The sequence below is a fragment of the Nocardia sp. NBC_01503 genome (genome assembly GCF_036327755.1).
Classification (GTDB): domain Bacteria; phylum Actinomycetota; class Actinomycetes; order Mycobacteriales; family Mycobacteriaceae; genus Nocardia.
Genome location: NZ_CP109596.1, coordinates 8,059,583 through 8,117,253, shown reverse-complemented (window position 1 = coordinate 8,117,253; position 57,671 = coordinate 8,059,583). Strand labels below are relative to the sequence as shown.

At 66.9% G+C, this 57,671-nt stretch carries 49 protein-coding genes and 1 pseudogene (2 of these 50 running past the window's edge); 28 read left to right on the top strand and 22 right to left on the bottom strand.

What is annotated here, in order from left to right:
- Positions 1 to 504, top strand: partial view of an SMP-30/gluconolactonase/LRE family protein gene (locus OHB26_RS37580; protein ID WP_330181989.1) — the 3' portion only. The gene continues 438 nt to the left of window position 1, outside the view; 504 of the gene's 942 nt are visible here — the last part of the coding sequence; the start codon falls outside the window, past its left edge; the stop codon is at positions 502 to 504.
- Between the two features lie 4 nt (positions 505 to 508).
- On the opposite strand, the gene OHB26_RS37575 is transcribed toward OHB26_RS37580, so the two are convergent.
- The gene (locus tag OHB26_RS37575; protein ID WP_442942808.1) at positions 509 to 1,582 is read right to left on the bottom strand and encodes an alpha/beta hydrolase; all 1,074 of its coding nucleotides are present in this window, start codon (positions 1,580 to 1,582) and stop codon (positions 509 to 511) included.
- Between the two features lie 168 nt (positions 1,583 to 1,750).
- The gene (locus tag OHB26_RS37570; RefSeq protein ID WP_330181988.1) at positions 1,751 to 2,629 is read right to left on the bottom strand and encodes a UTP--glucose-1-phosphate uridylyltransferase; all 879 of its coding nucleotides are present in this window, start codon (positions 2,627 to 2,629) and stop codon (positions 1,751 to 1,753) included.
- Positions 2,630 to 2,850: 221 nt separating this feature from the next.
- On the opposite strand from OHB26_RS37570, the gene OHB26_RS37565 reads away from it, so the two are divergent.
- From OHB26_RS37565 to OHB26_RS37555, 3 genes are all read left to right on the top strand, one after another.
- A complete protein-coding gene (locus OHB26_RS37565) occupies positions 2,851 to 4,191 on the top strand; it encodes a DNA polymerase IV (protein WP_330181987.1) in 1,341 nt (446 codons plus the stop codon).
- Positions 4,192 to 4,396: 205 nt separating this feature from the next.
- Positions 4,397 to 4,900 (top strand): hypothetical protein, encoded by a 504-nt coding sequence (locus OHB26_RS37560; RefSeq protein ID WP_067564987.1) that lies wholly within the window; start codon positions 4,397 to 4,399, stop codon positions 4,898 to 4,900.
- Positions 4,901 to 5,206: 306 nt separating this feature from the next.
- Entirely contained in the window at positions 5,207 to 8,512 is a 3,306-nt protein-coding gene (locus tag OHB26_RS37555; protein WP_330181986.1) for an arabinosyltransferase domain-containing protein, read from the top strand.
- A gap of 143 nt (positions 8,513 to 8,655) precedes the next feature.
- Here the strand turns inward: OHB26_RS37555 and OHB26_RS37550 are convergent, their stop codons facing one another.
- Positions 8,656 to 9,465: a hypothetical protein gene (locus OHB26_RS37550; protein WP_330181985.1), complete on the bottom strand. Its 810-nt coding sequence runs from the start codon at positions 9,463 to 9,465 to the stop codon at positions 8,656 to 8,658.
- Positions 9,453 to 10,454 carry a hypothetical protein gene (locus OHB26_RS37545; protein WP_330181984.1) on the bottom strand — a complete coding sequence of 334 codons (1,002 nt, stop codon included), beginning with the start codon at positions 10,452 to 10,454 and terminating at the stop codon, positions 9,453 to 9,455. Before OHB26_RS37545 ends, OHB26_RS37550 begins: the two co-directional genes overlap by 13 nt.
- A gap of 89 nt (positions 10,455 to 10,543) precedes the next feature.
- On the opposite strand from OHB26_RS37545, the gene lspA reads away from it, so the two are divergent.
- The 8 genes from lspA to OHB26_RS37505 all read left to right on the top strand — a co-directional run bounded on the left by lspA (position 10,544) and on the right by OHB26_RS37505 (position 17,018).
- Entirely contained in the window at positions 10,544 to 11,290 is a 747-nt protein-coding gene (lspA, locus tag OHB26_RS37540) for a signal peptidase II (RefSeq protein ID WP_442943066.1), read from the top strand.
- Positions 11,287 to 12,213, top strand: coding sequence for an RluA family pseudouridine synthase (locus OHB26_RS37535; RefSeq protein WP_330181982.1), 927 nt, complete (start codon positions 11,287 to 11,289; stop codon positions 12,211 to 12,213). Before lspA ends, OHB26_RS37535 begins: the two co-directional genes overlap by 4 nt.
- A 186-nt stretch (positions 12,214 to 12,399) precedes the next feature.
- Entirely contained in the window at positions 12,400 to 13,092 is a 693-nt protein-coding gene (locus OHB26_RS37530) for a hypothetical protein (RefSeq protein ID WP_330181981.1), read from the top strand.
- Between the two features lie 339 nt (positions 13,093 to 13,431).
- Positions 13,432 to 13,824 (top strand): hypothetical protein, encoded by a 393-nt coding sequence (locus tag OHB26_RS37525; RefSeq protein WP_330181980.1) that lies wholly within the window; start codon positions 13,432 to 13,434, stop codon positions 13,822 to 13,824.
- Positions 13,814 to 14,653 carry a hypothetical protein gene (locus OHB26_RS37520; protein ID WP_330181979.1) on the top strand — a complete coding sequence of 280 codons (840 nt, stop codon included), beginning with the start codon at positions 13,814 to 13,816 and terminating at the stop codon, positions 14,651 to 14,653. Before OHB26_RS37525 ends, OHB26_RS37520 begins: the two co-directional genes overlap by 11 nt.
- Positions 14,654 to 14,773: 120 nt before the next feature.
- On the top strand, positions 14,774 to 15,211 hold the full coding sequence (locus tag OHB26_RS37515) for a roadblock/LC7 domain-containing protein (protein ID WP_330181978.1): 438 nt from the start codon (positions 14,774 to 14,776) through the stop codon (positions 15,209 to 15,211).
- A gap of 11 nt (positions 15,212 to 15,222) precedes the next feature.
- A complete protein-coding gene (locus OHB26_RS37510) occupies positions 15,223 to 15,594 on the top strand; it encodes a hypothetical protein (protein ID WP_330181977.1) in 372 nt (123 codons plus the stop codon).
- Positions 15,595 to 16,106: 512 nt separating this feature from the next.
- Positions 16,107 to 17,018, top strand: coding sequence for an ADP-ribosylglycohydrolase family protein (locus OHB26_RS37505; protein ID WP_330181976.1), 912 nt, complete (start codon positions 16,107 to 16,109; stop codon positions 17,016 to 17,018).
- A 177-nt stretch (positions 17,019 to 17,195) separates the two neighbouring features.
- Here OHB26_RS37505 and OHB26_RS37500 read toward each other — a convergent pair whose 3' ends face one another.
- Positions 17,196 to 18,023: a PhzF family phenazine biosynthesis protein gene (locus tag OHB26_RS37500; RefSeq protein WP_330181975.1), complete on the bottom strand. Its 828-nt coding sequence runs from the start codon at positions 18,021 to 18,023 to the stop codon at positions 17,196 to 17,198.
- Between the two features lie 147 nt (positions 18,024 to 18,170).
- A complete protein-coding gene (locus OHB26_RS37495) occupies positions 18,171 to 20,684 on the bottom strand; it encodes an HAD-IC family P-type ATPase (protein WP_330181974.1) in 2,514 nt (837 codons plus the stop codon).
- Between the two features lie 212 nt (positions 20,685 to 20,896).
- On the opposite strand from OHB26_RS37495, the gene rarD reads away from it, so the two are divergent.
- Positions 20,897 to 21,772 (top strand): EamA family transporter RarD, encoded by an 876-nt coding sequence (rarD, locus tag OHB26_RS37490; protein ID WP_330185901.1) that lies wholly within the window; start codon positions 20,897 to 20,899, stop codon positions 21,770 to 21,772.
- Positions 21,773 to 21,775: 3 nt separating this feature from the next.
- Here rarD and OHB26_RS37485 read toward each other — a convergent pair.
- Positions 21,776 to 22,996 (bottom strand): annotated as a pseudogene (locus OHB26_RS37485) (MFS transporter); the annotation flags it as partial.
- Positions 22,993 to 23,976: an MBL fold metallo-hydrolase gene (locus tag OHB26_RS37480; protein WP_330181973.1), complete on the bottom strand. Its 984-nt coding sequence runs from the start codon at positions 23,974 to 23,976 to the stop codon at positions 22,993 to 22,995. The gene OHB26_RS37480 and the pseudogene OHB26_RS37485, both read right to left, overlap by 4 nt.
- 88 nt (positions 23,977 to 24,064) lie before the next feature.
- Here OHB26_RS37480 and OHB26_RS37475 point away from each other — a divergent pair, with 88 nt between their 5' ends.
- Entirely contained in the window at positions 24,065 to 24,664 is a 600-nt protein-coding gene (locus tag OHB26_RS37475; protein ID WP_330181972.1) for a CGNR zinc finger domain-containing protein, read from the top strand.
- Positions 24,665 to 24,741: 77 nt separating this feature from the next.
- Positions 24,742 to 25,770 carry a hypothetical protein gene (locus OHB26_RS37470; RefSeq protein WP_330181971.1) on the top strand — a complete coding sequence of 343 codons (1,029 nt, stop codon included), beginning with the start codon at positions 24,742 to 24,744 and terminating at the stop codon, positions 25,768 to 25,770.
- Between the two features lie 3 nt (positions 25,771 to 25,773).
- Here OHB26_RS37470 and OHB26_RS37465 read toward each other — a convergent pair whose 3' ends face one another.
- Positions 25,774 to 26,232 carry a GtrA family protein gene (locus tag OHB26_RS37465; protein ID WP_330181970.1) on the bottom strand — a complete coding sequence of 153 codons (459 nt, stop codon included), beginning with the start codon at positions 26,230 to 26,232 and terminating at the stop codon, positions 25,774 to 25,776.
- 107 nt (positions 26,233 to 26,339) lie between these two features.
- On the opposite strand from OHB26_RS37465, the gene OHB26_RS37460 reads away from it, so the two are divergent.
- On the top strand, positions 26,340 to 27,014 hold the full coding sequence (locus OHB26_RS37460; protein ID WP_330181969.1) for an SRPBCC family protein: 675 nt from the start codon (positions 26,340 to 26,342) through the stop codon (positions 27,012 to 27,014).
- Positions 27,014 to 27,397, top strand: a complete 384-nt coding sequence (locus OHB26_RS37455) for an ArsR/SmtB family transcription factor (protein ID WP_330181968.1) — start codon at positions 27,014 to 27,016, stop codon at positions 27,395 to 27,397. The genes OHB26_RS37460 and OHB26_RS37455 overlap by 1 nt, the downstream gene beginning before the upstream one ends.
- Before the next feature lie 63 nt (positions 27,398 to 27,460).
- On the opposite strand, the gene OHB26_RS37450 is transcribed toward OHB26_RS37455, so the two are convergent.
- The 3 genes from OHB26_RS37450 to OHB26_RS37440 are packed head-to-tail and all read right to left on the bottom strand — an operon-like array spanning position 27,461 to position 30,397.
- On the bottom strand, positions 27,461 to 28,513 hold the full coding sequence (locus OHB26_RS37450) for an ABC transporter substrate-binding protein (protein WP_330181967.1): 1,053 nt from the start codon (positions 28,511 to 28,513) through the stop codon (positions 27,461 to 27,463).
- A gap of 2 nt (positions 28,514 to 28,515) precedes the next feature.
- The gene (locus OHB26_RS37445) at positions 28,516 to 29,406 is read right to left on the bottom strand and encodes an ABC transporter permease (protein WP_330181966.1); all 891 of its coding nucleotides are present in this window, start codon (positions 29,404 to 29,406) and stop codon (positions 28,516 to 28,518) included.
- The gene (locus tag OHB26_RS37440; RefSeq protein WP_330181965.1) at positions 29,396 to 30,397 is read right to left on the bottom strand and encodes an ABC transporter ATP-binding protein; all 1,002 of its coding nucleotides are present in this window, start codon (positions 30,395 to 30,397) and stop codon (positions 29,396 to 29,398) included. Before OHB26_RS37440 ends, OHB26_RS37445 begins: the two co-directional genes overlap by 11 nt.
- Before the next feature lie 162 nt (positions 30,398 to 30,559).
- Here OHB26_RS37440 and OHB26_RS37435 point away from each other — a divergent pair, with 162 nt between their 5' ends.
- The 4 genes from OHB26_RS37435 (at position 30,560) to OHB26_RS37420 (ending at position 33,905) form a co-directional block, all read left to right on the top strand.
- Complete coding sequence (locus OHB26_RS37435) at positions 30,560 to 32,434, top strand: sensor histidine kinase (RefSeq protein ID WP_330181964.1); 1,875 nt, start codon at positions 30,560 to 30,562, stop codon at positions 32,432 to 32,434.
- On the top strand, positions 32,416 to 33,099 hold the full coding sequence (locus OHB26_RS37430; protein ID WP_330181963.1) for a response regulator: 684 nt from the start codon (positions 32,416 to 32,418) through the stop codon (positions 33,097 to 33,099). The genes OHB26_RS37435 and OHB26_RS37430 overlap by 19 nt, the downstream gene beginning before the upstream one ends.
- Positions 33,100 to 33,131: 32 nt before the next feature.
- On the top strand, positions 33,132 to 33,338 hold the full coding sequence (locus OHB26_RS37425; protein WP_330181962.1) for a hypothetical protein: 207 nt from the start codon (positions 33,132 to 33,134) through the stop codon (positions 33,336 to 33,338).
- A gap of 165 nt (positions 33,339 to 33,503) precedes the next feature.
- Complete coding sequence (locus tag OHB26_RS37420) at positions 33,504 to 33,905, top strand: VOC family protein (RefSeq protein ID WP_330185900.1); 402 nt, start codon at positions 33,504 to 33,506, stop codon at positions 33,903 to 33,905.
- Between the two features lie 25 nt (positions 33,906 to 33,930).
- Here OHB26_RS37420 and OHB26_RS37415 read toward each other — a convergent pair whose 3' ends face one another.
- Complete coding sequence (locus tag OHB26_RS37415; protein ID WP_330181961.1) at positions 33,931 to 34,548, bottom strand: class I SAM-dependent methyltransferase; 618 nt, start codon at positions 34,546 to 34,548, stop codon at positions 33,931 to 33,933.
- A 26-nt stretch (positions 34,549 to 34,574) separates the two neighbouring features.
- Positions 34,575 to 35,960, bottom strand: coding sequence for an alpha/beta hydrolase family protein (locus OHB26_RS37410; RefSeq protein WP_330181960.1), 1,386 nt, complete (start codon positions 35,958 to 35,960; stop codon positions 34,575 to 34,577).
- A 130-nt stretch (positions 35,961 to 36,090) separates the two neighbouring features.
- Between OHB26_RS37410 and OHB26_RS37405 the strand changes: the two genes are divergently transcribed.
- From OHB26_RS37405 to OHB26_RS37390, 4 genes are all read left to right on the top strand, one after another.
- Entirely contained in the window at positions 36,091 to 37,341 is a 1,251-nt protein-coding gene (locus tag OHB26_RS37405) for a serine hydrolase domain-containing protein (RefSeq protein WP_330181959.1), read from the top strand.
- A 57-nt stretch (positions 37,342 to 37,398) separates the two neighbouring features.
- A complete protein-coding gene (locus OHB26_RS37400; protein WP_330181958.1) occupies positions 37,399 to 38,286 on the top strand; it encodes a DMT family transporter in 888 nt (295 codons plus the stop codon).
- A 95-nt stretch (positions 38,287 to 38,381) separates the two neighbouring features.
- Positions 38,382 to 41,930 carry a DNA polymerase III subunit alpha gene (gene dnaE, locus OHB26_RS37395; RefSeq protein ID WP_330181957.1) on the top strand — a complete coding sequence of 1,183 codons (3,549 nt, stop codon included), beginning with the start codon at positions 38,382 to 38,384 and terminating at the stop codon, positions 41,928 to 41,930.
- Positions 41,931 to 42,159: 229 nt separating this feature from the next.
- Positions 42,160 to 43,332 carry a beta-mannosidase gene (locus OHB26_RS37390; protein ID WP_442942807.1) on the top strand — a complete coding sequence of 391 codons (1,173 nt, stop codon included), beginning with the start codon at positions 42,160 to 42,162 and terminating at the stop codon, positions 43,330 to 43,332.
- On the opposite strand, the gene OHB26_RS37385 is transcribed toward OHB26_RS37390, so the two are convergent.
- From OHB26_RS37385 to OHB26_RS37360, 6 genes are all read right to left on the bottom strand, one after another.
- Complete coding sequence (locus tag OHB26_RS37385) at positions 43,333 to 45,009, bottom strand: ArnT family glycosyltransferase (protein WP_330181955.1); 1,677 nt, start codon at positions 45,007 to 45,009, stop codon at positions 43,333 to 43,335.
- A complete protein-coding gene (locus tag OHB26_RS37380; protein WP_330181954.1) occupies positions 45,006 to 46,478 on the bottom strand; it encodes a glycosyltransferase in 1,473 nt (490 codons plus the stop codon). The genes OHB26_RS37385 and OHB26_RS37380 overlap by 4 nt, the downstream gene beginning before the upstream one ends.
- Entirely contained in the window at positions 46,475 to 47,986 is a 1,512-nt protein-coding gene (locus OHB26_RS37375; RefSeq protein ID WP_330181953.1) for a hypothetical protein, read from the bottom strand. The genes OHB26_RS37380 and OHB26_RS37375 overlap by 4 nt, the downstream gene beginning before the upstream one ends.
- Positions 47,987 to 47,995: 9 nt before the next feature.
- The gene (locus OHB26_RS37370) at positions 47,996 to 49,933 is read right to left on the bottom strand and encodes a hypothetical protein (RefSeq protein ID WP_330181952.1); all 1,938 of its coding nucleotides are present in this window, start codon (positions 49,931 to 49,933) and stop codon (positions 47,996 to 47,998) included.
- A gap of 34 nt (positions 49,934 to 49,967) precedes the next feature.
- Positions 49,968 to 50,594 carry an MspA family porin gene (locus OHB26_RS37365; protein WP_330181951.1) on the bottom strand — a complete coding sequence of 209 codons (627 nt, stop codon included), beginning with the start codon at positions 50,592 to 50,594 and terminating at the stop codon, positions 49,968 to 49,970.
- 80 nt (positions 50,595 to 50,674) lie between these two features.
- A complete protein-coding gene (locus OHB26_RS37360) occupies positions 50,675 to 50,911 on the bottom strand; it encodes a hypothetical protein (protein WP_330181950.1) in 237 nt (78 codons plus the stop codon).
- Positions 50,912 to 51,032: 121 nt separating this feature from the next.
- On the opposite strand from OHB26_RS37360, the gene OHB26_RS37355 reads away from it, so the two are divergent.
- Together OHB26_RS37355 and ilvA are read left to right on the top strand one after the other, a co-directional pair.
- Entirely contained in the window at positions 51,033 to 51,470 is a 438-nt protein-coding gene (locus tag OHB26_RS37355) for a nitroreductase family deazaflavin-dependent oxidoreductase (RefSeq protein ID WP_330181949.1), read from the top strand.
- A 75-nt stretch (positions 51,471 to 51,545) separates the two neighbouring features.
- A complete protein-coding gene (gene ilvA / locus OHB26_RS37350) occupies positions 51,546 to 52,910 on the top strand; it encodes a threonine ammonia-lyase IlvA (protein WP_330181948.1) in 1,365 nt (454 codons plus the stop codon).
- An 89-nt stretch (positions 52,911 to 52,999) separates the two neighbouring features.
- Here ilvA and OHB26_RS37345 read toward each other — a convergent pair whose 3' ends face one another.
- Positions 53,000 to 53,677, bottom strand: coding sequence for a response regulator transcription factor (locus OHB26_RS37345; RefSeq protein ID WP_330181947.1), 678 nt, complete (start codon positions 53,675 to 53,677; stop codon positions 53,000 to 53,002).
- A gap of 195 nt (positions 53,678 to 53,872) precedes the next feature.
- Between OHB26_RS37345 and OHB26_RS37340 the strand changes: the two genes are divergently transcribed.
- On the top strand, positions 53,873 to 55,066 hold the full coding sequence (locus tag OHB26_RS37340; RefSeq protein ID WP_330181946.1) for a DUF2235 domain-containing protein: 1,194 nt from the start codon (positions 53,873 to 53,875) through the stop codon (positions 55,064 to 55,066).
- A 388-nt stretch (positions 55,067 to 55,454) separates the two neighbouring features.
- Here the strand turns inward: OHB26_RS37340 and treY are convergent, their stop codons facing one another.
- On the bottom strand, positions 55,455 to 57,671 hold the 3' portion of the coding sequence (treY, locus tag OHB26_RS37335; RefSeq protein ID WP_330181945.1) for a malto-oligosyltrehalose synthase. 192 nt of this gene lie beyond the right edge of the window; the window shows 2,217 of its 2,409 coding nt (coding positions 193-2,409); the start codon falls outside the window, past its right edge; the stop codon is at positions 55,455 to 55,457.

Sequence of the window (57,671 nt, the reverse complement as noted above, 5' to 3'; positions counted from 1 at the left end):
CTCAATGACATCGCACTGCTGGACCCGCATACGCTGCTGGTCACCGATACCGCGCGCGGCACCGTCCACAAGCTCGATCTGGAGACCGAGAAGTTCGAGTCGCTGGCCACCGGAATGCCCGGGGCCAATGGCATTGCCATCGATCCCTCCGGCAATCTCGCCTATGTGGTCGGGCTCGGCGCGGACTTCGGCGGTGGTGATGTGTGGCGGCTCGATCTGACGCGGCATCCGGTGACCCCGCAGCGGGTGGGCGGCATCCACGGTGTGCTGGACGGGCTCGCGGTACTCGCCAACGGCGATCTGGTCATCTCGGATTGGGTTGCGAGCCAGGGGGATCGGCCGGGCAAGGTGAACATCTACCGCGATGACGGGGTCGAGGTGACGGCGGTTGAGGGGCCCGAGAACCTGCACGGACCAGCCGATTTCACCGTCGATCCGGCCGGGCGCAATCTCTGGATGCCCGCCATGCCGGACAATCGGCTGGTCATAGTCCCACTGCCGTAAGGATTTACAGCTCCAGGCCCTTGGCGAGCACCGGCCAGGAGTCCCGCAGCGCGTCCTGCCAGTAGCCCCAGGAGTGGGTGCCCGCCTGATTGATGTCGAAGGTGGCCGGAATCTTCAACTCCGCCAACTTGGTTTGCAGATTCCGCGCGCACCAGTCGCTGGCCGCCTCCAGAATGCCGCCGACCAGGAGCTGCTGCATGATGCCGCCGTCGGCGGGGCCGAGGCTGCGCACATCGGTCAGATTGTCGTGCGGGCCGGGCAGGCCGCTGCCGTTGGAGATGTAGAGATCGAGCCCGCGCAGATCCTCGGCGTGCACGTACGGGTCGTTCTCCGCCCACTCCGGATCGGTCTCGGGCCCATACATATTGGCCGGATTGCCACCGCCGATGGAGACCACCAGCTCGGCGAATTTACGGCCGATCGGATCGCTGATCTGCGCGCACCCGCTGTAGGCGGCCACTGCCCGATACAGTCCGGGTTTGGCGATCGGCAACTGCAGCACCGAAGTGCCGGACATGGACATGCCGACGATGGCGCGTAATCCATTGGTGTTCAAGGACCCGTCGATGAGCGGGGGCAGCTCCTCGGTGAGGAAGGTCTTCCACTTGTTCACGCCCAGCTTGGGATCGTCCGCGCGCCAATCGGTGTAGTAGCTGAACGCGCCGCCGATGGGCATGACCACATTCACGTTCTTATCGGCGAAGAACTGGGTGGCATCGGTATTGCGCTTCCAGTTCGCCGTATCCTGGCCGCCCCCGGCGCCATTGAGCAGGTACAGCACCGGGCGCGGGGCCGAGGCGTCGGCGGGGCGTTGTACCTCGATGGTGTATTCGGCGTCCATGGCGGCCGAGTGCACATGCAGGGTGAGATTGTGCGCGTCCCGGATCTCGAAATGCGTGATCCGGGAGCCGTCCTCGGAAACCGGTGTGCTGGACAGGGTTGCGGTGCTGGTGATCGGGTCGGGCGGGGCCGCCGTCGCGGTGGCCGTCAGCGCGGTGAACGATCCGGCGAGCAGACAGCCGGTGAGAGCTATTGCCCGCAGAGCTGTTCCGTACGAAAGGGTAGAGCTGTGTAGCAACGATAGGGCACTGCTGCGGAGCAGCGATGGGGTAGAGCCGCGTAGCAAAACCGAACTCCCAAACTAGCCAGCAAGATCCAGCCTGGATGATCGCTGAACGTCGCCCCTATGTTTCGGGTTTCGACAAAAGTGACCCTGGCGTGTTTGGGACGCGCTCGGTGAACGGGATCAGTCGTTGACGATGCCGCGCAGCAGTGGACCGTACTCCGGATGCGCCAGCGCGGAGGCGAATTGGGCCACGAGATAGTCGGCCGGATTGCCGGTGTCGTACCAGTTGCCGCGAATCACCTGGCCGTACACCGGATTCGAGGCCGCGAAGATATTGATGGCATCGGTGAGGTACACCTCGCCGGTGCGGTGCGTGTACCAGTTGTCCACCTGGCGGCGCAGTTCCGCGATGATGCCCGGGGTGACCACATAGCCGCCGATGGCCGCGAAGCTGGAGGGCGCGTCCGCGGGCTTGGGCTTCTCCTTCAGACCGCTGATGCGCATGAGGCCGTCGCCGGCGGTCTCCTCCACCACCGGGACGCCGTAGCGCTGGGATTCGGCCGGATCCATGGGCACGAGGGCGAGTACCGGTGCGCCGGTCTTCTCATAGGCGTCGATGAGCTGCTGGGCGCGCGGGACCCCGGCGACGAAGACGTCATCGGGCCAGAGCACCAGCATGGGCTCATCGCCCAGGGTGCGGGCGGCATTCAGCACGGGCGTGCCATTGCCGTAGGGGCCGTGCTGATCCAGATAGGTGATGTGCCCCTGCCGGCTCAGCTCGCCGACCTCCTCGACCGCATCGGCGTAGGCGGCCTTACCGTCCGCGCGCAGCTGGGCGACGAGCGCCGGATTGGGCCGGAAGTGGTCCTGGATCAAGGACTTTCCGCCGCTCACCACAATGGTGATATCCGTGATACCGGACGCGACCAGTTCACGAACCGTGTGTTCGATGACCGGCTTGTCGCCGACCGGGAGCATCTCCTTCGGGATCGCCTTGGTGAGTGGCAGCAGGCGGGAACCGATACCTGCGGCGGGAATCACGGCCTTGCGAATCGTCATTCTCCGATCATCACACACCTGCCTGGCCGAACCTGTCGGTAGTGGCGCGTAGATTCGCGAACGTGAACACCCCTGCCCACACCGCGGCGGAGCGCATTGTGCCTGTTCGCAGCGCTCTCGCCGGTGGGCGTGCGGACGCTGCGCGGGGGCCGGGCGGTGTGCCGGACTCGCAGTTAACTTCGAGCGGACACACAGCGAACAGTCAGCGCGGGCGCCGCTGGGTGCTGCATATGGATATGGACGCCTTCTTCGCCTCGGTCGAACAGTTGACCAGGCCGACGCTGCGCGGGCGCCCGGTGCTGGTCGGCGGTATGGGCGGGCGTGGTGTGGTGGCGGGCGCGTCGTACGAGGCGCGGGTGTTCGGGGCGCGATCGGCCATGCCCATGCATCAGGCGCGGCGCCTGGTGGGCGGGAATGTGGTGGTGGTGCCGCCGCGCGGTGCGGTCTACGCCGAGCTCAGCGGGCAGGTGTTCGAGACCATGCGATCGCGGATTCCGGTGCTGGAGACGCTCTCCTTCGATGAGGCGTTCGGTGAGCCCGCCGAATTGGCCGGGGCCACAGCCGATGAGGTGCTGGCCTTCTGTGAGGAGCTGCGGGCGCTGGTGCGCGAGCGCACCGGATTGGTGGCCTCGGTGGGGGCGGGCAGCGGTAAGCAGCTCGCCAAGATCGCCTCGGATATGGCCAAACCCGATGGGGTGCGCGTTATTTCACCCGGTGAGCAGCAGCGATTCCTGTCGGCGCTGCCGGTGCGGCGGTTATGGGGGATCGGACCGGTGGCCGAAAGCCGTTTGCGCACACTCGGAATCGAGACGGTCGGCGCGCTGGCGGCGCTACCGGAGTCCGAGGCGTCGTCGATTCTGGGTGGGGCCATGGGAATCGCGCTGCATCGGCTGGCAAGGGGGATCGATGATCGGCCGGTGGCCGAGCGCGCCGAGGCCAAGCAGATCAGCGCCGAAACCACCTATGAGACCGATATCGTCACGTTGCCGCAGTTGCGCCCGGCGATCGAGGCCATGGCCGCGCACGCGCATCGGCGGCTCATCGCCGACGGTCGGGCGGCGCGCACCGTGGTGCTCAAACTCAAACGCGCGGATATGAGTATCGTGACGCGCTCCTCCACGCTGCCGTACGCCACCGAGGATCTGGCCACGCTCACCGCGGCCGCGCAGCGCTCGGCCATCGATCCGGTCGAGTTGGGGCCTATTCGCCTGGTGGGCGTGGGTTTCGCTGGGCTGTCGGAGATTCGGCAGGAGTCGCTGTTTCCGGAGTTGGATCAGGCCGTCGATACCGGTGAATCGGTTTCGGAGGAGCCGACTTCGGTTGTCGCCGCGGGTCCGGTGCCCGAGGTGCCGCCCGCCACGCGTTCGTTCGCCGCCGAAACCTGGTATCCGGGACTGGATGTCGCGCACCCCGAATTCGGCCACGGGTGGGTACAGGGGGCCGGACACGGTGTGGTGACAGTACGTTTCGAGACCCGGAGCACCGGGCCGGGTGCCGCGCGCACGTTCTCGGCCGAGGATCCGGCGCTGACGCGGGCCGATCCGCTCGACAGCCTGGGGTGAACGAAGACCCGACCGGAGCGCCAGAGGTAAGGGACGAATGCGCCAATTATGAGGATTCGGACTGAAAGTGCGGTCGCAGTGTGTTCGGAGTCTGCTTCTCCCGGACCACGTTGGTAGCCTCTGTGTCGTCGTGCAGCGTCGCCGGTCGGGTTGTCGCGCTGACACGTTTGTCGAACGGACCTACTCGAACGCAAAGGACGAGCAGTTGAAGCTTCAGAAGACTGGACGTATCGCGGTCGCCACCCTGGCTGTCGTGACCGTACTCGGGCTGTCGGCCTGTGGCAGCGGTGACAAGAAAGAGAGCACCAAGCCCACGAAGACCTCCACCTCGCAGACGTCGGCCGCGCAGAACAACTACCCGCCGGCGCCGACCGCGGCGGATCTGAACGCCGAACTGCAGAAGGCCCTCGACCCGAACGTTCCGGACTCGGAGAAGCTGGACCAGTTGCAGGGCGTCTCGGCCGATCCGAGCCTGCCGTCGCGGATGATCGAGGCGTACAAGCAGAACCAGGCCACCATCACCGTCACCGGTGTCACCGATCTGGGCAATGGCACGCTGACCGCCGATGCGCAGGTCGCCGTCGCCGGCGGTGCGCCGCAGAACGCCGTGGTGCCGTTCGTGGCCGAGGACGGCAAGTGGAAGGTCCAGAAGGAGTGGATCTGCAACATGCTGTCCCTCGCGAACCAGACCTCCCCGGCCTGCTCCTAGTTCTTACCCGAACGAGCCCGCCGTCCCCGTGGACGGCGGGCTCGTTCGCTGTCCACGTCAAAACCGCGTCAATGCGGAATGGGTTGTGCCGCAGGGGATGTCAGGGACGCGTTAAATCCGCTCGCGATGGCGCAGGGGGTGCGGTGGTAGTCGAGATGCGTATCAGGCGGTGGGTGCGGACGTGAAGATGGGGTAGTTCGGGCGCGATGTGCCGACTGAACGCGCGGCGGCGGGAACGGGTGTTCGGGAGCGGCGAGTGGTGACTCGGGAGCGGGGGCTCAGGTTCGCCCCTTAATATCGGCGATCGTGACCGACGTGATGGAGAAGGCGGGGCAGGATTCCGCCGGACGAACTGGGCCCGACACCGATCGACGAAGATACGGGGGATGGGAACGGTTGGTCGCCCTCATCGCGGGGTTGATCGCGGTGCTCGCGGCGATCGCGGTGCCGGTATTGCCGGTGCGCATCGATGCGGCGACAATCGCTTGGCCGCAAGGCGATTCGGCGAAGAGCGTGGAGGCTCCGCTGATCTCGTACGCGCCGTTGACCTTCGACGCGAGTGTTCCGTGCGCGGCGGCGGCGCAGTTCGATTCGCGCGGCGGAACGCTGATCGCGACCGGTCCGAACGGCGCGCCGAATCGCGATCGCTACGGTTTCGCCGCCCGTGTGACCGCCACCACAACCGCTGCGGACGGCACGGTCACACCGGGCAAATTCGAAGCGGTACTGCAGGACCAGAGCCTGGTGAGCGTCCCGCTGGACCAGCTCCCGGCGGGCTGTGTTCTCGCCGTGCACACCGAAATGACCAAGGCGACAGCCGTTCTCACCGGCTCGGAGGTGGCGCCGGTCACTCTCGAGGGCGACCACCGCCCGCAGCTGGTCGGCTTCTTCACCGAACTGCCCACCCCGGACGGCGTCACCGCCACGGCGAAGGCGGACAGCCGCTTCTCCGCGCATCCGTCCCCGATCAAGCGCATCGCCATGTGGACCGCCGTACTGGCCACCCTGATCGCGCTCTTCGCCCTCTACCGCCTCGATCGCCTGGATGGTCGCCGCGCCCGCCGCTTCCTGCCGCAGCGCTGGTGGACCTTCTCGGTGGTGGATGCGGTCGTGCTGGGCACGCTGCTGCTGTGGCATTTCATCGGCTCCACCACCTCCGATGACGGCTACCAGTTCGGTATGGGCCGCACCTCGATTCACGCGGGCTATATGGCCAACTACTTCGCGTACTTCGGTGTCCCCGAAAACCCGGTCGGCACACCGTATTATGACCTGATCGGCCGTCTCGCCGAGATCAGTGTGGCGAGCCCGTTCGTGCGCCTGCCCGCGCTGCTGGCCGGTTTCATCTGCTGGCTGGTGATCAGCCGCGAGGTGATTCCGCGTCTGGGCGCGCGTATTCGCCGCAATCGAGTCGCGGTGTGGACGGGTGCGCTGGGCTTCCTCGCGGTCTGGCTGCCCTATAACAACGGTCTGCGCCCGGAGGCCATGGTGGCCCTGGGCGTCCTGCTGACCTGGGTTTCGGTGGAGCGCGCGATCGCCACCCGCCGCCTGCTGCCGTACGGCATCGCGATTCTGATCGGCGCGTTCAGCTGTACGGTCGGCCCGTCGGGTGTCATCTGCTTCGCACCGCTGCTGGCCGGGATCCGCCCGATGTGGCGGGTGCTGGATTCGCGTGCGGCCGCACTGAGCAAGCCGGTTCCGGACGGTGCGAAGTTCCTGACCGTGCTGCGCACCCGCTTCGTCGCGCTTCTTACCCTGACCACCCCGCTGGTCGCCGCCGGAACCGTGGTGCTGGTCGCCATGTTCGGCGTGGAGACCCTCGCGGCCATGTTCGAGATGAGCCGCGTGCACTCGATCGTCGGCCCGAACGTGAAGTGGCCGGACGAATACCTGCGCTATCAGTACCTGTTGATGGTCTCCATCGATGGTTCGGTGGCGCGCCGCTTCGGCATGTTCATGCTGTGGCTGGGCATGGCGGCATGCGCGTTCATATTGCTCCGCAAGGGTGGCCGGATTCCGGGTATCGCGTCCGGTCCGGCACGGCGCGTGCTGGGCAGCACCGTCGGTGTGATGCTGCTGATGATGACCACGCCGACCAAGTGGACGCACCACAACGGCATCTACGCCGGTCTGGCCGGCGTGATCGCGGTCATCGCGGCGGTCGCGCTGGGCCCCAAGGTCATGCGGTCGCCGCGCAATCGCGCGCTCTTCGCCGCCGTGGTGGCGTTCATGATGGCGCTGACCTTCTCCAGCATGAACGGCTGGTGGTACGTATCGAACTGGGGCATCTCGTGGAATGACAAAATGCCGGTGATCGCGGGTTACGGCGTGAACAAACTGTTCCTGCTGGCCGCCCTGCTGCTGCTCGCGCTGGCCGGTTGGTGGCATGTACGCGCACCCGAACCCGCTGCCCCGCACCGGGTTTCGCGGCAAGCCTGGCGGCTGGCGGCGCTCTCGCCGCTGACGGTCATGGCGGCGTTCATGGTGGTGTTCGAGGTCGCCTCGTTCGCCAAATCCACTGTCGCGCAGTATCCCTCGTTCTCGCTGGCGCGCTCGAATGTGGACGCGGTCATGGGTGAGCCGTGCGGTCTGGCGCGTGATGTGCTGGTGGAGACCGATCCCAATGCCGGGCTGCTACCGCCGCTGACCGGTGATGCCTTCGGTACCTTCACCGCCGAGGCGAAGGGTTTCACCCCCGGCGGTGTGGCCACCGATATGCGCGCCGATGACGAGGTGGACACCAGCGCCATCACGACCACGTTGAACAGCAAGTCGAGCAATAGCGAGTCCGGAACCACCACCACCGCACTGCCATTCGGCTTGGATCCGGCCAAGGTCCCGGTGCTGGGCAGTAATGGCACGAGCGAGTCGATCGCCACGCTCACCACGGGCTGGTACAAGCTGCCGACCGCCGATGCCCGTGACGGCATTGTCGCCGTCACGGCGGCCGGTCGTATTCGCTCGGTCGATCAGTACGGTGTGGTGACGCCTGGCCAATCGGTCGAAATCGAGTACGGCACAGCCGATTCCGCCGGTCAGGTGGAGCCGCAGGGCCGGATCACGCCGATCGATATCGGTCCCACGCCGACCTGGCGCAATCTGCGGGTGCCGTTCACCGATATCCCCGCCGCCGCGACCGCGATCCGTATTGTCGCCACCGACCGCGATCAGGACGGTAAGCAGTGGGTCGCGCTGACCCCGCCGCGTATCCCGCACACCCGGGTGCTGCAGGATCTCATCGGCTCACAGCAGCCGGTGCTGCTGGATTGGGCTGTGGGCCTGCAGTTCCCATGCCAGCGGCCGTTCGATCACCGGTACGGCATTGTCGACGGCGTGCCGGGATATCGCATCCTGCCCGACCGCGGTGGTGCGCACGATACGAACCTGTGGGAGAACCACGACAGCGGCGGCCCGCTCGGCTGGAGCACCATGCTGCTGCGCCCGCACACCCTCGCCACCTACCTGAACAAGGATTGGCGACGCGATTGGGGTGAGCTGCAACAGTTCTCGCGCATCGATGACACCGCCATCCCGGTGCGCCCGAGCATCACCCCCGAAACCCATTCGGGACTCTGGACTCCGGGCCCGATCAATGTGAACGGCTGGAAGTAGCAACACTCCGCCCCCGCTGAAACCAGCGGGGGCGGAATTGCATCCTCCGTGGTCCCCGTACATCCGGCGGATGACAGCCCCGGGGTGAGGGCCGCGACGACATTGTGGTTGTGCGGAGACGGTTGTGGTCGGGTGGCGGCGAGTTACGGTCCCGGTTCGCCGCGCAGCTTGCGGACCTGCGCCGCAGTGAGAGCCGTGAGCTGTTGCGGGTCGGGCTCTTTCGCGCCCGATATGGACAGCTGGACGACGGTGGAGCCGACCTGCGTCACCGTCACCGCCGAGTAGAGCGTCAACCCCTGGCTGGTGGTGTGTACCCGGAACGCGAATGAGGCGTCCCCGGCGCCCGGCTGCTCCAGCCCGCCGACCTGATATTCGACCTTGGTCCCGTCGGGATCGGTGCTGGAGTAGCTCGCACAGGCGCGCAGCAGCGCCTGCACCGTCGAGAATGCCTGCCCCGCTCCGCCGTTCGCGTAGGCGGCGGCGTCGATATCGATGCTGTCGAAATCCGGTCCGCCGTACTGCGCGGCCGCACGGGTGGCGGCATTGGTGGCCTGTTCGGCAATGGGCGCGAGCACCTTCGAGCACTGCGCGGGCACGGTATTGGTCCCCGCTCCGGTGGTACTGCCGGTGGGCGGATCGCCGAGCGAGGTGTATCCGCTCGGCAGCTGGGACACCTCGAGCAGACTGTTCCGCAGCGCCGTCACATCGGGCACGGGCGCACCGTCCTGTGTCTTGGGCTGTACGACGGGTCCGAGGGTCGGCAGTGCGGGCGCGGAATCATGCGAGCCGCAGGCGGTCAGCGCGAGGGCGGTGAGGCCGAGCAGTGCGGCCGTAGCGGTCCGCCCGCGTGGCCGATGCGTCGGAGTACGGGAGGCGGTCACGGCGACATCATGCCCGGCGCGCCCGGTGCGGCGCGCGGTGCCCGGCCGTGCCGCGCGTGTCAGGCGCCCCACTGCACCTGGGTGCGCAGGGTCTGGCTGAGGGTGACCGCGCTGTTCGGGTCGCGGTAGCTCTGCTTGCCGCCGACCTGCACCGAACCCGAAACCGGCAGCGGCAGCCCGAGATCCACGGTGATGACCCCGGTGCCGTGCATGAGGTAGTCCATGATCTCCAGCTGTCCGGCCTCATTGGGCAGATGCCAGACGGTGGATTTCGGGGTCTGTGTCACATCGAGTTCGATGGTGAGCAGATTCCCGTCGCGGTGCGTGAGCGTCGCGGTGGTCACCTGCTCCAGCGGCACACTGCCGGAAACCTGTTGCCGCACCGTCCATATCGCGCCCTCGCCGACGGGATCGTCCGGGAAGGCGATGGACTGGTAGACGGCCTGATAGAACGCCTGCTCCAGCGCCGCGCGCGCCACATCGGGGGTGGCGGGCTTGGGGGTGAGCCGCAGTGCGGTGATGGCCCCGAGTTCGCTGATATCGAATCCGGCATGGGATCCGTCGGCGGGCAGCAGGGCCTTGGCCAGTGCGGGATCGGGGGAGGTGACGGTGCCGAGGGTGAGCTCCACCCCGTCGCTGCCCGCCCGCGCGGTGAGCGGAATCGTCACCGCGGGCGGTGAGATATCGCGGACCGCCTGTGTGCCGATCTGCTGTTCGATGTGGTGGTCGGTGCTGAGGGTGACCTGCTGCGTCGAATCCGGTTCGAGCGCGGGTCGCAGCGTGGCGCGGGGTTCGGCGCCGGGGTCGAGAACGGTGGTGGTCACCGCCGCGATGGGCATGGTGACCTCTTTACCGAGTCCGAGCGGCTCCGCGCTGTCGGTCTCCGCGATCGCCTCGGAGCCGTCGCTACAACCGACTCCGAAGGCCGACAGGGTGACCGCCAGCACGAGGAGCAGGACGCCGGATCGAGTGGCGCGCTGTCCCGGCCGGGCTCGGCCGGGGGAACCGGTACAGCGTGCGGTGGCATTCGCCGAGCTGGGGGATGAAGACAACACCGTCACGTCGAACAGGTTACGGCCACTTCCTGATAATCAGCTTGGGATGCGGGCGCGGCGTCCGGTCAACGGTCACCCGATGGCCATAGGGAATGATGTCAAGGGTGAGTACCGACCGGCCGCGCGAATCCGGCATAGACCAACCAGACGAGTCGCCAGCAGATAGCGCACCTCTCGGCACCTCGGAACCGGCGGTCGCCGAGCCGACTGCCGCCGCGGAACCCGCTGCCGCCGAGCCGACCGCTGCCGCCAAGGCCGCTGCCGCCGAGTCGGATCCGGCCGCGCGGCCCGAGGTCGCCGCCGCGCAGCCCGCTGCCGCGCAGCCGTTGCGATTGCGGACGCTGCTGATCGTGGCCGCGGTGCTGCTCGGGCTGGATCTGCTGACCAAGACGATCGTGGTCGCCAAGATGACGCCGGGCCATCCGATCTATCTCATCGGCGATTGGGCGCGACTCACCCTGGTGCGCAATCCGGGCGCGGCGTTCTCGATGGCGACGGGTATGACCTGGCTGCTGACGCTCGTCGCGGCGGCCGTGGTGATCGGCGTGATTCGGATCGGGCGCACCATGCGCTCGTTGCCGTGGGCGATCGGTCTGGGCATGGTGCTCGGTGGCGCGCTGGGCAATCTGATCGACAGGTTGTTCCGTGCGCCCGGCCCGCTGCAGGGCCATGTGGTGGATTTCGTGGCGGTCGGCTGGTGGCCGGTTTTCAATGTCGCGGATTCGGCGATTGTCTGCGGCGCCGTACTACTGGTGGCGCTGACGGTGTTCGGTTTCGAACCCGATGGCACGCGTGCGCACCGGCACGAGGAGGACGAGAGCGCGGAGGAGAAGACCGTATGAGGGAAACCCGCAGTATGCCCGTGCCGGACGGACTGGACGGCATGCGTGTCGATGCCGGATTGTCCCGGCTGCTGGGCCTGTCGCGCACGGCGGTCGCCGCCATGGCCGAGGAGGGCTCGGTCCAATTGGACGGTGTGGCGGCCGGTAAATCCGACAAGCTGAGTGCGGGCTCCTGGCTCGAGGTCGAATTCCCCGAGCCCAAGCGGGAACTCACCGTCGAGGCGACGCCGGTCGACGGGATGCGGATCCTCTACGCCGACGATGACATCGTGGCCGTGGACAAGCCGGTGGGCGTGGCCGCTCACACCGGTGTCGGCTGGACCGGTCCGACCGTGGTCGGCGGTCTGGCGGCCATGGGCTACCGCATCTCCACCTCCGGCGCGCATGAACGCCAGGGCATCGTGCACCGCCTGGATGTGGGCACCTCCGGTGTCATGGTGGTGGCGCAGTCCGAGCACGCGTACACGGTCCTGAAGCGCGCGTTCAAACAGCGCACGGTGGACAAGCGCTATCACGCTCTGGTGCAGGGTCATCCGGATCCGAGCAGCGGCACCATCGACGCACCCATCGGACGGGCCCGCGGGAACGACTGGAAGTTCGCGGTCACCGCCGACGGCCGCCCGAGTGTCACGCACTATGACACCGTGGAGGCGTTCCAGGCCGCGAGCCTGCTCGACATCCACCTGGAAACCGGTCGTACACACCAGATTCGCGTGCACTTCTCCGCCGTCCGGCATCCCTGCTGCGGTGACCTCACCTACGGCGCCGACCCGCGCCTGGCCGAACGCCTGGGCCTGGAACGCCAATGGCTGCACGCGCGCCAGTTGGGCTTCAACCATCCCGCAGACGGCCGCTGGATCGAGATCACCAGTGAATACCCCGCCGATCTCGAACACGCCCTGGACGTCCTTCGCACACACTGAATTCGGTGCGCGGCCACGCCCCTGTCGTGTGCGCGCACGAACCTCCCGGCGTGGAGTCCCCTTCGTCATCCCGGCATGCTTTCGTCCGGGATCCACACGGGCCGCACTCCAGCGGGTTTGATGGATCCGGCCACAGGCGCGCCGGGATGACGGGGTGAGGTCTGGCCCGAAGGCAAGGAGGAGCCCGTGCACGTCGGTCGGGTAGTAGCCGGTTTCACACGTGATTCCCGGGCGCGCCGCGTGGTCGGCGGGGCGGTCGCGGCGGCGCTGGTGCTGTTGATTCCGGTGCTGGGGTGGGCGATTCCGCCGCGCGCGGCGATCATCTCCACCGATCGGCTGGGGCCGGAGAACAGTGAGCCGGTGGCGGCGTATCTGGCGCGTGCGCAGGACACCTTGGCGGGCAATGACAGTGCGGGGCACTGGGCGCTGATCTCGTTCGCCGAGGGCATTTCGGCCGAGCGCATCCCGGAATACAGTGGTGGCCTGCGCATCTCGGATGCGATCTATCACGTGGCGATCGACCGAGTGGCGACGCCGGTCATCGATATGCCGCTCCCGGCGGGCGCTGCCGTCGCGGTGGCCTCGCAGCGGTCGGCCGCCGCCGCGGTGGCCGCGACCCGCGCCTACGACGACCGCGGTATCCGGACGAACGCGGTGGTGGCCGCTCGCCTCGCCGCGAACTGCCCCTGTCTGGTCGGCCTGGTGGTGTTCGGCACCCTGCCCGAGCTCCGAGACCTCGCCGCCCGCCCCGGAGTTCGCGCCGTCGAGGCCCTTCCCGCCGATGCCTCGGCCGCGGTCTTCGCCAGAGCGCCCCTGCTGCCGGAGCAGCGGGATCTGGCCGACGCCGGCCGCAACGACGGCCCGGTCCCCGACAACTAGTCCCGCATCATCGGGCATGCACTCACGCGGGCGCCTTCTCGACGTTTGCCCACACAATCGCGTGCATATAGTTATTGCCCCTGCCGGTCGGTAGATGAGTTGGCTAACGAGCGACATATAGTTTGCTGGCGGGGTGGATTCAGCAAACTATTCGAGTGAATATTGCATTCCGAATGTTATTGATACCAGCGGGTATTGAGTACCGGGAGGTATTCTTAGCCGGTTTACTCGGCGAATGCTCTGTCTGCCGGTAATTCTCGCGCAATCGGCGTACGGTCGTCTCCGCGCATGTGTAGCGTCTCGAAATCGAAAAGGCTTATCTCACAAAGCGGTGGCGCAGTGATCGGTATTGACGGCTGTCTGCAACGGATCATGGATATTCCGGGTGCACGCAGTGTGACGCTGGTGGATGGTGCCAGTGGGCTCGCAGTAGCGGGGGCGGGGCGGCAAGACCCCCTCGATCAGCATGAGGACGCCGCGGCTAGCACCGATGTGGTGCGCATGGTGCTCGGCTGTCCGGCGCTGACAAGTGGCCGGGACGGGGATGACATCTCCGAGATCATCGTGTGTGGCACCCACGGGTACCACCTGCTGAATCTCGTCAAGGGGGACTTCGACGGGCGACTCTTCGTCCACGTGCTCTTCGATGACGATACCGGAAACCTCGGTATGGCCCGTTTCCGCCTCCGCGGAATTCTGGCCGAATTCACCGAGGGCGGTCATGAGCGCTGAACTCGCAAGCGAATTGCGGAGATTGGCGGCGGAGCGCTCCACCGGGGTACTGCACGCGGGGGATGGTGCATTCCATATCGCCGAGGGTACGATCGCCTGCGCCGATTGCCACCGGGCTACTGGACTCGATCGTCTGGTGCTCGAGGCGGGTGTGGCGACCCCGGAGGAGTGGCGGCGGGCCGAGTCCGGAGATCTCGGTCCGCTCCTGCAGCGCCCGCAGCTCGAAACCCTGGCGCTGCTCTCGGTTTTCGATGCCGCCTACTTCCTGCTCGCCGATCCGGTGATCCCCGAATTCCGTCCGGCGCCGCCGCACTGGCTGGCCCCGGTCTGCCGGGTCGATCCGCCCGCCGTGGTCGAAGAGTGCACGCGCCGTGGCGATCCCGAGTCCGGACCGTGGCCGGTGACGCTGGTCGATCGCGCCCCCGTGGTCCCGGTTCGCCGCATTGCGCGCCGCCGGGTCGTGCTGACCGGTGGGCAGGCCGAGCTGCTGGCCGCCGCCGATGCCCGGCGCAGCATCGCCGTCATCGCGAATGATCTGGGCCGCACCACCTATGGCTGCCTCACCGCCGTCCGCGAGCTCACCGAAGTGGGCTTGATCGAACCCCCGGTACCGGCCCGCGCCCCGCGGCATGCGGCCGCGCCGAAGCGGCATGCGGCCGAATCGAAGGTGGCGGAGTTGATCGCGCTACCGCGCCCCGGCGGCCCGCCCTCACAGCTTCCCCGTCGCCGAACACGTTCCGGTACAACGACTCCCACCCCGGAACGGTGGAAACCCATCGACCGTGAGGTGCTCGTCCGAGTAAGGGCGGCACTGGAGGAGCTGGCATGACCGTGCGGAAGCCGCGTTCGATCGAGCGCAGGGTATTCGGCGGACGGACTGGGAGGCGGCCTTGGAGGAGCTGGTGTGACCGCGCGCAGGAGGCGGCTCGGCGAAATGATGGGAAGAAGGATGACGAAGGTGGCGATCACGCGACCCGAACCGAATACCGTGCTGCTGACACAGCTGAAGTCGCTGCGGGAGAGCATCCCCCGGTTGACCGGCACGCTGGTGGCCTCCACCGACGGGCTGCTCATCGCACACGATCTGCCAACGCATATCGAACCCACCGGGATGGCCGCGCTCACCGCATCCCAGCTGTCGCTCTCGCACCGGCTGGCCACCACCGCGCACGGGGGCGGGTTCCACGAGGTCGTCGTGCACGGCTCCGGCGGGTATGTGGTCATCTACGCGGCCGGCTGGACCGCCTCGCTGACGGTGCTGGCGGGCCCGGAGGTGAATGTGGGTCGCCTGCACCTGGAGTCGCGTCCGGTGGCGCGAGCCATAGCTGAAGAACTCACCGCCTTGGCGAACAACGTCAAGCGCACCCCGAAGAAGAACACCGATTGAAAGGAAAGGCCATGTCCAACATGGATATCGCACTGAAGGACATGATGGTGATCGACGGCGCGATCGGCGCCGCCGTGGTCGACTACAACAGCGGTATGGCGCTCGGTCTGCTCGGCAGCTCCAAGACGCTGGACCTGCAGGTCGCCGCCGCCGGCAATACCGAGGTGGTGCGCGCCAAGATGCGCACCATGGACCAGCTCGGCATCAATGAGGAGATCGAGGACATTCTCATCACCCTCGGCAACCAGTACCACATCATCCGCCCCATGACCGGCCGCAAGTCCAAGGGCCTCTTCCTCTACCTCGCCCTGGACCGCGGCCGCGCCAACCTCGCCATGGCCCGCCACCGCCTCAAGGGCATCGAGGAGGATCTGGAGGTCTAGGTCGAGTTCACCCCGGCGGAGGCGGCCGCCGAGGTGTAGCGCTCACCGCGGTGTGGACCCGCGGTTACCCGCGCTACGGAGTGCGCGACTACCCGTCATCTCGGCGCGTTCTTGGCCGGGATCCAGTGTCACCGCAGGACCGCTGCCGGTGTGGATCCCGGCCAAAAGCATGCCGGGACGGCGGCGGTGGGTGCGCATCATGGAAACCCCTCGTTCACCGTGATGCCACACATCGCCCGATCGGTGTTGTGTGACAACATCTTTCGCTGATTCCGGCCGGGAGGCACGCCACCGCGAACGGGCGGCAAACCTCCGGCATCCACAGTATGGTTCGCCGTGCCCGGCGCACTATCGGGCACATGCCCTAATCGGCGGAGTGGCCGAGGCCGTCAAGGAACCGCTACCTTCCGCGCCCGCGAGCACGCTCGCCATGCTGCGAGAGTTACCGTGGCGGGAGAGTCGTCCATGCGAGAGTTGTGGTCGACGGGATCGTCGAGAGGGGCTGGGAACGGATGGAACTGACCACGGAGCAGGCCGATCGCGCGGCCGGGGTGCTGTTGGGTACCGCGGCGGGCGATGCGCTGGGCGCGGGCTACGAGTTCACCCATCCCGCACCCGAGGTCGTCATCGAGATGAAGGGTGGTGGCAGCTTCGACTGGGCTCCGGGGGAGTGGACCGACGACACCGCCATGGCGATCGGTGTGGCGCGCGCGGCGGCCGCGGTGGGCGCACTGCATGAGGAGGCCGGGCTCGATGCCGTGGCCGCGGAGTTCATCGCCTGGTGGGACTCCAAGCCCGCCGATGTCGGCTTCCAGACCAGTCAGGTCCTGCAGTGGCGCAGTAAGTCCGGGCGCGAGATGCAGGTGCACGCGCACGAGCTGGGCGGTCTGAAGGCGGGCAATGGTTCGCTCATGCGCACCGCCCCGGTGGCCCTGGCGTACCTCGACGACGAAACGCACTGCGCCAAGGCCGCGGCCGTGGTCAGCTCGCTCACGCACTATGACATGCAGGCCATGCAGGCGTGCAAGATCTGGACGCTCGCCATCCGGCACGCGGTATTGCACGGCACCTATGACGGTCTGCGACAAGCGCTTCCGATCGTCGACGCCGGCTTCTGGGGTCCGCTGCTGGATAAGGCCGAATGCGGCGTCCCCGCGGACTTCCCGAAGAACGGCTGGGTGGTGCACGCCCTGCAGACCGCGTGGTGGGCCATTACGCATGCCGACACCCTGCCCGCCGCACTGGAACTCGCGGTGCGCGCGGGCGGTGACACCGACACCACCGCCGCGATCGCCGGTGGCCTGCTCGGTGCGCGCTGGGGCGCCTCGGCCATCCCGCGGGAGTGGCGCGACAAACTGCACGGTTATCCGGGCTACCGCGAAGCGGATCTGCTCGAGATCACCACCCGCATCGTGAATCGCTGACGGCGTTACCGAAGTGCGCGGGTACGAAGTCGCCCCGTCATCCCGGCGCGCTTTTGGCCGGGATCCATCGAAACCCACTGGGCCATAACCGGTGTGGATCCCGGCCGAAAGCATGCCGGGATGACGTGGGACGACATCGACGCAGAGCTGAGTCGGCGACCCCGATCGTCGAAACCCTCAGTCCGCCAAGCGAACTACGCCGTCGAGGTAGCGGCGGCAACGTCCGGCCAGCCGGACGCGGTCACCGCTGAGCGTGCAGCGCAACGCCCCACCGCGCGCGGAGAGTTGGCGCGCGGAGAGGGTGTTCCGCCCGAGTTCGCGGCTCCACAGCGGCATGAGTTGTGCGTGCGCGGAACCGGTGACGGGATCCTCGGGAATGCCCTGTCCGGGCGCGAAGAACCGGGATACGAAGTCGGCCTCCTCACCTGCGGCGGTGAGAATGGCGCCGCGGTGCATCCGCGGGAATTCGGAGAAGTTCGGATTCGCCTCGCGCACTTCGTGTTCGGAGGTCACCATCAATACGACATCGACACCGGCGTACGCGCGCAACGGCCGCACCCCCAGCGCCTTGGCGAGCGCCTGCGGAATCTCCTCGTCCACATCGATCTCCACCGAGGCGGCGCTCGGCAGATCCAGCACCAGGTCGTCGCGATCGCGATCCACCCGCAACCAGCCACTGCGCGTGTAGAAGTGCACGCGGTCCGCCCCGGGATGCATATCGTCCAGAATCTGCGCGGCCGCGGCGAGCGTGGCATGACCGCACAGGTCGACCTCGGTGGCGGGGGTGAACCAGCGCAGGTGGAAGGCGGGCGAATTATCCGGTGCGGCACCGGCGTCCGGCGGTAGCGCGGAGGTGTAGAAGGCCGTCTCGGCGAGATTGTTCTCCTCGGCGAGGTGTTGCAGCAGCTCATCCGGCAGCCAGGACAGCAGCGGCATGACAGCGGCGGGATTGCCCGAGAACGGTGCGTCCGCGAACGCGTCGATCTGGTGCAGCAGGACCTCCATGCGGCCCAAGGTACCCCGCGAGTCAAAGAACGTCCGGGACAAGGCAGTTCACCGGCGAGCCAAACCATGCGACCAGTTTGGATGTTTACGACAGCGGCGGCGCACCGTCTCGGTGCGCCGCCGCCGTGGCACGGAATGCCGTTGGGATCAGACCTTTTCGCCGGGCGCGCTGGGTAGCAGATGCGGTGTCTCGCCCTGCAATCTGGCGCTCACCCACCACGCCACCTCGACCAGCACGATGCCGATCGCACCGCAGATGATCGCGGCGGTGGTCAACGCGATATTGCTCGGATCGAGTTTGAAGAAGTGCCGGGTGAACGGCACCGCGAACAGAATCAGGTATCCCGCAACGGAACCCGCGACGAGCAGCACCTTCCACCAGTTCCACGGCCGCGCCACAATGGCCAGCACCCACACCGCGATGATCAGCAGGGTGATGAGCGCGGTGGTACCCGCCTGCACCTTCGCGGTCTCGCCCGCATCGGGTCCGTTGTAGGCGATCAGATACGCGATGAAGGTCATGACACCGATAACCAGACCGGACGGAATCGCCAATCGCATGACGCGCCCGACGAATCCGGTGCGCGCCCGCTCGTTGTTCGGTGCGAGCGAGAGGATGAAGGCCGGAATACCGATGGTGAACCAGGCCGCGATGGTCACATGCCGTGGCAGGAACGGATATCCGATCGCCTTGTAGTGGAAGATCTGCGAGCCGATACCAGCGATACCCACCAGGAAGGCCAGCACCACCGAGTACACGGTCTTGGTGAGGAACAGATTCGAGACCCGCTCGATATTGCCGATCACCCGGCGGCCCTCACCGACCACATACGGCAGGGTCGCGAACTTGTTGTCCAGCAGCACAATCTGCGCCACCGAGCGGGTGGCCGGACTGCCAGAGCCCATGGCGACGCCGATATCGGCATCCTTGAGCGCGAGTACATCGTTCACGCCGTCACCGGTCATGGCGACGGTGTGCCCGCGCGATTGCAGCGCGGAGACCATGGCGCGCTTCTGATCCGGGCGCACCCGGCCGAAGACGGTCTTGTGCTCGAGCAGATCGGCGAGCTCGTTCTGATCGGTCGGCAGCGTGCGGGCATCCACCGGATCCGCGCCGCCCGCCATACCGAGCGAGGTGGCGACCGCGCCGACGGAGACGGCATTGTCACCGGAGATGACCTTGGTGGCCACATGCTGCGACCCGAAGTAGTCGAGGGTCTCCTTGGCATCGGGCCGTACCCGCTGCTCCAGCACCACCAGCGCGGCCGGTGTCACCTGACCCGGCGCGTCGGCGGCATCGACCGGTCGATCGCTGCTCGCGAGCAGCAGTACCCGCAGTCCCTTCGCACCGATATCCTGTGCGACAGCGGCGGTTTCGGAGTCCGAGTCGAGGAGCACATCCGGTGCGCCGAGCAACCAGTTGCCATGCTCGCCGTAGGAGAAGCCACTCCACTTCTTGGCGGAGGAGAACGGCGCGATCCCGGTCGGCTTCCACCCGGGCGTATCCGGCAGGGCCTCGGCAATGGCCGCCACACTGGCATTGGGCCGCGGATCATCGGAGGCCATGGCCGCGAGGACGCGGGCCAATTCACCTCCGCCGGTGACCGATTGGCTGCCGGAGGCGGGTTGGCTGGTGGCCGGGGAGTCTGCGTTCGCGGCGGGGATCGGCAGCGCCTCGCCCACACCACTCCCGCTCACCGGGCGAATCTCGCTGAGCCGCATACCGTTCTCGGTGAGCGTGCCGGTCTTGTCCGCGCAGACCACATCCACGCGCGCCAGCCCCTCGATGGCGGGCAGCTCCTGCACCAGGCACTGCCGTCGCCCGAGTCGCACCACACCGACGGCGAAGGCGATGGAGGTCATCAGCACCAGGCCCTCGGGGACCATCGGCACCAGCGCCGCGACCATACCGTTGACCGCGGGCCGCCAGGATTCCTTACTGGAGACCAGCTGGTTGTAGATCGACAGCAGGCCCGCCGGAATCAGCAGGTAAGTAATGACTTTCAGGATGGTGTCGATGCCGTTGCGCAGTTCGGAGTTGACCAGGGTGAACTTGCTGGCCTCATCGGCGAGTTTGGCGGCGTAGGCGTCCTTGCCGACCTTGGCGGCCCGGTACGCGCCGCTGCCCGAGACCACGAAGCTGCCCGACATGACCGGTCCCGCAACGGTTTTGTCGATCGGATCGGCCTCACCGGTGAGGAGTGATTCGTCGACCTCGAGGAGTTCGGATTCGATGACCTCACCGTCGACCACGATCTGATCGCCCGGCCCGAGTTCGATGATGTCGCCGAGCACTATCTCCTGCGGTGCGACCTTGGTGGCCTTGCCCTCGCGCCGCACCACCGGCTGCGCCTGGCCGACAATGGCCAACTGGTCCAGGGTCTTCTTGGCGCGCACCTCCTGAATGATGCCGACCGCGCTGTTCGCGATGATGAGCAACCCGAACATGCCGTCGATAATCGATCCGGTCGCCAGCACCAGAATGAACAGCACGCCGAGTATCGCGTTGATGCGCGTGAAGATATTGGCCTTGACGATATCGCGCACCGAGCGGGAGGCCCGCTCGGGAACATCATTGGTGAGCCCGTCGCGACGCCTCTGCTCCACCTCCGCGGTGGTGAGCCCGGTCGCGGGTGTCGCTGCCTGTGCGGTGATCGACATGATCGACAGCCTAAAGGTTTGCCTATCGTTAGCCGGGTTTCCGCAGGTGAGCCGTGCGCGCGTCGGCAAAGGGGACTTACGGGGCGAATATCCGATAGTCGCCTGGTCGTTGCGCAGGCTAACGTTGATGGGTGTCAGAGAGCCCCGCTGCCGCCGAGGCAGGTCCAGCCGAATCATCCAGCACCGGGCGCGGGAGATACACCGGCGGTCAGGTGGGTGTGGCGTTCGGCTTCGCCGCCTACTTCATGTGGGGATTGTTCCCGGCCTTCTTCGGACTGCTGAAGTTCGCGAATCCGGTAGAGGTGCTGGCCGAACGGATCCTCTGGACCCTCGGTGTGGCGCTGCTGGCCTTGTTCGCCGCCGGACGCCTGCGCGAATTGCGCGGTATCGACGCCCGCACCTGGCGACTCGCGGCGGCGGCTTCGCTTGCGCTGTCCATCAATTGGGGCGTCTACGTGTACGGCGTCATCAATGCGCAGGTCGTCGAGTGCGCACTCGGCTACTTCGTCAATCCGCTGGTGACGGTCGCCTTCGGCGTCATCATCTTTCGGGAGCGGCTGCGCCGGGTGCAGTGGGCCGCACTGGCTTTGGGCGCGAGCGCGGTCATCGTGCTGACCGTCGACTACGGGCGCCCGCCGTGGATCGCGCTCATACTGGCCTGTTCGTTCGCCACCTACGGACTGATCAAGAAAGTCATCCGCCTGGACGCGCTACCCGGTCTCGCCGCGGAAGGTATCGCGGCCGCGCCCTTCGCCATGATCGCGGTGGTCATCCTCGCTGTGACCGGTAATGCCACCTTCGGCTCCAGCCTCCCGCATTCGGCCCTGCTCATGGTCTCCGGGCCGATCACGCTCATTCCGCTGCTCTTCTTCGCGCTGGCCGCTCCGCGAGTCCCGTTGTCCACCATGGGAATCCTGCAGTATCTGACACCCGCGCTACAGCTCACCTGGGGTGTGCTGATCGGCCACGAACCCATGCCCGCCTCGCGCTGGGCCGGTTTCGCCCTGATCTGGTTGGCCCTGGCCATCTTCACCTTCGACGCTTTGCGCCGTAGCCGCAACGCCGCGCGGGCCGCCACCGGCTCGTAGGGCCGCGGGCACGATCGCCAGTGCGAGAATCCCGCCGCCGAGTGCCAGGAGTGGGTATCCCGCCGTCGCGACCACGACGCCCGAGGCCATGCCGCCCGTCGCACCGGCAATGGCGATCGAGACATCCACCAGGCCTTGGGTTTCGGCCCGGGTTTCCAGGGGCACCGCATCGGTGATGATCGCCGTGCCGGTGATGAGACCGAAGTTCCAGCCCAGCCCCAGCAGCGTCAGTGCCACGGTGATCGAGAGGAGGGAGTCGTCCGGGGCGGTGGCGGCGATGATCCCGGCGGCCAGCAGGGTCACCCCGGAGGCGGCCGCGATCGGAAGTCGGCCGTAGCGATCGACGAGCCATCCGGTCACCGGTGAGGGCAGATACATGGCCCCGATATGGATACCGATGACGAGCCCGGCGGCGGCGGTGCTGTGCCCGTGATCATGCATATGGACCGGTGTCATGGTCATGATCGCCACCATGACCAGTTGGGTGACCACCATGATGAGCGCGCCGACGAGAACGCCGGAGCGCCGCACCGCGGGCTGATCCGCCGCGCCCCGCCCCGGGTCCGTCGCGGCGATCAGCTCGTCATTCATGGTGCGAGCCAACAGCAATGGATCGGGGCGCAACCAGATCGCCAGCACCGCGGCGGCCAGACCGTACGCGACCCCGGCGAGCAGGAACGGCCCCGCCAGATAGGGGATGCCGAGGGTGCGCGCGAGGTCGCCGGTGACAGCGGTGAGATTGGGCCCGACCACCCCGCCCAGCGTGGTGGCGACCAGAACGGTCGACACCGCGCGAGCACGATGCGCGGGTGCGGCCAAATCCGCTCCGGCATAACGGGCTTGCAGGTTGGTGGCCGTGCCCGCGCCGTACACGAACAGTGCGAGGAACAGCAGGACGATATTGTCCGCGACGGCCGCGGCGATCACACCCGCGCTGCCGACGGCTCCGGCCAGATACCCGGCGGCCAGCCCTGGCCGCCGGCCGCGAGCCTGCGAAAACCGGCCCACCGCAATGGCCGCGAGTGCGGACCCGGCGGTACCCAGGGCGCTGGGCAGACCGGCGAGCCCGGTCGAACGGAGCATGTGCTGTGCCAGCAGCGCACCGACGGTCACCCCGGCTGCCAAGCCCGCGCCGCTCAGGATCTGGGCGGCCACCAGCACGATCAAGATACGGCGCTGCGCTCCCGGAAGATTCGCGACCCGGCCGGTGACGGACACGGTCACGAGCGCGTTCCCACCCCGCCGACCCGGCCCTTGCCCTGCGCTGCGGTATCGGATCGGCCCGGATCCTGTGCGGCACCGTCGGATCGGCCGAGGTCCCGCGCGGCGGTATCGGACCGGCTCGGTTTCCGCACCGCGGTATCGGATCGGTCCTTTTCCGGGGCCGCGTCACCGGATCGCTTCGGCTCCAGCGTCGGACCCTCGGCGATATTGCCCGCGCGCAGGTCGAGGCGATCGGCCAGACCGGCGGCGGCGAAGGCGGCCATCAGTTCGGCGCGGCCCTCGGTGAAGTGCGCCCACCCGTCGTAATGGACCGGAACCACCCGGCGCGCGCCGAGGATCTCGGCGGCCCGCGCGGCTCGAGCGCTGTCGAAAACGATTGCCGCGCCGTCGAACAGGATCGGGAAGCGCGGCGCTCCGGCGAAGAGGATCGCGGTGTCCGGCGGGCCGCAACGATCCGCGATCTCCCGGACCACCTCGAGCGAGGCGTTGTCGCCGCTGACGTAGACCGTGGGCAGATCCGTTCCGCTGAGGACGAATCCGACGACCTGGCCCAGGACCGCCTCGACCTCCGCGCGGGTGCCCGGTCCGTGAATGGCGGGTACGCCCGTCACCGTGATCGTCCCGCCGTCGGGCCGGTCCAGCTCGATCGATTCCCAATCGGCCAGTCCCCGAGCCGAATTCCCCAGCCGCTGCCCGCCGCCGGGCGTGGTGAGGGTGAGTGGAACCGTATCGAGCAGCGCCCGTCCGGAGTTGTCGAGATTATCCGGATGCTCATCATGCGAGAGCAGCACCACGTCGATACGGCCGAGTTCGACCGGTGCGGCGGGGGCGGTCTTGGTGAGCATCCCGCCCTGATATTCGCCGGGCGCGTCGAAGGTCGGGTCGGTGAGGAAGCGCAGCCCGCCGTATTCGAACAGGGCGGTCGGTCCGCCGAGGACATGGACGGGGATCTGTTCGCGATGCGTGCCGACGGTGGTCACGATGAAGCTCCTCACGGATGAAAGCTGGTCTATCCGTGAGAACAGTAGGCTTTTCTCACGGATAAACGCAACCGGTACCATGAGACTCATGAGGGAGACCGGGACCGTCGAGTCGGTGCTGCCGCCCGCCCCGGGCGCGGAGCGATACCTCGCACTCGACTTCGTCAACAGCGCCATCGCACTGCCCGGCGGGCACTACGTCGACCTGCTCGGCACCCCCGCCGCGACCAACCGCTGGCTCGCCGATCACGCACTCGCCCCGGAAGACGCGGGCGTACAGGAGATGTGCGCGACCCAACTGCGCGCACTGCGCGAACACATCAGATCGCTCTTCGCCGCCCGGATAGCGGGGCTGACCCCCGTCCCCACCGCGCTGACCGCAGTCAACACCGCTCTGACCAGCATCCCCACCGCCGCGCTGCTGCTGTGGGATGAGCGCGACGGCCCGCATCGCGCGGCGGCCTGCCCGCCGCACGAGATTCTCGAGCGCGCCCTCGCGACCCTCGCGGCGGACGCCGCCGACCTGCTCACCGGCCCCGATGCCGAGTCCCTCACCCCCTGCGACTCGCCGCCCTGCAATCGCTATCTGCTGCGGCACGGCCGCCGGCACTGGTGCTCCACCCGCTGCGGCGACCGGGTGCGCGCCGCCCGCGCGTACGCCCGTCGGACCCAGGTGAAATCGCTATAGTGCCCGTCGCGGTCACTGGCCGATTAGCGACTGATTCGGGCAGAGCGGACTCGCGCCGATCGCTTTAGGGTGTGGCGGTGGGTGCGCGAAATGGTCAGGGCGGCAACACCGGCAACCTCGGTATCGATCGTCGTGAGGTGTCGTCATGGTCGCGGATCCAGGCGTCGCTGCGCCCGGTGCTGCGGCCGATCGGCTATCACGCCGGACCGTCCGGTGCCGGTCTGCTGCGGCGGCAGATATTCCCGTTCGTCGACGAATTGGTGGTGCTCGATCTGCCGGACAAGCGCGCGTTCGTCGACTCGAATCTGGTGCGCCGGTGGGGAGTTCCGCCCGACGGGGTGTTCGCGGTGGCCCGCGCCAACCTGGCCGCGTCCGCGGCCTCGGTCGGTCCGGTGACGAGTCCGTATCTGCGCATGATCGACAGCGACGGCTACGCCACCTCACTGCCGCTGCTCGCCGAGTGGCTGTCGGGTATGAGCCATCGGGGCAGGCGCGCGGTGGCGTTCATCCCCGATCAGGACGCCCTGCTGCTGGTCGCCGATGAACCCGGTCTACTGGATCAGGTATTCGCGGATGTCGCGGAGCTTTACGACCAGGCGGCGAATCCGCTGTCACCGCAGGGATATACGACCGATGGGCAGGGCCGGGTGGTGCCCTTCGACCGTGCGGGACCGCACCCCTGCCTTCCGGCCGCGGTCCGGGCCCGCTGCGCGCTCACCGTCGACGCCTACGCACCGCAGACCGCCGAGCTGCGCCGGGCCTTGAACGAATCGCAGGAGTACGGAACGGGATTCGAGCCGTACGGCATCGCCCCCGCGTTCGCGCCCGAGGCGCTGCTGGTGGATCGCGGCCGCGACGCGCTCACCCTCACCACCTGGGTGGAGGGCGAGTTCGATGTCCTGCTGCCCCGCACCGACTGCATCTCCTTCGTACGGTTCGCCGACGACAACACCGTGCTCGGCGATTTCGTGGTGCCGTCGGAGGTGGTCGTCAACCTGCTCGGGCTGCGTCCCGCACCGGGAATCCGCCCGGAGCGCTTGGAGATTCGCGCCTGGCCGAGCCGATCGGTCTACGCGGCGATCCGCGCAGCCGCCGTCACCATCTGAGTCTCACTCGCGGTACATCGCACCGCGGAAGACGAGCCAGCGCATGGCCGCGTACATGTACAGTCCCTCGCCGATCCCGCCGACCACCCGCGCGAGCTGATACTCCAGCCCGAGCGTGGCCAGCCCGCTGCTGACGCCGAGGATGAAGACCAGGTAGTTCACCACGACCACCACGACGTAGATCGCGAGCTGCGGCCCGACCGCCGCGTGCGAGGAGAAGTTCAGCGTCCGGTTCAGCAGATAGCTCAACCCGAACGCGGTGATGTAACCCGCTGTGATCGCGATCGGCAGCGGCACCCGCAGCGTGCTGTGCAATACGGTCAGCAGTGCCATATCCGATACGAAGCACACCGCGCTGACCAGCAGATAACCCACGAAGGTCGGCGGCGCGAGCCGCTCCAGCCCGAAGGGCAGCCGCTCGGAGATTCCCGCGCACAGCTGGTGGAACCGGGTATCGGGCATGACTTTCCGCACGAGATCAACATGACATCGCGAGATGGCGGGCAGGTGAGCGCAGAACCAACTCGATGCGCGTAGTATAAGTTCAAACTTATACAGAAGGAGGCGTGATGACACTGCTCGAAGACCCGATAGCCACCGCCGGACTGGTCACCCGGGAGGTGCGGACCGGTGCGCGGGACGGCGTGCCGACCCGTATCGCCGTGGCTCGCCGGACCTACCCCACCGATCAGGCCGACCTCTGGGACGCGCTGACCAATCCCGAACGATTGCCGCGCTGGTTCCTGCCGGTCACCGGTGAGCTCGAGCCGGGTGGCCGGTATCAGACGCAGGGCAATGCGGGCGGCGTTGTCGAGAGCTGCGATGCGCCGAACCAATTCGCGGTGACCTGGGAAATGGGTCCGGCCATGTCATGGCTGACCCTCACCCTCACACCGGAAGGCGCGGGCACCGTCCTGGAGTTGGTGCACGAGGCGCAGGTCGATCCGGGATTCGCGGCCCAATTCGGCCCGGGCGCGGTCGGCGTCGGCTGGGATCTCTCACTCATGGCGCTGGGCCTGCATACCGAATCCGGTGCGGCGGTGGACCCGGCCGTGGCACTGCCGTGGCCGACCACCCCGGCGGGTATCGACTTCGTGCGGGCCGCGGCCGACGGCTGGTCGGAGGCGGCCATCGCCGACGGTGACGATCCCGTGGCAGCCCGTGCGGCCCGAGACAATACGATCGAGTTCTACACCGTGGAACCGGAGGGCAGTGCCGAACCGGAGGACAGTACGGAGTCCTGATGGAGCCCGATCCGGCCGGCATCTTCGATGCGCTCGGCGATCCCGTGCGCCGCTTCATCCTCGAACTGGTGGGTGCGGGTGAACTCCCCGCCGGGGCGATAGTCGCCGCGGCGCAAGGGTTCACGTCGATCTCGCAGCCCGGCGTCTCGCAACATCTCAAGGTGCTGCGCGAGGCCGGACTGCTCAGCGTGCGCGCCGAGGGCAACCGCCGGATCTACGCCATCGATCCCCTCGCGACCGCGGCGGCCCGGGACTGGCTGGCGGCGCTGAGCACGCACCCCTTCGCACAACCGCTGGACGCGCTGGCCACCGAGATCGCCCGCGGCAAGCGGGAGCGCCGCGGCGATCGGTCCACGGGGGATGCCGGATCCAGATACGCGTGAACCCCGGGTGGCCACCGCGTCCCCCTCATCGGACGCGGCCGCACCCGGGGCATTCCAGCGGTCCTACTGCGCGCCCGGCTTCAGCGCCTGCTCGACGAACCGGTTCGTATAGGTCGCGTCGAGGTCGACGCGATCGCGCACCGGCTTCACATTGCGCGAGTACTGGCCGAGGATGCGCAGCACGTTCTCGGCCCCTTCACGTTTCATCAATCCGTCGCCGTTGAACATGCTGATGGAATCGCCGACCGACTTCACGTACAGCTTGGGGTCGCCGCCCGCGTACTGCGAGGGCATCTTGGCGGCGATCTCCTGCGGCGTATGCGTTTTGATCCACCGCAGCGTCTGCACGAACGAGGTCACCAGCTTCTGCACGATCTCGGGATGGCTGTCCACGGTTTCGCAGCGCATGTACAGCGAGGCCGCCGGGTACAGCCCGCCGAGCGCGGCCCGGGTGCCCTGCTCATTGCGCATATCGATGAGCACCTGGGCATCACCCGAGCTGACCATCTTGGCGACGGTCGGATCGGTGGTCATACCCGCGTCGATCCCGTCATGGTTCATACCGGCGATGAAGGTCTGTCCCGCACCGACTTTCACCCTGGTGTAGTCCGAGGTCCGCAACCCCTCCTGTCCGGCCAGCGCCTGGGTGAGGAAGTCGGTGGACGAACCCAGGGAGGTGATGCCGAGGTTCCGGCCCCGGAAATCCTTGGGGGAGCGGATGGTTCCGGCGTCATCCTTGGAGACCAACTCCACTTCGCCCGGTACATCGGCGAATTGGACGACGGTGCGCAGGCACTGATCCTTGGCCTGCAGATCGATGGTGTGGTCGTAGAACCCCACCACGCCCTGCACATCGCCGGTGAGCAGCGCGGTCTCGGCGGTCGCGCCGGACTGCTCACCGAGCAGTTTCACATCGATGTCATTGCGTTCGAAATTGCCCAGCTGTCGAGTCAGCATGGCGGGCAGGTAGATCACCTTCTCCAGGCCGCCGACCATGATGGTGACCTGTGGCCGCCCGTTCGACATCGGAATGGTGCGCGAATCGCGACAGCCGGTGGCCAGCAGCAGCGAGGAGACGGCGAGCAGAATGAGCGCCAGGCTCTTGCGGTATCTCATGCTCACATCCCGCCGTGGCCCGCGGCGGCCTGCGAGGGACGCCACTTCAACAGTCGACCCTCGGCGATACCGATGATCCACTCCGCGACCAGCGCCACCACGGTGATGACGATCATGCCCGCGTAGATGCCAGCGGCATCGAAGGTGCCCTGCGCGTTGGAGATGAGCAGGCCCAAACCCTTACTGGCTCCGGCGTATTCACCGACCACCGCGCCGATCAGCGCGAAACCGAAGGCGGTGTGCAGGCTGGACAGGATCCAGGTGGTCGCGCTCGGCAGCACGATGGAGGTGAGCACCTGCCGCTTGGAGGCGCCCAGGATGCGGGCATTGTTGATCACATTGCCGTCCACCTCGCGCGCACCGGTGAAGGCGTTGAAGAAGACCGCGAAGAAGACCAGCACCACCACGGTCGCCACCTTGGAGCTGAGCCCGAGGCCGAACCAGATGATGAACAGCGAGGCCAGCACGATACGCGGAACGGCATTGAGCGCCTTGATGAACGGCGCGAGCACATCGGCCCAGTAGCGGCTGCGGCCCAGCAGTACGCCCAGCACCACACCGGCGACGGTGCCGATGACGAAGCCGAGTACGGCCTCCTGCACGGTGGTGAACAGCTGCAACCAGATGGAGCCGAATTGCGTTCCCTCGGTGAACCATTCGTACAGCCGGTCCCAGATGAGCGAGGGCTTGGAGTAGAAGAACGGGTCGATCCACAGCGAGGCGGTCAGCTCCCAGGAGCCCAGCCACAGCGCCACCAGTAGCGCCCGCAGTCCCCAGGTGCGGAATTTGGCCCGGCGCGCCTGATTGCGCACCCGGGTCAGGATCTGCTCCTCGGTCTCCACCTCGAACTCCGGTGCGCCCTTGGCGATCTCGGTCATCACGTCATGCGACACGAGCCGCTCCGTTCTTGCGTGCCGCATCGACCTGATCGCGCAGCGTTTCCCAGATTTCCTTGTAGAGGTCGCGGAACTCCTCGGTGAGCCGCACCTGTTCGACATTGCGCGGGCGTTCGAGGGCGACCTTGAAATCACCGCATACCGTTGCGGGCGAAGCGGTCATGACGACCACGCGATCGGCCAGGGCGATGGCCTCCTCCAGATCGTGCGTCACGAAGATGACCGCGGCTCTGCCCTCTTCGCGGCGCTCCCGGGTCCCTCCGTGGTTACGCGGGCTGCCGCCTCCGGGCCCGTCGCTCGCGCCGCCGGTGCCGGACCACACGCGCAGCAGTTCGTCCTGCATGAGCTGGCGGGTCTGCACATCGAGCGCGCTGAACGGCTCGTCCATCAGAATGATCTCGGGATTGTTCACCAGGGTCTGCGCCAGCGAAACGCGTTTGCGCATACCGCCGGAGAGTTGATGCGGGTAGTAGCCCTCGAATCCGGCCAAGCCGACCGTGCGCACCCATTCGGCGGCGCGTTCGCGGGCCTGCTTCTTGGACACACCCCGGAACTCCGGGCCCAGCGCCACATTGTCCAGGACCGACTTCCACGGCAGCACCGCGTCCTGCTGGAACATGTAGCCGACGCCGTAGGGGATACCGCGAACGTCCTTGCCGCGCACCAGGGTGCGTCCGGCCGAGGCGGGCTCGAGGCCCGAGACCAGTGCGAGCGTGGTGGACTTGCCGCAGCCCGTGGGGCCGACGACGGCGACGAATTCGCCGGGGGCGACGGTGAAGTTCAGATCGCGCACCGCGGTGTGAATGCCACCGTTCGTTCCCGGGAAGCGCTTGGTCGCGCCTCTCAGTTCGATGAGCGGCTCGCCGCTGTGTCTGATGAGCGGCTCGCCGCTGTGTCTGATGAGCGGCTCGCCGCTGTGTCCGATGAGCGGCTCGCCGCTGTGTCCGATGAGCGGCTCGCCGCTGCGTTCGCTGCGCGGATCAGTCATTGCTACTCCTGTTTTCCTGCCGCGTCCCTGCGGCGTTGGACAGAAGTTACGTGTCCCGGGTCACACCGGACCCCCTTGTGTGCGCTACCCGCACAAGTGGCAATTCGGACGTTTAGCGCATTCTGCTCATGGGTTTGCGGGGCATTGTCTATGCTGTCGCGAGTGTTCTCGCTCGGCCCCCGCTCGGTTCGTCTCCGAACCCAGATCGTGCTGTTGCAGGTCGCGGTGGTCGGATTGACGCTGGGCCTGGCCTTCGGCGTCTTCGCGTACGTCAGCGGACAGCGACTGTCGGGGGAGTACGGCGAAAGGGCCCTTGCCATCGCGCGGACCGTCGCCTCGGATCCGGATGTGCGGACCGAGGTCGCGCGCTATGCCAATCTCGCATTACGACCCGGACCGCAATTGGAGGATGAACTCGCCGCGGGCGAATTGGAGCGCATCGCCGATGACGCGCGATTGCGCACCGGGGCATTGTTCGTGGTCATCACCGATGATGCGGGGATACGGCTGGCGCATCCCGAGCGCAGTCGGCTCGGCGAGATGGTCAGCACCGACCCGTCCAAGGCGCTCGCCGGAGCCGAGGTGGTGATTCGCGAACACGGGACGCTCGGCGAATCCGTGCGTGCGAAAGTGCCGGTGCTGGAACGCGGTACGGGTCGCGTGGTCGGTGAGGTGAGCGTCGGAATCTCCACCGAGGCCGTGCGCGAACAACTGCTGAACGATCTGCGCCGCGCTGGTCTCCTGATCGGTGGCGCGCTGCTTGCGGGCATAGCCGGATCGGTGTTGCTGGCTCGTCGCTGGCACGGTCTGACGCTCGGTCTCGAACCATCCGAACTCGCGGAACTCGTGCGCGAACAGGATGCCGTGCTGCACGGTATCGGCGAAGGCGTGGTCGCCGCCGACTCCGGCTGGCGGGTCACCGTCATCAATGACGAAGCCCGGCGACTGCTCGGCATCACCGTCGATCCCGGCGCGGATATCGACGCGATAGGTCTGACTCCCCGTGTGGTGGAAGCCTTCCGGGCCGCCGACGGCCAGCCGGTGCAGGCGGCGGTGGGTGAGCGCATAGTCGTGGTCACCGCGCGCACCGTGACCCGCGACGGACGCCCCCTCGGCGCGGTACTGAGCGTGCGCGATCGCACCGATGTGGAATCCCTTACCCGCCAACTGGATGCGGTCCGCTCCATGAGCACCGTGCTGCGCGCCCAGCGCCACGAATTCGCCAACCGCCTGCACCTGCTCAGCGGTCTGCTGCACACCGGCCGCGGCGATGAGGCCGCGACGCTTCTGGAGGAATTGCTCGGCTCCGGTCCGCTCGGTGCGGTGCTGCCCGGGATGGACGCCGTCGCCGACCACTATCTGCAAGCGTTCCTCGCCGCCAAGGCCGCGCACGCCCGCGAAAAAGGCGTGCGATTGCGCCTCGGCCCCAACACCTGGGTCGCCGCGAATCTCGCTGCGCCGGTGGATGTCACGACCGTTCTGGGCAACCTCCTCGACAACGCCATCGACGCCGCGCGGGAGAACGGCACCGCAGCCGGAAGCGTGGATCCCGCGGTAGGTCGAGGCATACGGCACGGCGGGGATGCGGCGACCTCACCGGGAGGTGATCCGGCGATCCCTCTGGGTGAAAAACCGACGGTCGAGGTCGAACTTGTGCAGGAGGGGGAGGCGTTGCACATCACGGTGGCGGACAGCGGTGGCGGGGTACCGGACAACCTCGCGAATTCGGTATTCACCGAAGGTGTTTCGACGCGTTCGGGCGGCGGTGTACCCGGTGGTCGCGGGGTGGGGCTCGCGCTTTCGCGGCAGGTCGCGCGAGCGCGTGGCGGCGATGTCTGGCTGGCGTATCCCGGTGGAATGGCCACTGTACGCGGCCCCGATGCGGTCATCGGGTCGGTGGAGCTCGCCGCCGCCACGGACCCGAGTGCGGCGCGGGAGTCGATTGCGGCCGAAAAGCCTTTGCTGGGTGCGGAATTCATTGCCCGGTTGCCGGGCGTACTGACCGAGGGAGAACCGGCGTGGGCCGAGGAGATTTGAACGTCCTGGTCGTCGACGACGATTTCCGGGTGGCGAATATGCACGCCGGAATCGTCTCGGCGCTACCGGGATTCAGCGTCGGCGCGGTCGTCAACACCCTGGCCGCCGCCCGCGCCGAGATCGAGCGGACCGCCTTCGATCTCGCCCTGGTCGATGTCTACCTGCCCGACGGCTCGGGCGTGGAGCTGGTGCGCGAGATCCGCTTCGACGCCATGATGCTCACCGCCGCAACCGAATCCGAGACGGTGCGGGCCGCGCTCGCCGCCGGGGCGCTCGGCTATCTGGTGAAGCCGTTCGATCATGCCGCACTGGCGTCCCGACTGGCCGGATACGCCCGATACCGCCGGATCCTGTCCGGCCCGGAGGTCGCGGCGGCCGAGGTCGATGCCGCCCTGCTCGCGCTGCGCCCCGGCGCGTCCCCCGGCGGTGCCGCGACACAGTCCGCGGTGGTCGCCTCGCCCACGAAAGACCTTGTGCTGCAAGCGGTGCAGAGCGCCACCGTCCCCATGTCGGCCGCACAGGTCGCGGCCGCCATCGGCATCTCCCGCGCCACCGCCCAGCGCTATCTCGCGGCACTGGTCGGCACCGGCGGTGTGCGGATGCAACTGCGCTACGGCAGTACCGGTCGTCCGGAGCAGGAGTACTCCGCCGGACCCGTACGCTGAGATCGATAGTCATTACGGAAGGAAATACCCTCATGCGCAATCGTTTCCGTGCCGGAGTCCTGGCGAGCGCCCTGCTGTTCGCGCCATTGTCCGCCGTCGCCACCGCCTCGGCCGTACCGCTGGACCAGGCTCCGACGCAGAACGCCGACGTGGCGGGCACCGTCTGCGTTCAGCAGTTCCCGCAGAGCGTGATCTGCCTGCTCAGCACGTTCTCGGCCTCGGCCTCCGCGCAGAAGTAGCGCGGCCCGGAGTTAGCTGATCGCCTCAACCATCCTGTGACGCCTGCCACAGGATGGTTGGCGGATCGTCCGTTCATTGGCTAACTTCGAAGGCGTGGCGGTGCTCCTGTCGGCCGACTTGCACCGGTCCAGGGTCGGGATCGCCACGGACACAGGAGAATTCCCATAACTATTCAGTTCAACCACACCATTGTCGCGAGCAAGGACAATCGGGAGACCGCCGAATTCTGGGCGGACATCCTTGGTTTGGAGGTGGGGGCGGAGTGGGGCCCGTTCATCGCACTGCCGGTGCATAACGGCGTCACCTTCGACTTCGCCAAGAGCCCGCCGGATATTCCTGGCGGCATTCACCCCACGCATTACGCCTTCCTGGTCTCGGAGGACGAATTCGATTCGGCCTACCGCAAGATTCAGGAGCGCGGGCTCACCTACTGGGCGGATCCGCGTATGCAGGCCGTGAACGAGATCAACCACAATGACGGTGGCCGGGGTATCTACTTCACCGATCCCAACGGCCATTACCTGGAGTTGATCACCGTTCCGTACGGTGGCTGGCCGGAGCGGTAGTACCCGGAGCGGGGCGTCGGCGCTCTCACACCGAGATCGCCACGCCCCGTGCCAGCGCGCCCATGAACTTCGGGGCCATACCCTCGTAGAAGTGATCCACTTCGCGAATCTCGAAGCCCGAATTCTCGATCATGACGCGAATTTCGCGATTCAAATTGCAGCCACCGAAGAGCCGCTGCTGTACCGGATTCAATCGATGCTGCCATTTCTGGACCTCGGCATGCGGAGCGAGTCCGTGTTCGACGAAGTGAAAAGTGCCGCCGGGCACCAGCACTCGCCGCAACTCCGCCAGTGCGGCCGCCGCATCGGGAATGGTGCACAGCGTCCAGGTCGACAGCGCCGAATCGAAGCTGTTGTCCGCGAACGGCAGTGACTGTCCATCCAGTCCGGACCGCTCGACCGGTACCGTGGCGGCGGCCAGTCGTTTGCCCGCCATTCGCCAGCCTAGATCCACCGGTTCGACGGCGGTCACCGAATCCACCGCGCCCGGATAGAACGGCACATTGCGCCCCGATCCGAAGCCGATCTCCACCACCCGCCCGTGCAGACCCTCGCAGGTCTGCTCGCGCACCGGATCGAGCATGGCCGACCCGCAGGACAGATCGACAATGCGGGGGAGGACGTGGTTCTCGTAGATACCCATATCGGTCACTCTCTCGGTGAAATGCCCTAGCGTTTCGGTGGGAAGCGCTGGGTGAGCCAGTTCGTGTACATATCCAGTACCTGCGGGTCGACGGTCGTCCCGATGGTGGCGTATTCGGTGAGCAGCCCGGATTGCGCGGGCTGCATGAGGTGATTGAGCCCGTCGAAGACATGCACCGTGGCATCCGGATCCGCCGCGAGCAGTGCGCGCGCGGGCCCCTCGCTCTGGGTCGCCGGAACCTGCACATCCTTGGTCCCGTACACCGCGAGCACCGGTACCCGCAGCGCCGAAAGTGCCGGGGCCGGATCGTAATTGATCAGCGCGGCCATATACGGCGATACCAGTTGGTCGATGGCGGCCTCGGGCTGTTTGCGTTCGGGCGGCAGGCTGTCATTGTGCTGCTGCGCGTACTTCTTGGCCGCCGCCAGATCACCGGTGTGCACGATATCGACCAGTCCGGAGACGTAGGCGAGCTGTTCGGAGATCTGCTCGGGGGTCGCGCCCTGTGCGGTCAGAATGATCCGATTCTGTTCCAGCAGGACATCCGCGCCCGTGACCGCCGGTCCGGCCTGCATGATCACGAAGGCCACACCGCTGTCCGGTCGCGCCGCGTACAGCGGTGCGAGGTAGCCGCCTTCACTGTGGCCCAGCAAACCGATGCGTTTGCCGTCGATCTCCGAACGCCCGTGCAGGAAGGTGATTCCGGCGCCGATATCGTCGGCGAGCTGTTGGTAATCGGACTGCGACAGATCACCGCCGGTACCGCCGACACCCCGGTCATCGGTGCGCAGCACGGCGTATCCGGCGCGGGTGAAGGTATCGGCGAGCAGCAGGAACGGCTTATGCCCCAGCAGTTCCTCATCGCGATTCTGCGCACCGCTGCCGGTGACGAGTACGACCGCCGGATGCGGTCCGCCGGTCTTCGGCTCGGTCAGCGTCCCGGCGATGGTGATGTCTCCGCTGCGATAGCTGACATCCTCGGACCGGTACGGCCACGGCGGTTGGGGCTGCTGCGGCCGGGCCATCGAGGCGAGGCGTCCGCGCGTCAGATGCAGCGGCACCGTCTGGCCGGACTGGGTGAAGTCGCCCGCGATGCTGTCCGAGGCTTTGTCGTATTTGCCCTTGAACGTGGGTGTGCCCGGGAAATCCGGGGCGGTGAAGCCGACGTCATCGTTGCCGGTCCGGACATCGGTGAGGGGTTTGCCCACGACCGCCTGGGTCGGAATATCAACGGTGGCTTTGCCGTCGGAGCCGAAGGTGACCCCGACCTCGAGCGGATGATCCGGAATCTCGATCTTCCCGTTCCAGTCGCCGACCACCGGTGAGGTCTCGGTCTTCGAGTCCGAGCAGCCCGCCGCCACCATGGCCAGCACGACGAACAGGCCCAGTGAGAGCGACCGCAGTGCACGCATGATCCCGAGCCTACGCGCGGGTCACATGTGCATTACCGATTCGACACCCGAGGTAACCTCTGGGCCATGCCCGGTAACTGTCCGGTTCATTCCATTGCCGTCGCCCGGGCGCGGCTCGTACCGTGAGTCGATGAGCACTGTCGCCACCGCCCCCGATCTCGCGGATCTACCCACCGGCGTGGGCGGTTACGCGACCCCCGAATTCGGCCCCCTGATAAGGACTTTCGCACGCCTGATGGGCGGGCAGCCCGGTGCCGGCGGTGCGCTCACCGTGCACCTGCACGGCACCCCGCTGGTGGAGATCTGGGCCGGTGAATCCGCCCCCGCCACCCCCTGGACCGCCGATACCGGCGCGATCGTCTTCTCCGCCACCAAAGGTATTGCCGCAACGGTCATTCACCGCCTGGCGGACCGCGGCCTCATCGACTACGACACACCCGTCGCCGCCTACTGGCCGGAGTTCGCCGCCAACGGCAAAGAGCGAATCACCGTGCGCCACCTGCTCTCCCATCGTGCGGGGCTGTCCGGCCTCCCCGATATCGCCGCGGGCCTGGACGACATTCTCGACCACCAGCTGATGGAGCAGCGCCTGGCCGCCGCGAAACCCGATCACCTGCTGGGCACTCCGACCTACCACGCCCTGACCTACGGTTGGCTGCTGGCCGGTCTGGCGCGCGCGGTCACCGGGCGCGGTATGGCCGAACTCTTCCGCACCGAGATCGCCGAACCCCTCGGCACCGACGGCATCCACCTCGGCCGTCCGCCCGCCACCTCCGCGACCACGGCCGCGACCATGCACGGCGGTCGCCTGGGCTTCGTCGGCACCACCTACGTCTCCCTGGTGCTGGGCCGCGCCTATTCGCTTCCGGGCGCATTGGGCGCGGCCGCCCGCGCCCTGTTCCTCCCCGGCCTGGAGGATTTCCTCGAGGGCGATATCCCACCCATCCTCGACACCGAACTCCCCGCCGGAAACGGCGTCTGCACCGCCACCGGTCTCGCCACCCTCTACGGCGCACTCGCCAACGGCGGTATGTCCCAGGGCCGCCGCTTCCTGAGCCCCGCCACCATGAAGACCATGCGCCACATCGAGACCTACAGCCTCGACCACGCTCTCATGTACTTCCCCATGATGTGGCGTATGGGCTACCACTCCCTCCCGATGCCCGGCGCCAGAGCGGGTTTCGGCCATATCGGCCTGGGCGGCTCCTTCGGCTGGGCCGACCCCAACCGCGGCCTCTCGGTGGGTTTCGTGCACAACCGCCTCTCCCTGTCCTCCCTCACCACGGACCAACTCGCGTCGGCATGGGTGCTGCCGCTGGTGGTGCGGGGCGCGCGCTCGGCGCGTCGCACCACCCAACTCCCCGCCTCCCGCGCCGCCTGATCTCTGCGCGTCCGGCCCTGCCGTTCGGGGAGCGGGGCCGGACGGCAGACTGGGGCAGTGCAGCTTCCTCTCGGTGCGGTGATTTGTGCGTTTATCGCGGCTCTGCTGTTCGCGGTGTCGGCGGTGGCGCAGCAGCGGGCCGCGTCCGAGGTGCCCGAGGGCGAAGGGCTGATGCGGGCGCTGATCAAGAATCCGACCTGGTGGGCCGGGATGATCGGGGACGGTGGGGGATTCGCGTTTCAGGTGGCCGCGCTGGCGCTGGGTTCGGTGCTGATCGTGCAGCCGATCCTGGTCAGTGCGCTGGTGTTCGCGCTGCCGATGGCGGCCCGGTACGGCGGGCGCAAGACCACGCCCGGGATGTGGGTGAACGCGCTGGCACTGTCGGTCGCGCTGGCGATCTTCCTGATTGTCGGTGACCCCACCGAGGGGCTCGACACCGCGCCGTGGCATCGGTGGGTGCTGCCGCTCGGCCTGGTGTTCGGGGTGGTGGCGGCGGGCGTCATCGGTGCGCGGGTCGTGAAAACGCCTGCGCTGCGGGCACTTCTACTCGGTGGGGCGGGCGGCACGCTCGTCGGTGTGTCGGCGGCGTTGACCGCGAATGTGACTCGGCTGTTCGGCCAGGGGATCACGACGGCGCTCACCAGTTGGGAGATCTACGTACTGGTGGTCACGGGCGTCGGCGGTGTCTATCTGCAACAGCGTGGCTATCAAGCCGGATCGCTCGCGGCCTGCCTTCCGGCCTTCACGATCGCCGAACCACTCGTCGCCGCGTTCGTCGGAATCACGGTGCTGGACGAGCGACTCCGCAGCGGTCCGATCGGCACCGGATTCGTTCTCGTCGCGGTGGTCGTCATGTGTGTCGCGACCGTCGCGCTGTCGCGCGCGCAGGCGGGCGAACCCCTCGAAGTGTCCGATTCCGCACCGGTTTCGCAGCTCCGCGAGTGACCTTCACCACGACACGCAGACCGCGAAACGCCGAAGTCGCAAGTCGCTTCCGCGTGCCTTCGGAACTCGTCGGTGGGGGCGCTTAGTATGTCTGCGTGTCAGCCTCGTCGGGATCATTCGTCCATCTCCACAACCACACCGAGTACTCGATGCTCGATGGCGCGGCGAAGATCACGCCTCTGTTCAAAGAGGCCAAACGGCTGGGCATGACCGCCGTCGGCATGTCCGACCACGGAAACATGTACGGCGCCTCGGAGTTCTACAACTCCGCCAAGAAGCTCGAGATCAAGCCGATCATCGGCATCGAGGCGTATATCGCGCCCGAATCCCGCTTCAACACCAAGCGCGTGCAGTGGGGCGATCCCTCGCAGAAGAGCGATGACGTCTCCGGTTCGGGTGCGTACACGCATATGACCATGGTCGCGGAGAACGCGCAGGGGCTGCGGAACCTGTTCAAGCTCTCCAGCCTCGCCTCCATCGAGGGTCAGCTCGGCAAGTGGGCGCGTATGGACGCCGACATCATCGCCGAGCACGCGGCCGGAATCATCGCCACCACCGGCTGCCCCTCGGGCGAGGTGCAGACCCGCCTGCGCCTGGGTCAGGAGCGCGAAGCCCTCGAGGCCGCCGCCAAATGGCAGGAGATCTTCGGCCCGGAGAACTTCTTCCTGGAGATCATGGATCACGGCCTGTCCATCGAGCGCCGTGTTCGCGAGGGTCTGCTCATGGTCGGCAAACAGCTGGGCATTCCGCCGCTGGCCACCAATGACTGCCACTACGTGCACGAGTCCGATTCGGGCAATCACGAAGCGCTGCTGTGCATTCAGACCGGTAAGACGCTCTCGGACCCCACCCGCTTCAAGTTCGACGGCTCCGGCTACTACCTCAAGTCCGCCGAGGAGATGCGCGCCATCTGGGACGCGGAGGTCCCCGGGGCCTGCGACAATACGGTGCTCATCGGTGAGCGCGTGCAGCCGTATGACGATGTGTGGGAACACCGCGACCGCATGCCCGTCTTCCCGGTCCCCGAGGGCGAGACCCAGGGCAGCTGGCTGCGTCACGAGGTGATGGAGGGGCTGAATCGCCGCTTCCCCAAGGGCATTCCGGGCGACTACCTGCCGCGTGCCGACTTCGAACTCGACGTCATCATCGAAATGGGCTTCCCGGCCTACTTCCTCATCGTCGCCGACCTCATCACCTACGCCCGCTCGGTCGGCATCAATGTCGGCCCGGGTCGTGGTTCGGCCGCCGGTTCGCTGGTCGCGTACGCGATGGGCATCACCAATATCGACCCGATCCCGCATGGTCTGCTGTTCGAGCGGTTCCTCAACCCCGAGCGCGTCTCCATGCCCGATATCGATATCGACTTCGACGATCGCCGCCGCGGTGAGATGGTCCGCTATGCCACCGATAAGTGGGGCAGCGACCGCGTCGCCCAGGTGATCACCTTCGGTACGATTAAAACCAAAGCGGCGCTGAAGGATTCGGCCCGCGTCCAGTTCGGCCAGCCCGGCTTCGCCATCGCCGATCAGATCTCCAAGGCGCTGCCGCCGCCGATCATGGCCAAGGATATTCCGCTCTCGGGCATCATGGATCCCGAACACGAGCGGTACAAAGAGGCCGCCGAGGTCCGCGAGCTCATCAATACCAATCCGGACGTCAACAAGATCTACGAGACCGCCCGCGGCCTCGAGGGCCTGATCCGCAATGCCGGCGTGCACGCCTGCGCGGTCATCATGTCGTCCGAACCGCTCACCGACGCCATCCCGGTCTGGAAGCGCGCGCAGGACGGCGCGATCATCACCGGCTGGGACTACCCGTCGTGTGAGGCCATCGGCCTGTTGAAGATGGACTTCCTGGGCCTGCGCAACCTGACCGTCATCGGTGACGCGCTGGTCAATATCAAGAACAACCGCGGTATCGACCTGGACCTGGACACCCTGCCGCTGGAAGATCCCGCCACCTACGAATTGCTCGCGCGCGGAGACACTCTCGGCGTCTTCCAGCTCGACGGCGGCGCCATGCGCGATCTGCTGCGCCGGATGATCCCCACCGGCTTCGAGGATATCGTCGCCGTGCTCGCGCTGTATCGCCCCGGCCCCATGGGCATGAACGCGCACAATGACTACGCCGACCGCAAGAACGCGCGCCAAGAGGTCAAACCCATCCATCCGGAGCTCGAAGAGCCCCTGAAGGACATCCTGCGTGATACCTACGGCCTGATCGTGTATCAGGAGCAGATCATGCAGATCGCGCAGAAGGTCGCCGGGTACTCGCTCGGCCGAGCGGATATTCTGCGCCGCGCCATGGGTAAGAAGAAGGCCTCGGTCCTGGAAGCCGAATTCGAGGGCTTCGAAAAGGGCATGATGGACAACGGCTTCTCCAAGCCCGCCATCAAAGCGCTGTGGGACACCATTCTTCCGTTCGCCGGTTACGCGTTCAACAAATCGCATGCCGCGGGCTACGGTCTGGTCTCCTTCTGGACCGCCTACCTCAAGGCCAATTACCCGGCCGAGTACATGGCCGGTCTGCTCACCTCCGTCGGCGACGACAAGGACAAGGCCGCCATCTACCTGGCCGACTGCCGTCGCCTCGGCATCCAGGTGCTGCCGCCGGATGTGAACGAGTCCGAAATCGAATTCGCCTCCGTCGGTGGCGATATCCGCTTCGGTATGGGCGCGGTCCGCAATGTCGGCGCGAATGTGGTCTCCTCGATCATCGCCGCCCGTAAGGAGAAGTCGAAGTTCACCGACTTCTCCGACTACCTGAACAAGGTGGATGCGACGGCCTGCTCCAAGAAGGTCACCGAATCCCTCATCAAGGCAGGCGCTTTCGACTCGCTCGGACATCCGCGCAAGGGTCTGCTGCTGGTGCACTCCGATGCCATCGACGCGGTCATGTCGACCAAGAAGGCCGAGGCCATCGGCCAGTTCGATCTCTTCGGCGGGCTGGACGACGACGATTCCATGGCGAGCGTCTTCAATGTGAAGGTGCCCGACGAGGAGTGGGAGTCCAAGCATAAACTCGCCCTCGAACGCGAAATGCTGGGCCTGTACGTCTCCGGACATCCGCTCAATGGCGTCGAGCATGTGCTTGCGGCGCAATCGGATACGGCGATTCCGACGATTCTCGAAGGTGATGTCAAGGACGGCCAGCAGGTGACCATCGGCGGTATCTTCGCCAGCGTCACCCGCCGCGTCAATAAGAACGGCCTGGCCTGGGCCTCCGCGCAGCTGGAAGATCTCAGCGGTGGTATCGAGGTGCTGTTCTTCCCGCAGTCCTACTCGGTCTACGGGATGGATGTCACCGAGGACGCCATCGTGCTGGTCAAGGCCCGCGTCTCCGCGCGTGACGATCGCATCTCGCTGATCGCCAATGACCTTGTGGTGCCGGACCTTTCGCATATCGGTGTGGAGAAGCCGCTGTCGGTGATCATTCCGACCCGGCTCTGCACCCCGGATAAGATCGGCGCGCTCAAGCGGGTGCTGAACAGTCACCCCGGCACCGCGGACGTCATCATCAAGCATGTCGGCTCCCGCGAACGCACCACCACCCTGAAAGTGGCCGACAACCTGCGGGTTTCACCGTCTTCGGCGCTCATGGGCGATCTCAAGGCACTACTCGGCCCGGGCTGCCTGGCGAGTTGAGCCTCCCCGGGTTTTCCCGGTCCCGGCGGTAGGGTACGAACAGACGCTCCTTCGCAGCACGGCGGGATGGCCCTTCGTCTCGGCGGGAGGTTCCCTCGTCGTCTCGGCGAGGAGAGTCCCCCGTCATCCCGGCGAGGAGAGTCCCCCGTCATCCCGGCGAGGAGGGTCCCCGTCGTCCCGGCGTGCTTTTGGGCCGGGATCCACCGAATTCGGGACCGAAAGGATATCCGTGGTGGCCTTGCGGCGCGTTCGACTCGTGGCCGCGCTCGCGGCCATCAGCCTGCTTGCCGCGTGCGGGCACAGCGGTCCGCATTCGGTGGGGAGCGCCCCGGCGCCCCAGTCGGCCCCGGGTGCTCCGCCCGCACCCGGCCCGCCGTCCGCCCCGGCCGTGGTCGCCGCCACCGCGAATGGCTTCACCCTGCGTGGCCAGCCCTGGTGGCCCGCGGGATTCAACGGCCCACAGCTCGCCACCCGGTATTCGATCAATTTCGGGTGTGGCGCCGAGGTCGATCTGGACGACTTCTTCGGCAGGGTGCCGGAGCATTCGCTGACCCGTTTCGCCATGTTCCAGGCGCTGGCGGTCAATAAGAACACCGGTGCGCTCGACTTCGGCGCGGCGGACGCGGTATTCGCAGCCGCCGAGCGGCACGGCCGGATGATTCTGCCGGTGCTGGGCGCGCAGACCGGCGACTGCGGTGACGAGACCTTCAAGCAGCGCGATTGGTACGTGGACGGCTGGAGGAAATTCACCACGATCCACGGGCGTTCGGTCATGAGCTTTCAGGACTGGCTGATCACCGCCATCAATCGCTGGCGTGCCTCACCGGTGGTGGCCGGTTGGGAACTCATCGGTGAGCCGGAGCCGAGCATATGCCTTAGTACCCAATGTGATCTGCGGTTGCGGACCTGTCCGGCGGACGCCGCGCGGGTGCTGCGCGCGTTCATGGACGAGGCCGGGAAGATCCCGCGTGAACTCGATCCCGGGCGGCTGATATTCGCCGGTTATGTCGGCGGCAGCCAATGCGGTACCGCGGGAGAGGATTTCCGCACCGTCAGCTCCTCGCCGAATGTGGATGTCATGGAGTACCACGACTATTCCGAGTCGGATTTGCCCTTGCCGGGCGGACCCAACAACGGTCTGGCTCGTCGGCTGATTCAGGCGCGGGAGCTGGCGAAGCCCTTGCTGATCGGCGAGATCGGCGAACACGCCGGATCCTGCGAAAGCCTGCCCGATCGCCGCGAACGCATGGACCGGCGTATCTCCGGCCAGCGCGATGCCGGTGCGGCCGGAGTGCTGATCTGGGCCTTCGTCCCCGATCCCCGCGCCGATCAGTGCACCTACGATGTAGGGCCGGATGATCCACTCTGGGAATCGGTTGACCACTTCACCACGCTCGGCTGATCAGCTCCCGATGATCCGGTACAGCCGCCAGTTCGGCTGTCCGGCACCGTCATTGGGAATCTCCAGCTCCAAGGTGGCGATCTGCGCACCGTTCTCGTACATGCTGGGATAGCGCCGGTTCACCGCATCGGAGCTGCCGCGACCGGTATTGGGCACCGCCAGAATGTATTTCGCGCCGCGCTCCAGCGGCCGATTCAGCACTCGCACGAAATCGCGATCCGAGGGGATCACGAAGCGATCGGGCTTCTCGGAGGCCACCAGCACCGCGAACCCGTACACGGTATCCATCACCACCGCACCCGGCGGCAGATCCAGGGCGTCCAGATAGTCGGCCAGCCGCCGCTCGGTGCGGAAGGTCGCGGCAATGCGGACCCCATCGTTGTATTTGGCGGACACATTGTCCGGGTTCGGGAAGACCGCCGCCCCCAGCGCGTACTCCTGCACCGCCATGAGCTGATTGTTCATACCCAGCGCGGTCACCGGGAGCGCCGCGAGCAGCAGCGCCGCCGCCGACCCCGCGCCGATGAGTGACCCGGCGGACCGCACCCGGACCGCGGGTTCGGGTATCTCGGCCGTCACGGTGTCGGCGTACTTGCCGAGTCGCTTACTCGGCGGGAACCCGTGCGCGGGCGCGATGAGCAGCGCCAGTATCGCCGCGAACGGAATCACCGCCACATAGAAGCGCAGGAATGCGAAGGTGGAACCCGTTGCGTAACTGAGCATCTGGAATGCCAGCACCGACCCGAACAGCAGCATCGGCACCGCCACCGGTAAATCCCCGCGCCGCACCGCCAATGCCCCGGCGATCGGAAGCAGCAACGGCAGCAGTGGAGCCAGGATCAGCATGGCTCCGAGCGAATACTCCAGTGCCGCGGTGATACTGCCCGATGCGCTCGCGCCCGACTGCGCCAGGATCGCGGAATTGCCGTACTGCGAGGTGAATTGCTGGAACGCCTCTCCGGTGATCAGCCAGCTGGTGGCCGCCCACACCACGAACGCCAGCGCCACCGGGGCGCTCACCAGCACCAGATCCATTGTCGCCCCGGCGAACCGATACTCGCCATGCCTCCTGCGGTGATAGCTCAGCGCGAAGACCAGCAGCCCCGCCGCGGCGGCCGGGGCGAGGGCGTCGTACCGGGTCAGGTACCCGAGCCCGAGCGCGATTCCCGCCGCCACCAGGTCGTGCACCCCGTCGGTGCGCACCCAGCGCATGAGCCGCCGCACCGCCCAGCACAGACAGAACAGGAACAGCGCCTCGCTCATCCCGTTGCCGCCGTAGACCAGCACCATCGGATTCATAGCGAACAACACCGTAATGACGACGCGAAGCCATTGCGGTGCACCGCGATCCACGCCGATGCCGTACACCACGGTCACCGCGCCCGCCATGAACAGCGCCGTCATGAGCACCCCGGACAATCCCCAGCGGGTGATCGCGGGGGAGAGCGGCGCGACCACCACGAACGGCAGTTGCGCCAGCGCGGTGAGCGGTGTGAAGACGAATCCGATCGCGGACAGGTGCGGGTCTCGGCTGAACAGCGCCGACTGGGTGGCCGACACCCGGCTCAGCGCATCGCCCATCAGATACCCGCGCCCGGCGGTGAGCAGCAGACCCGTGCACAGATACAGCACAGCCGAGACCGCGAAGATCAGCCGGGGGACGCGCTTGCCGATCATTCGGCCGTCTCCTTCGCGGTGCCCAAACCGTGAAAGGTCTTCTCCCAGTAGGACGGATTGCGCACCAGCTGCCAGCATCCCTTGGTGGCGGCGACGGCCATCAGCAGCCAGTACGCCGGTGACAGCAGACAGGCCACCAGCAGATCCGGCCGGTCGTTCTCCCGGCAGGCGACCAAGTTCATGTACACCGTCGCGGAGTTGCCGAGCACCAGGGCGATGAGCGCCGGGAAGTAGACCGCCGCCGGGAAGATCCGCTCGATGAGCTCCGGCTGGCCGAAGATCCAGGTCATGGTGATGAACCAGAACAGCAGATTCAGACATGCGATGATCGGCGTCCCGGCCAGGATGAGCGTGAAGCGCAGAAAGCTGACCGGACCGATCTTGCGCCACAGCTGGATCGGTCGCCGCACGTGCACCAGCCAGCTCTGCAGATACCCCTTGTACCAGCGTGAGCGCTGCCGAATCCAATTGATCGGATCCGGATTGGCCTCCTCGAGGGTGGTGGAGTCGATGACGGCCGTGGAGTATCCGCGCGCGGCGATGCGCACCCCGAGATCGGCGTCCTCGGTCACGTTGTACGGATCCCACGCACCGATATCGATGAGCACATTGCGGCGGAAGTGATTCGAGGTGCCGCCCAAGGGAATCGGCGCACTGCTGCGCATCAGACCGGGCAGCAGGAAGCTGAACCACAGTCCGTAGTCCATGGTGAACCAGGCGGTCAGCAGATTCTGCCGGGCATTGTGGAAGGCGAGTTTGGCCTGTACGCACACCACCGAGCGCGGCAGCTCCGCGAAGGCCGCCACCACCCGGCGCAGTTGCAGCGGATCGGGAATGTCCTCGGCGTCGTAGATGGTGACGATATCCCCGGTGGCCGCGTGCAGACCGTAATTGCACGCCTTGGGTTTGGTGCGCGGATCGGCCGCGGGCACCAGCACGATGGTGATGTGTTCGCTTCCGGCGGTACCGATTCCGGCGGCGCGGGCGGCGTCGATGGTGGGGGCGTCGTCCTCCTCCAGCAGCAGCAGCGCCTGCATCCGGTCGCGCGGATAGTCCAGACCGTTCAGGGCGGCGATGAGATCGCCCACGACTTCGGGCTCGCCGTAGGCGGGGACCAGAATGGTGTAGGGCGGCAATTGGTCCTCGGGCAGGGCGAGTGCGCGTTCATCGGACACCGTGAGAATGGCGTCGCGGGCCATACCGCGGGTGAAGATCAACACCCGATCCGCGAGCACCGCGATATATCCGAGCGTGCACACTGCCATCAGTACGACCAGCGTGGTGAGCGGTGCCAGGACCGCGCACACCAGCATGATCCCCACCGCCGCGAAGACCGTATTGCGTTGCCACGGTAGGAAAGCCACCGACGCCGAGGCCATCGGATCGTTCTCTCGCAGTCCCTGTACGGCGGTGCGCAGGGCGTGCTCGCGCTCCGCCGGGGTAGCCAGGCCGACAAGCTCGCCGGTCATCCACCGGCCCCCAGTCGCACGATCTCGCGGGCGACGGTGATCAGCATCTGGCCGTCCTTGATATCCGTATCATTGTCGCCGACACCGGAATCGGGGTCGAGAGTGACGGCATTGCCGCGCAGGAACTGGTGCGTGAGATTGCTGAAATTGCTGCCCGCCCAGGGTTCGGGCTGCGGAAAGTCGGCATCGGGCAGGTGGTTGTCGGCGGCGATCAGGCTGACCCGCTCGGCTCCGTCCGCCCCCTGCCAGTTCCAGCTCAGCCAGGTCCAGCTCAGCAGTCGCTGGTCATCGAGAACCGAGGTGAGCCGCGCGGAAACCCCGTGCCCCAAATCGATTCGAAAGCCCGGTGTGACGCGCGGCTGGATCAACCTGTACATGGTGAACTCCGGATACCGGTCCACATTGTGCGGGCTGTCCGAGCGCACGATATCGACCATGATGCGCCGCCGCCGGGATTCCTTGTCCCACTCCGGATTACCGCGCTGTGCGCGAATCTGCTGCCGCACCCAGGTGGTGCCCGGACCGTAGAATTTCCGGGCCCACGGATACTCGCGCTCGCTCAGCAGCGTCCAGCCCGGCGGCACTGCGGGGGCCTGCGCGATGTCGAGCCCGGGAACGGCCGGGCTGGGCAGCTTGTGCTCGGCGGGCAACGGAATGAGTGCGAACAATCCGGCCGCCACCACCGCGGCCACCGCCGCGCTGCGGGACTGGGCCGCGGTGAGCGGGCGGACCGGCCGGTTCAGCGGCCGCACGGTCGCCCACCCGCGGTGATACAGATACATGACGGCGCACGCCACGAACATCGCGACCGCGGGCGGGATCAGCTGATCGATCAGTTGCGGTGCGTCCGGGAACCGGACCTCGAGCACGGTCAGCGTCAAAGCCCCGGCCCCGGCGGCGATACCCGCCCCGGTCAGTGCCCGTCGCCAGGTCCGGCCCGTCGCGATGGCCGCCGCGATGACCGCGAACACCAGCGCCACAACACCTTCGGCGAGGTTGCTGCCGCCCGCGGCCACCACCAGTCCGCGATAGAACACCGGAAACCCCGCCAGGAACAGCAGCCAGGCCGGCCAGAACCGGAACACCGGCCGCAGCCCGAAGACCAGAATGCTCACGCTCATCAGAAACAGCGGCGCCGCGAGCAGATCCAGGTGCAGCACCTCGTACTCGTAGCGGTACCGCAGCACCAGCAGACCCAGCAGTGCGGCGGTGCCCGCCAGTCCGAGCAGCCCCACGATGATGTCCGATTGCCGGTCGTAGATGGGCAATTCGCCCCGGTGCCGCAGGGTGATGCCGATGGCCGCGAAGAAGGCCAGCACCGGCAGCGCGAAGACGTATCCGATATCGGAGCCCTGCCGGACATCCTCGATCAGTTCGGCCCACAGGTGCCAGAACGCACCCACCGTGCACGCGAGCACGAACAGCAGGCGCAGCCCGGTCCGCCACTGGACGGTGTGCCACCACGGCACGGACCGCGGCGGCGGGGAAGTCTCCAGGATGGCTGTCATCGAAGCGCGTCAGCGGGTGCGGCGACGTCGCAGCAGGATGACCGCGCCGGCGAGTACACCCACCGCGAGGAGTACTCCGCCCGCCACAGCGAGCGTGTGCGCCAGCGGAATTCCGGCGTCGTCGTCGGCTGCCGCGGCTGCCGCGGCCTCGGCCGTCCCGGCGAGCGGATCGAAGAGTTCGGGCTCCCGGTCACCCGCCTGCAAGAGCACCGGACCGGTCAGCCGGAACGAACGATCCGGATCGGCCACCAGCCAATTCAGCAGTCGATCGAGATGCTCGGGCTCGTCCGGCGAGGTCGCGACGATGACGGTGCGCCGCCCGCTCCAGACGACCTGGAGCGAGCCGAAGGAGATAGGCGGCTTCAGGTCGATCCGCGACTTCAAATAGGCGTCGTCGCCGTAGACGACAAGCGTCTCTCCGTTGCGGCTCAGCGGCAGCGTCGGAACCTCGGGGCCCCGACCGCTCGGGACCACGAGTACGGCGGGCAACGCAGTGTTCACGACCTCCTCGACCGACACCAACTCGGGTCGCAGCGGCACCGCGGTCAGACGCTGCATGGCGATGAGAACCTGTGCGGCCCTGACGGTATCGGCGAAGCCCGGGGTCTCCAGCCCGACCAGTACGCGCGGCAGCAGCGCCTGCGGTACCGCGCCGAAGCCCGCCGGAACCGGTGGTTTGGCGAGCTCCCCGCGTACCTCACCCGCCGGATCGATGGTGAGGGTGACCGGCTGCTCCAGTCCGCAACCGTGGGTGAGTCCCGCCTGCTGCAGGGTCACCGACACCGTCGTGAAGCGCGCCAGCAGATCATCGGGGATGGTGACCCACTGATTGAACGCCCCGGACGGCTCGACCGGCCAGGCGGCGATCTGCCGATCGCCGATGGTCACCGCGAGCTGTCCGTTCAAGGTCTCCGGAAGTGGAGTGTGATTGCCGTGCAGATGAATTCGTACACCCTTCGACGGCCGCCCGAGCCGGGTCTGATCGATGGCGAAATCCACCCGCACATCGCCGATGGTGGTCGCGCTCAGCGTGCCCTGCCCGAGCTCCTGGAGTGTGGTGGTGTCCGGGGCGAGCTGCGGTGCGGCGGGCAACCCCACCGCGGTAGCCGCCGAGGCAATGGCAGCCTTGGCCAAATCGCTGGTGAGCAAACGGATCTGGGTCGGCAGCGACTTCGCGTCACCGGAGACCGTCAGCACCGGCGCCGGACCGCCGGTCACCCACAGCCCGGGATCGGAGCCCTCCCGCACCACGATCTGCCGCTCCAGGAAAGCCGGCGGATGATCGGGAAGCGGTGTGCCCGAATCAATTCGGCGAATATCCACGGCCACCGGTTGGCGGGTGTACCGCGCGATCACCGCCGTGCTGAGCGACAGCACACCCGCGCTCTCGACATCGGTGGGGTTACCGGGCAGATAAATGGTCAAGCGCCCCAGCGCCGGTGGCAGGAACTCGGCCACCGTGGTCGGTTGCGCCTCCTCGCCGAAGTAGACGACCGAGGCGTCGGTGAGCGTGGCGGGCCTGCCGCGCCAGTCGTCGACGCAGATACCGGGTTCGGGCACCAGCGACGAGGTCAGCGTGACGGTGACGGCATTGTTCTCCACCTCCGCCCCCAGCAGCGAAATGCGCACCGGCGCACGGGGATCTGTCGGCAGCATGACCCGATCGAGGAAGCGATCGCCGGAGCGCGCGTCCAGGGTCGCCCGCACCACATTCGGCGGCAACGCCATCGTCCCCACGATCGCGGTCGGTGCGAGCCCGGGCAGAATCGGCAGGGTCAGGGTCACCTCGTGCTCGCGGCCCGGGAACTCCAGGGTTTTGCCCATGCCGAGACCGGGCAGTGCGATCGGATGATCCACCGGTTCGGCCAGCGCCACGGCAGGCACCGCTGTCACGGTGAAAGCCGCTGTGAGCAAAGCGAGTACAGCTGTCGCCGCACGCACACTCATGTATTGGTCTCCTGTGAGGGGTCGCGCGCCGCCCTTACAGCCAGGTCGGGTCGCCGAAAACCGCGCCACTGTCGTCTACTTCGGCAGATTTGGCGTAGAGATAGGTGTACTGGCGGATCGCCACCGGTCCGGTGCACTGATTGACCGCGATATGGAAGTCGCGAATCACGATCTGAACTTCCTTGCCCGGCATGAGGTCCTTCTCCGCGACCGGAACATCCTTGACCTCGCCCGGACTGAGATTGACACTCAGCGGCGTCTGCACATTGGGCCCGATCACCGCCAACCCGAGACCGGGATCCGGAACCACCGGAATATTCACGGTGGGCGCGTAGACCTGTGGAATCGCGCCGACATTCCCATTGAGCAGATTCACCGCGCAGCCGACGTGATACCCGGTCTTGAGCTGTCCACCGGCCACGCCATCGAGTCGGCCGTAAGCCACCGTGCTGACCAATGCCTCACGCGAAGTGCCGACCTGGTTCAGCGGGGCGATGCGATTGACCGATTCGGTGCGATTGCCGACGGTGAAGCTCCCGATGGGGGAGGCGAAGGTGCGCTCGTGTGCGGCCAGATCGACGACATCGGCCTGACTCGGCGGCGCGGCGCACAGCATGATCCCGCTGGCGAGAATGAGCATCCCGAACGGTTTCGACCGCATGCCGATAAAGGTAATAGAGAAACCGCATGACTAGCCCGTATGACACGGACCGACTGGTCGCGATTCGGATAAGACGTGATTCAGGAAAGGCGCGGACCCGGTCGCACCACCGCGACAATCCACCGCACGGCCATCGCGGTGGCTCCCACCAGTACGGCGGTCTGGGCCGAACCGGTGACGAGCAGCAGTACCAGGGCGATGAGCACTCCGATGGCCAGCGCCTCCAACTTGAAGACCGGCCAGGCCGTACCCGCGATATTCACGGTCGCGAGGCGCGCGCGGGGGCGCCGCATCTGCGTTGGGTGAACCACTGCCATTCAGTCAGGCTACCCGCAGCCCGAAAGTTCGGGCAAACGAACTTTCTGTCGGACGCGCCACAGCACCGGGAAGAATCGACCCCCGGGGAACATGGCCGAGCCCGCGGGTGTTAGCTGGGTCATGCCACTTACCGGAGAATATGAACCCAGCCCTACCGCTTGGGCCCGTGAGCAGGCCGAGCTGTACGAAGGCTCGAACGGTGCCGAAGGCAGCGTTATGCAAGGCAAACCCATCATCCTGCTCACCACGCGCGGTGCGAAGTCCGGCAAGCTCCGCAAGACCCCGCTCATGCGGGTCGAACACGATGGTGAGTACGCGGTCGTCGCCTCGCTCGGCGGCGCACCCAAACATCCCGTCTGGTACTGGAATATCAAGGCCGATCCGCATGTCGACCTGCGGGACGGCGCGGTGGTGAAGGATTACACCGCCCGTGAGGTCACCGGCGACGAGAAGGCAATCTGGTGGAAGCGCGCCGTCGAGGCGTGGCCGGACTACGAGAACTACACCAAGAAGACCGATCGCGAGATTCCGGTCTTCGTGCTGACCGAGCGCGACTGACATTCGTCGTTTCCGTCCCTTACGCCGACCGGGTTCGCCCGGTCGGCGTATTGCTGTCCGGACCGGCTCAGTAGCATGTGTCGGGTGTCGGATCCGCTAGTAGTCGCAGAGAAAGTATCCAGTCACGTGCCCGAGTTGAGCGCGGACGAAATCGATGCCGCCGCCAAGCGAATCTCCGACATTATCGAGCCGACGCCGCTGCAGCGGATCGCGCGGTTGTCGGCGGCGACGGGTGCCGAGGTCTACCTCAAGCGTGAGGACCTCACCGCCGTGCGCTCGTACAAGCTGCGCGGGGCCTACAACCTCATCATCCAGCTCAATGCCGCCGAACGCGCCGCCGGCGTGGTCACGGCCAGCGCCGGAAACCATGCCCAGGGTGTGGCTTTCGCGTGCAAGGCGATGGGGATCCACGGCCGCATCTACGTCCCGAGAACCACTCCCAAGCAGAAGCGTGATCGAATCCGCGTGCACGGCGGCGAATTCGTGCAGTTGATCGCCATCGGCGATACCTATGACGCGGCCGCCGCGGCCGCCGCCGATGATGTGGCGCGCACCGGCGCGACCATGGTGCCGCCCTTCGATGATCCGCGCACCGCCGCGGGTCAGGGCACGATCGCCGCGGAGTTCCTGGAGCAGCTCGACCGAGCTCCGGATCTGGTGGTGGTGCCGGTGGGTGGCGGTGGCTGCCTGGCCGGAATCAGCACATATCTGCGGGAACGGTCGCCGGGCACCATGATCCTGGGCGTCGAGCCCGCGGGCGCGGCCTCCATGACCGCGGCCCTGGTGGCCGGGGGACCGGTCACGCTCCCGGAGATCGATCCCTTCGTCGATGGCGCGGCCGTGCGCCGGATCGGCGCTGTGCCCTATACCGCGGTGTCCAGGCTCGGCGGCGGGGTGCGCTCGCACGCCTCGCTGCCCTTACTGACCGCGACCGAATCCGGTAGTGGCGCAGGCGCTTTCCGCATGATGACCGTCGACGAGGGCGCCATCTGCACCGCCATGCTCGAGCTCTATCAGAACGAGGGCATTGTCGCCGAGCCCGCGGGTGCGCTGGCCACGGCGGCGCTGCGCGATATCGAGATCGCGCCGGGCGCGACCGTGGTGTGCCTGCTGTCCGGCGGCAATAACGATGTCTCCCGCTACGGCGAGGTCATCGAGCGCTCGCTGGTGCATCAGGGGCTCAAACACTATTTCCTGGTGGACTTTCCGCAGGAGCCGGGCGCGCTGCGGCGCTTCCTGGACGAAGTGCTCGGACCGGACGACGACATCACCCTCTTCGAGTACGTCAAGCGCAACAACCGGGAGACCGGGGCGGCGCTGGTCGGTATCGAACTGGGGTCGCCGGAGGGTTTGGAGCCGCTGCAGAAGCGGATGGATGAATCCCCGATTCGCGGCGAACGCCTCGATCCGGGTTCGCCCGCGTACCGCTATCTGACCTGATCGACGCGATCCCGGGCAGGACGGGGAAGCACCCTGCCCGGGACGGTCGTTCGCGATCCACCCCACTGGGATCGCGGGTTCGGGGGATTTCAGATGGGCAGCAGATAGCCCGGGCCGGTCGGGCGAATGAGCTGCGGCTCACCGAGTTTGCGGTCCAGCCGGTGGATGACATCCGCCACACTCGCCGCCGACGGTGTCGCACTGCAGTATTCGGCGTTCTCGGTGCGACTGACCATGGTTCCGGCGCGGGCCGCGAGCAGCTCCAGTGCGCAGAACTCGGGCGAGGTCATGGTCAGCAGTACGCCATTGCGCTGCACGCGCCGGCGCAGCCGATCCACCACCAGATCGCCGACGGTCAGCACCGGTACGGGCGAGCGGGGGCGGCGGCCGCACAGGGCCCGCACCCGGGCGGCCAGTTCACTCAGGGAGAACGGTTTGGCCAGGTAGTCGTCCGCGCCACTGGCATAGCCCTCGGTGCGATCCCGCGGGCTGTCGCGGGCGGTGATGACCAACGCCGGGGTGCGATGCCCCGAATCCCGTTGCCGCCGGATCAGATCCAGCCCGTCGTCATCGGGCAGTCCGCGATCGACGATCAGGCAGTCGTAGCGGCGTGCACCGCAGCTGGGCCGGGCCTCGGCGAGATTTCGGGTCAGGTCGACGATGAAACCCGCCTCCCGTAATCCGGCGGCGACTCGATCGCCCGGATCGTCATCGTCCTCGCACACCAGAATCCATATGCTGTGGGGCGTCATCCGATCGTCGGGCATACGGCAACGGTGCCATCCCGATCATGAACGAATTATGAGCGATCGTCGTATGACCGGCCGCTGTCAACGCCGCCGCGCGTATCGTCCGCGCCGGATTCTCCGAAGTCGGGGTTAACGCGTACGTGCAGTTCATGCGATGAATCCGAGTAGTCCACTACGCAAGAGACCCGATGCGCGCAGCGGGAGGATCTGTTCATGAAAAGACTTGTGGTGTGCTGTGACGGCACCTGGAAGGCCGAATCGTCCACGACGGTCTCGAACATCGTCAAGATCGCGCAGACCGTCTGCCATACCGGCACGGACGCACAGGGCGAGGCCGTCGGTCAGCGCGTCTATTACATCTCCGGTCCGGGGGCGCGCGGATTCACCACCGATCGATTGCTCGGCGGTGCCTTCGGGCTCGGTTTGGAGGCCAATCTCTCGGCCGCCTACTGGCAATTGGCACTCAATTGGGAGCCGGGCGACGAGATCTTCATCTTCGGCTTCAGTCGCGGCGCGTACACCGCGCGCAGCCTGGCCGGGATGATCAACCGCCTCGGCATCCTCACCTACAAGGCCATGATCGACGGCAAGTACCCGGACGCGCTGCAGATCTACCACACCCGCAAGGCCGACCCGGATGATCCGGATCCACCCGAATGGGCCGAATTCCGCAGGGAAAACTGCCATTCCGAACCCGTGGTGATCAACTTCCTGGGCGTCTTCGACACCGTGGGAGCCATGGGCATTCCCGGGATCACCGCCTGGCGGCACCGCTTCCACGATGTGCGGCTGTCCAATACCGTGCACTGTGCCCGGCAGGCCCTGGCCCTGAACGAGCGCCGTCGCGCCTTCGAACCGTGCCTGTGGGAGGTCCCGGTCGAGATCGGGCACAAGTTCCGCCGCACCGATAGGGTCAAACAGGTCTGGTTCGAGGGTGTGCACAGCGATATCGGCGGCGGCTACCCCGAATGCGCGCTCTCCGATATCGCCCTGCACTGGATGATCCGCGAGGCCGAGGCCGAGGGCCTGCGCTTCGACCACACCCGCCTCACCACCCTGCGCGAACACTGCCCCCACCCGCCGAAAAAGCATCTACTGCTGCACAATTCGCTGGGCCCGGCATTCCGGCTACTCAATTTCATTCGCCTACTGCGTAATCCGCGCAGTCCCCGCTTCTACTGGGATTCCTGGCGCCGCATTCTCACCCCCACCGATCAGGCCAGCTATCTGGCCTCCTCCTCCGCCCGGCGCGCCCGGGACTACCACCCCGACAATCTCAGGCGCTGGCATGAAACCCTGGTCGGCCCCATCCCCGCCGCCCTCATCGAACACACCGACCTGGGCCCACTCGACACCCCGGAACCGGAGTCGGAGCCGACCGCCGAAGTGATGAGGGAAGCGGTGTAGTCGCCCGGTGAGGGCGCGATTCGCAGCGCACCGAAGCAGTTTTCCCGCGTTCGAACGGGTTCAAACATGCCCGTAACCCGCCGAACGACCTTCAGATACCGCGAATCTCGTTGTGTCGCCGGTATCGTCGCAACGCATGACGAAAAAGAAGCCCATCGGCCTCCTTGTCGGTGCGTTTGTTTGCGCCACAGTATTCACTTTGAATCCGTCCGCGGCCTGGGCCTCGGGTGATACCGGGCCCGCCGCTCCGGTCCCCGGGGGCGGCCCCGGAAAGTCCCTTCCCGCGGGTGCGGCCCCGGAAAGGGTGGTCCCGGCCCCCGAGAAGATTATTCCGGCCCCGCCGCCGGGTGCGGGCGCTTGGTGCCCGACCCTCTGAAACCTATTCCCCTCATCGCACCAATAGCGCCACAGGCAACCGGGCGAACAGCTTCTCCAATCGCGATCGCCCGGAGAATGTATGGCCGGTCAGTCGGTCGGTCCAATGGCCCTGTGGCAGGTCGAGTACGGTATCGCCCCACCCGCCGGCTTCATCGAGCCGAATGCTGTGCCGGGTGACGGCGACGATTACCTCCGGTGTCTCGCCATTGCGCCCGCGGGCGTAGGAGATGAGATGTTCGGCGTGGTCACCGGAGGCGAACAATGGCGTATAGGTGCCGCCGACAAAACATTCGGGCCGTTCTCTTCGCAGCCATAGCGCATAGGCCACTATCCACATTTTCACCGCACCGGTGGGGTCCAGATCCGGTGTCCCGGTGAGCGATTGCAGTAGTAGTGAGCGGTGGGTGAAATCGACGGGTCTGCGATTGTCCGGGTCGACCAGGGAGTCCTCCCAGAGTTCGCAGCCCTGGTAGATATCCGGAATTCCGGGCCCGCAGAGTTGAAGTAGCTTCTGCGCCAATGCGTCGGTCCAGGCGTGTGTCGCCAGATCGGTGACGAATTCCCCCAATTCGACACCGACGGGGCCGTCGATCACCGTGTCTATCCACCGATGCACCGAATTCTCGAATTCGAGATCCGGCTCCTCCCAGGAGGATTGGGTCCCCGCCTCACGAATGGCCTTCTCCGCGAACTGATGTACGCGTTCGCGGAAGCCCGGCACGATTCCGGCGGGTCTGCCGTCCGCGGGCCACGCGCCGTACATGTTCTGCAGCAGGAACAGTGCGGTCGCGCCATCGGGTCCGGGGGCGATCTCATGCCACGCGGTCACCGACCGCGCCCAGATATCGGGCACCTGCGACAGCATGCCGATGCGCGCCCGGGTGTCCTCACCGCGCTTGGTGTCATGGGTCGAGAGCGTGGTCATGGTGGCGGGCCAGCGTGCGGCCCGCTCGGCATTGGCGAGATGGAATTCGATGACCGAACTGCCGAAGCGCCTCGGATCCGAGCCCATCTCCTGGAGTGAGGCCAGTCGCGCCGCGCGGTAGAACATGGTGTCCTCCACGGCCTTCGCGGTGACCGCCCCGCCGACCTGATGGAAGCGGGTGGCGGCTTCTCCCCGAACGGCGAGCGCGGTGACCAGCACCTGCAGTGGCGCGGTGAGTTCGCTGTTGCGCCCGGCCACCTCGGCCACCACCCGGCCGATGGTTCCCGCCAGCGGCGCGTAATCGGCGCGCGCGACCGGCATATGCGAGAGCACCTCGATGGTGGCATTGGTCAGCGCCATGGTGTCGAAGGCGTCCGCGCGCGCATCGCGTTTGACGGCCGCGACCAGTCGCCGCACCTCGGGCACCAACATGGTCTCGGCCACGGCCCGCTTGATCCGATGCTCATGCTCCTCGAACCAGACCCGGTCGCTGCCGTGCCCGGTGAACTGCCGGGACAGATCGGTGAGGATCTTCTCGCCATCGGGATCGATGAGCACACCACCGATATCGCCGAGCGCGTCGTAGCCGGTGGTGCCGTCGACGGGCAGTCCGGAGTCCAGGGGTTCGCCCTGTGCGAGCACCTTCTCCACCAGCAGCAGTCGCGCCGGTCCGATGAGTTTGCGCAGGCGCGTGAGGTATTCGGTGGGGTTGGCGAGCCCGTCCGGATGGTCGACGCGCACCCCGTCGATCAGATCGTGTTCACACCAGGCGGCGAGTTCGCGGTGGGTGGCCTCGAAGACCACCGGATCCTCCTGCCGCAGCGCCGCCAGCCCGCCGACGGTGAAGTACCGCCGATAGCCGCAGAGCCCGGACTTCCAGTTCACCAGCCGATAGTGCTGCTTGTCGTGGATGCGCAACGCGTTCTCACCGTCGGTCCCGGGTGCGATCGGGAAGCGCATATCGCGCAGCGCCAGCATGGGTTCGAGTCCGGCCCGATCCACCGACAGCGCCGCCGGATCGTTCTCATTGGCGAGCACCGGGAGCGCGAGCCGACCGCCCGCGCCATTGGCCGGACTCCAGTCGATATCGAAGTAGTGCGCGTACTTCGATTCCTTACCGTGCGTGAGCACATCCCACCACCACGGGTTCTGCCGTGGATCGGCGACGCCGACATGGTTGGGCACCAGATCCACGATCAAACCCATACCGCGCCCGCGCACCTCGTCCGAGAGCGCTTTGAGCCCGGTCGGCCCGCCCAGCGCCGAGGCGACGGTGGTCGGGTCGGTGATGTCGTAGCCGTG

What these genes read in the sequence shown, in the direction of transcription:
- OHB26_RS37570 (WP_330181988.1), bottom strand. Translation starts at nt 2,629, where the DNA reads ATGACGATTCGCAAGGCCGTGATTCCCGCCGCAGGTATCGGTTCCCGC.
- lspA (WP_442943066.1), top strand. Translation starts at nt 10,544, where the DNA reads ATGTCAAGGGTGAGTACCGACCGGCCGCGCGAATCCGGCATAGACCAA.
- OHB26_RS37535 (WP_330181982.1), top strand. Translation starts at nt 11,287, where the DNA reads ATGAGGGAAACCCGCAGTATGCCCGTGCCGGACGGACTGGACGGCATG.
- OHB26_RS37520 (WP_330181979.1), top strand. Translation starts at nt 13,814, where the DNA reads ATGAGCGCTGAACTCGCAAGCGAATTGCGGAGATTGGCGGCGGAGCGC.
- OHB26_RS37515 (WP_330181978.1), top strand. Translation starts at nt 14,774, where the DNA reads ATGACGAAGGTGGCGATCACGCGACCCGAACCGAATACCGTGCTGCTG.
- OHB26_RS37510 (WP_330181977.1), top strand. Translation starts at nt 15,223, where the DNA reads ATGTCCAACATGGATATCGCACTGAAGGACATGATGGTGATCGACGGC.
- OHB26_RS37505 (WP_330181976.1), top strand. Translation starts at nt 16,107, where the DNA reads ATGGAACTGACCACGGAGCAGGCCGATCGCGCGGCCGGGGTGCTGTTG.
- OHB26_RS37500 (WP_330181975.1), bottom strand. Translation starts at nt 18,023, where the DNA reads ATGGAGGTCCTGCTGCACCAGATCGACGCGTTCGCGGACGCACCGTTC.
- OHB26_RS37495 (WP_330181974.1), bottom strand. Translation starts at nt 20,684, where the DNA reads ATGTCGATCACCGCACAGGCAGCGACACCCGCGACCGGGCTCACCACC.
- OHB26_RS37475 (WP_330181972.1), top strand. Translation starts at nt 24,065, where the DNA reads ATGAGGGAGACCGGGACCGTCGAGTCGGTGCTGCCGCCCGCCCCGGGC.
- OHB26_RS37465 (WP_330181970.1), bottom strand. Translation starts at nt 26,232, where the DNA reads ATGCCCGATACCCGGTTCCACCAGCTGTGCGCGGGAATCTCCGAGCGG.
- OHB26_RS37460 (WP_330181969.1), top strand. Translation starts at nt 26,340, where the DNA reads ATGACACTGCTCGAAGACCCGATAGCCACCGCCGGACTGGTCACCCGG.
- OHB26_RS37455 (WP_330181968.1), top strand. Translation starts at nt 27,014, where the DNA reads ATGGAGCCCGATCCGGCCGGCATCTTCGATGCGCTCGGCGATCCCGTG.
- OHB26_RS37450 (WP_330181967.1), bottom strand. Translation starts at nt 28,513, where the DNA reads ATGAGATACCGCAAGAGCCTGGCGCTCATTCTGCTCGCCGTCTCCTCG.
- OHB26_RS37440 (WP_330181965.1), bottom strand. Translation starts at nt 30,397, where the DNA reads ATGACTGATCCGCGCAGCGAACGCAGCGGCGAGCCGCTCATCGGACAC.
- OHB26_RS37425 (WP_330181962.1), top strand. Translation starts at nt 33,132, where the DNA reads ATGCGCAATCGTTTCCGTGCCGGAGTCCTGGCGAGCGCCCTGCTGTTC.
- OHB26_RS37415 (WP_330181961.1), bottom strand. Translation starts at nt 34,548, where the DNA reads ATGGGTATCTACGAGAACCACGTCCTCCCCCGCATTGTCGATCTGTCC.
- OHB26_RS37410 (WP_330181960.1), bottom strand. Translation starts at nt 35,960, where the DNA reads ATGCGTGCACTGCGGTCGCTCTCACTGGGCCTGTTCGTCGTGCTGGCC.
- OHB26_RS37405 (WP_330181959.1), top strand. Translation starts at nt 36,091, where the DNA reads ATGAGCACTGTCGCCACCGCCCCCGATCTCGCGGATCTACCCACCGGC.
- OHB26_RS37385 (WP_330181955.1), bottom strand. Translation starts at nt 45,009, where the DNA reads ATGATCGGCAAGCGCGTCCCCCGGCTGATCTTCGCGGTCTCGGCTGTG.
- OHB26_RS37380 (WP_330181954.1), bottom strand. Translation starts at nt 46,478, where the DNA reads ATGACCGGCGAGCTTGTCGGCCTGGCTACCCCGGCGGAGCGCGAGCAC.
- OHB26_RS37375 (WP_330181953.1), bottom strand. Translation starts at nt 47,986, where the DNA reads ATGACAGCCATCCTGGAGACTTCCCCGCCGCCGCGGTCCGTGCCGTGG.
- OHB26_RS37370 (WP_330181952.1), bottom strand. Translation starts at nt 49,933, where the DNA reads ATGAGTGTGCGTGCGGCGACAGCTGTACTCGCTTTGCTCACAGCGGCT.
- OHB26_RS37365 (WP_330181951.1), bottom strand. Translation starts at nt 50,594, where the DNA reads ATGCGGTCGAAACCGTTCGGGATGCTCATTCTCGCCAGCGGGATCATG.
- OHB26_RS37360 (WP_330181950.1), bottom strand. Translation starts at nt 50,911, where the DNA reads ATGGCAGTGGTTCACCCAACGCAGATGCGGCGCCCCCGCGCGCGCCTC.
- OHB26_RS37355 (WP_330181949.1), top strand. Translation starts at nt 51,033, where the DNA reads ATGCCACTTACCGGAGAATATGAACCCAGCCCTACCGCTTGGGCCCGT.
- ilvA (WP_330181948.1), top strand. Translation starts at nt 51,546, where the DNA reads ATGTGTCGGGTGTCGGATCCGCTAGTAGTCGCAGAGAAAGTATCCAGT.
- OHB26_RS37345 (WP_330181947.1), bottom strand. Translation starts at nt 53,677, where the DNA reads ATGCCCGACGATCGGATGACGCCCCACAGCATATGGATTCTGGTGTGC.
- OHB26_RS37340 (WP_330181946.1), top strand. Translation starts at nt 53,873, where the DNA reads ATGAAAAGACTTGTGGTGTGCTGTGACGGCACCTGGAAGGCCGAATCG.